This window comes from Nocardioides sp. Z50_6 (assembly GCF_058215755.1).
This window is the reverse complement of sequence record NZ_JBZAJB010000002.1, coordinates 722,822-778,036: the sequence shown is the minus strand read 5'-3', so window position 1 is coordinate 778,036 and position 55,215 is coordinate 722,822. Positions and strand designations below refer to the sequence as shown.

Sequence of the window (55,215 nt, the reverse complement as noted above, 5' to 3'; positions counted from 1 at the left end):
CGCCGCCGCCGTGGTCAACGCCACCGGCGTGTGGGCCGACACCCTGGCCCCCGAGGTCCGGCTCCGCCCCAGCCGCGGCAGCCACCTGGTGCTCCGCGGCGAGACGCTGCCCGGCCTCGGCGCCGCGGTCACCGTGCCGGTGCCCGGCAGCCTCAACCGCTTCGTGCTGGTGCTGCCCCAGCCCGACGGCACCTTCTACGTCGGGCTCACCGACGAGCCGGTCGAGGGCCCGGTGCCCGACGTGCCTGAGCCGACCGAGGCCGAGATCGGCTTCCTGCTCGACGTGGTCTCGGCCGCCTTCGCCCGGCCGCTGCGGCGCGAGGACGTGGTCGGCTCCTTCGCCGGGCTGCGCCCGCTGCTCGAGGTCGACCAGGCGGGGGGCCGGGTCACCGCCGACCTCTCCCGGCGGCACGCGGTGCTGACCGGCGCCGGGCCTCGCGGCCGGGTGGTGACGGTGGTCGGCGGCAAGCTCACCACCTACCGGCGGATGGCCGAGGACGCCGTGGACGCCGCCGTCCGCGCCGCCGGGCTGGAGGCGGCTCCGTGCCGCACCCGGACGCTCCCTCTCACCGGGGCGGCGCCGCGGGCCGCGCTGGCCCGCCTGGAGGCACCGGCCCGGCTGGTACGCCGCTTCGGCACCGACGCCGCGCTGGTGCTGGCCACCGCGCGCGAGGTCACCGGCCTGGACGAGGAGGAGCTGCTCGTCCCGGTCTCCGCCGCGGTGCCGACGACCCTGGCCGAGCTGGTCTTCGGGGTCACCCACGAGGGTGCGCTCGACGTCGACGACCTGCTCGACCGGCGTACCCGGGTGGGGCTGGTGCCCGCCGACCGGGCCGCCGCGGTGCCGCTGGCCGAGCGCGCCCTGGCGCTGGTGGCCGCAGCCGGGGACCGGTAGGTCGGGGAGCGCGGTCAGCGCGGGATGGCCACGTAGGTGGTGTCGAGGTACTCCTCGATCCCCTCGAAGCCGCCCTCGCGGCCGAACCCGCTGGACTTCACGCCCCCGAAGGGGGCCGCGGCGTTGGAGACGATCCCGGTGTTGAGCCCGACCATCCCGAAGGCCAGCGCCTCGCTGACCCGCAGCGAGCGGTCCAGGTCGCGGGTCCAGACGTAGGCGACCAGCCCGTACTCGCTGGAGTTCGCCGCCGTCAGCGCCTCCTCCTCGGTGGTGAACCGGCTGACGGGGGCGACCGGGCCGAAGATCTCCTGCCGGTTGATCTCGGCCTCCGCCGGGACGTCGACCAGCACCGTCGGGGGGTAGAACCAGCCGGGCCCGGCCAGCGGGCTGCCGCCGGTGAGCACCTTGGCGCCGTCGTGGACCGCGTCGGTGACCAGCTGCGCGACCGACTCCACGGCGTCCTGGTCGATCAGCGGCCCGACGTCGACGCCTTCGTCCTGACCCCGGCCCACGGTCAGCGCACCCATCCGGGCCGCCAGCCGCTCGGCGAACTCGTCGGCGACGGAGTCGTGGACCAGGAAGCGGTTCGCGGCGGTGCAGGCCTCCCCCATGTTGCGCATCTTGGCCACCATCGCGCCGTCGACCGCCGCGTCGAGGTCGGCGTCCTCGAAGACGAGGAAGGGGGCGTTGCCGCCCAGCTCCATCGAGACCCGCTGGAGGTGCTCGGCCGACTGCCCGACCAGGCCGCGGCCCACGGGGGTGGAGCCGGTGAAGCTGACCTTGCGGAGGCGCTCGTCGCCCATCAGCGCCGCGCCCACCTCGCGGGAGGAGGTCGTGGTGACGATGTTGACCACGCCCGGCGGGACGCCGACCTCGGTGAGCACCTGGGCCAGCATCAGCATGGTCAGCGGGGTCTGGCTGGCCGGCTTGACCACGCAGGTGCAGCCGGCGGCGAGGGCGGCGCCGATCTTGCGGGTGCCCATCGCCAGCGGGAAGTTCCAGGGGGTGATCATCAGGCAGGGGCCGACCGGCTTCTTCATGGTCAGCATCCGGCTGCCGCCAGCCGGGTTGTCCATCCAGCGGCCGTGGACCCGGACGGCCTCCTCGGAGAACCAGCGCAGGAACTCGTTGCCGTAGGCGACCTCGCCGCGCGCCTCGGTCAGCGGCTTGCCCATCTCCAGGCTCATCACCCGGGCGAAGTCGTCGGCGCGCGCGGCGACCAGCTCGAAGGCCGCGCGCAGCAGCTCGCCGCGCTCGCGCGAGGGGGTGGCCGCCCAGGCGGCCTGCGCGCCGGCGGCCGCGTCGAGGGCCTCGAGGGCCTCACCCGTCCCCGCGTCCGCGACCCGCGCCAGCACCGACCCGTCGGCCGGGTCCAGCACCTCGAAGGTGGCGCCGTCGTCGGCGTCGCGCCACGTCCCGTCGATGAGCAGACGGGTCTCCACGCCCTTCAGGTCGTCGGTGCTGTCGGGCTGCTGGTGCGCCATCTTGATCTCCTGGTCCGGACACGTCGGTAAAACCTTGCGTACCACCACAACGGGCGGGGAGCCCGCGGGTAGGGTCCTCCCAGACCCCGTGCTGACCCCATGCAGCACGGGGTCTTCCCATCCTTGCGCGGCTCTCCGGGCAGCCTAGGCGGCGCCGCGCCCGAGGTCGTCGGGCGCAGCGCACAAGGCTGGTGCCCGGGTCGTCGGCAGGCCTCACTCGACGGTGACCGACTTGGCCAGGTTGCGGGGCTTGTCGATGTCGTGGCCCAGCGTCGTGGCCGCGTGGTAGGCCAGCAGCTGGAGCGGGACGGTGAGCAGCAGCGGGTCGAGCTCGGGCTCGGTACGCGGGACGTCGATGCGGGTGACCTCCAGGTCGCCCAGGTCGACCTCCGCGTGGGTGACGACCACCAGCGGGCCGCCGCGGGCCGCCACCTCGTGGAGGGCGGCCACGTTGCGCTCGGTCAGCTCGTCGTGGGGGACGATCGCCACCGTCGGCAGGGTCGGACTGATCAGCGCCAACGGGCCGTGCTTGAGCTCCGAGGTCTGGTAGGCCTCCGCGTGCCGGTAGCTGATCTCCTTGAACTTCTGCGCCCCCTCCCGCGCCACCGGGAACCCGCGCACCCGCCCGATGAAGAAGAGCGACTCGGCGGTGGCCAGCTCGGCGGCCACCTCGGCGATCCACGGCTCCAGCGCGAGCACCTCCCCGATCTGCTCGGGCAGCCGCTCCAGGGCCTGGACCAACCTGCGGCCGTCGGCGACGGAGAGGTCGCGGACCCGGCCGAGCTGGAGGGCGAGCAGGGCGAAGCCGAGGAACATGTTGGTCAGCGCCTTGGTGCTGGCGACCGCGACCTCGGGGCCGGCGTGCAGGTAGATGCCGCCGTCGCACTCCCGGGCGATCGCGCTGCCGACCACGTTGACCAGGCCGATCACCCGACCGCCCTTGCGCCGGATCTCCTGCACGGCGAGCAGGGTGTCGATCGTCTCCCCCGACTGGCTCACGGCGATGTAGAGGGTGTCGGGCTCGATGATCGGGTTGCGGTAGCGGAACTCGCTGGCCGGCTCGGCGTCGGCGGGGATCCGGGCCAGCTCCTCGATCAGCCCGGCCCCCATCTGGCCCACGTAGTAGGCGGAGCCGCAGCCGAGGATCTTGACCCGGCGCACGGCCCGGGTCTCCCGGGCGTCCATGTTGAGCCCGCCGAGGTGGGCGGTGCCGAAGCGCGTGTCGAGGCGCCCCTGCAGCATCCGGGCGGCGGTCTGCGGCTGCTCCAGCATCTCCTTCTGCATGAACGAGTCGTGCTCACCGGCCTCGTAGGACTCCGGGTCGATGTCGATGTGGGAGGCCACCTTGCCGGTGGTGGTGGTGAAGCCGGTGGCGGTCACCGAGGCCATCTCGCCGTCGTCGAGCATCACCACCGAGGTGGTGTGGCGGATCAGGGCGGCCAGGTCGGAGGCGACGTACATCTCGCCGTCGCCGACGCCGAGGATCAGCGGGCTGCCGTTGCGCGCCACCACGATCTCGCCGGGGTGGTCGACGTGCAGGACGGCCAGGCCCCAGGTGCCGGAGACCTGGGCGAGCGCCTCGCCGACCTTGTCCTCCAGGGTCTTCGCGGTGGAGCGGGCGACGAGGTGGGCGATGACCTCGGTGTCGGTGTCGCTGGCCAGCTCGACCCCCTCGTCGGCCAGCCGAGCGCGCAGGTCGTGGGCGTTGTCGAGGATCCCGTTGTGGACCACCGCGACCAGCCCCTTGCCGTCGGTGTGCGGGTGGGCGTTGACGTCGTTGGGCGGGCCGTGGGTGGCCCAGCGGGTGTGACCGATGCCGGTGTGCCCGGTGAACCGCTTGGGCAGCGTGGCGGCCAGGTCGCGGACCCGCCCCGCCCGCTTCTCGACGCGCAGCGTGCCGCGGTCGCTGATCACGGCCAGTCCGGCCGAGTCGTACCCGCGGTGCTCGAGCCGGGCCAGGCCCTCGACGAGCAGCGGCGTGGCGTCCTGCGGTCCCACGTAGCCGACGATTCCGCACATGGTGGTTCTCCTGGGGTTGGACGGCGTTCAGCCGTAGACGATCCGGCGCAGCTGGCGCTCGGTGAGCCGAGGTGCGGCCACCACGCGGGTGGCCAGCTCGGCGGCGATGAGGGGGAAGATCTCGGCGTTCTTGGCGCCGTACGTCTTGAGCTGGGCATGACGGCGACGCACGAGGTCTTCGACGGGCTCGTCGTAGAAGGCGAGCACGTCGCCGACCACCCGACGTACCTGCGACTCGGGGAGTCCGGTGGTCGCCCGTAGGTGACGGACCAGAGCCTCGTCGTCGTGATTCCCCGGCGCCCGCACCTGACCAGATTCCCTCGCCGACTCGTCCAGGGCAACTTCCTGCCCGAAATCGGGCAGGACTCTCTCGTGATCCAGGTCACATCACGCGACGGAATGTTGCGCGGGCACATTCGCTTCTAATAGTTGAAGACTTAATCAACTCCAGGCTCGCCGCCTGGCCACCGATCCCAGGGAGTCCCGCATGAGCATCTTCAGCCGCAAGGCCGACAAGTCCGAGTCCTTCGACGCCCCCACCACCGTCCTCGACGACGTGACCGGCGACTACACGATCGACGCGAGCCACTCGCGCCTCGGGTTCTCCGCCCGCCACGCCATGGTCACCACGGTCCGCGGCGCCTTCAAGGAGTTCGAGGGCACCGCCCACGTCGACACCGCCGACCCGGCCGCCTCGTCGGTCAAGGTCACCATCAAGACCGCCAGCATCGACACCGGCTCCGAGGACCGCGACGGCCACCTGCGCTCGGCCGACTTCTTCGACGCCGAGGCCAACCCCGAGATCACGTTCGTCTCCACCCGGGTCGCGCGCGACGGCGCCGACTGGTCCGTCACCGGCGACCTCACCATCAAGGGCGTCACCAAGCCGGTCACCATCGAGTTCGAGGAGACCGGCTCCGCGCAGGACCCCTTCGGCAACACCCGGATCGGCTTCGAGGGCGGCACCACCCTCAACCGCAAGGAGTGGGACCTGACCTGGAACGCCGCGCTGGAGACCGGCGGCGTGCTCGTCTCGGAGAAGATCAAGCTCGAGTTCGACATCTCGGCGATCAAGACCGCCTGAGCCCCGCGCCACCAGGCCACCAGGCCACCAGGCGCCACCAAGGCGTCACCAAAGAAGAAACTGGTGGGTCGGTGCGCCGGAGGACCCCTCCGGCGACACCTTCCCACCAGTTTCTTGTGTCAGTCCTTGTGCCGCGGCTTCTTCCGCTTGTCGAACCCGCCGTCGCGCTTCTCGTAGCCGCCCTCGCGGGGGGCCGACGAGCGCCGGGGACCGTTGTCCTTGGCCAGCTCGATCAGCTTGCCGGAGATCCGGGTCTCCTTGAGCGCCTCCCAGGTGCCCGGGGGCAGGGTGGCGGGGAGGTCGACCAGCGAGAAGTCGGGCCGGATGTCGATCTTGCCGAAGTCGTTGCGGCCCAGGCCGCCCTCGTTGGCCAGGGCGCCGACGATCTGCCGCGGCTCGACCTTGTGCCGCTTGCCCACCGAGATCCGGTACGTCGCCAGGTCGGCGTCCGAGCCCGCCCGGCGGGGGCCCTTGCCCTCGCGGCTCGGACGCGCGCCACGGTCGCTGCGACCGCCCCGGTCGTCGTGCTCCTTGGGGGCGTGCAGCACCTCGGCCTTGGGGTCGAGCAGCAGCGGCTGGGCGCCGTACATCACCGCGGCGAGGGCGGCGGCGACGTCGACCTCGGGCACGTCGTACTCGTTGACGTAGTGGTTGACCACGTCGCGGAAGAAGTCGATCCGCTCGGTGTCGGCCAGCGCCTGGGTGATCTGGTCGTCGAACCGGGAGAGCCGGGTGGAGTTGACGTCCTCGACGCTCGGCAGCTGCATCTGGGTCAGCGGCTGGCGGGTGGCCTTCTCGATCGCCCGCAGCAGGTGGCGCTCGCGCGGGGTGACGAAGGCGATCGAGTCGCCCTTGCGGCCGGCGCGGCCGGTGCGGCCGATCCGGTGCACGTAGGACTCGGTGTCGGTGGGGATGTCGAAGTTGACGACGTGGCTGATCCGCTCGACGTCGAGACCGCGGGCCGCCACGTCGGTGGCGACCAGGATGTCGAGCTTGGCGTCGCGCAGCTGGTTGATGGTGCGCTCGCGCACCGGCTGGGAGACGTCGCCGTTGATCGCCTGGGCGGAGAACCCACGGGCGCGCAGCTTCTCGGCGAGCGCCTCGGTGACCTGCTTGGTCCGGACGAAGACGATCATCCCCTCGAAGTTCTCGACCTCGAGGATGCGGGTCAGCGCGTCGACCTTCTGCGGGTAGCTGACCATCAGGTAGCGCTGGGTGATGTTGGCCGAGGTGGTCGTCTTGTTCTTGACCGTGACCTCGACGGGGTCGTTGAGGTGCTTCTTGGAGATGCGGCGGATCTGCGCCGGCATCGTCGCGGAGAAGAGCGCGACCTGCTTGGTCGCCGGGGTGTCGGCGAGGATCGTCTCGACGTCCTCGGCGAAGCCCATCTTGAGCATCTCGTCGGCCTCGTCGAGCACCAGGAAGCGCAGCTCGGAGAGGTCGAGGGTGCCCTTCTCGAGGTGGTCCATGATCCGGCCGGGGGTGCCCACGACCACGTGGACGCCGCGGCGCAGCGCGGAGAGCTGCACGCCGTAGCCCTGGCCGCCGTAGACCGGGAGCACCCGGACGTTCTTCTGGTGGGCGGCGTAGCGCTCGAACGCCTCGGAGACCTGGAGCGCGAGCTCACGGGTCGGCGCGAGCACCAGGGCCTGCGGCGTCTTCTGCGCGGGGTCGAGGTTGGAGAGGATCGGCAGCGCGAAGGCCGCCGTCTTGCCGGTCCCGGTCTGGGCCAGGCCGACGACGTCGCGGCCCGCCAGCAGCGGCGGGATGGTCGCGGCCTGGATCGGCGAGGGGCGCTCGTAGCCGACCTCGCGGAGGGTCTTCAGGACCGACGGGTCGAGCCCCAGCTCCTCGAACGTGGGTACTTCCGGGCTCGCCTGATCTGCCGGCACTTCGTCACTCATGGTTGACACGGTAGTCGCACGCGTGCCTGAGTGAGGATTTCGGGTCCGCGCGACCTCGGTCACCACGCGGCGGAAAGGCCCGCGACAGCACCTCGGGCGCGGTGGCCCGCTACCCGGATGGCGGCCCAGGAGCTGGCTGACCTGGGCCGGGTGGTGCGCCCATGACCCTGCCCATGACCAAGGCCTCTGGTCGGCCCCTGTCTCCCGGCCTACCGTCGGCCTGACCGGACGCCGTCCTGCCTCGGGAGACCTGCCATGGGAAATGGTGATGCCGCGGGGAGCGAGGCCGCCACGAAGCGCCCCGGCGGCAGCCCGGTGCTGATCGTGCTGATGCTCATCGTGGTCGTCCCGGCCGTCCTCCTCTCCGACGCGTGGGGAGCGGGCCCGGCGGCTGTGGTGGGCGGCCTGACCGGCCTCTTCGCGCTGGTGGCCTTCATGGGCGGGCCGCTGCGGGCCGACCTGCGCGTCGCCGCCGTGCTGGGTCCGCTGCTGGTCTTCGGCGCCGTCGTCCCCCGGACGGTGGCCGAGGCCTGGCGCCCCGCGGGGATCGCCCTGGTGGTGCTGCTCGGCTTCGTGGCGGCGCTGCTCCCGCTGCTGGGGCCCCGCTTCGCCAACGCCGGCCTGGGGCTCGGCATGACCACGGTCTACGGCTACGCCTACGCGATCAAGGGGTCCGCGGACCTCCAGCAGCTGGTCGCGGCCACCCTCGCGGGCGTCGCGGTGGCGCTGCTGCTCCGCCTACTGCTGGGCGTCTCGGACCCGTCGAAGCCGACCCGCGAGCAGGTGGCCGAGGTGCTCGTCGCCGACGACCCCGGCGCGGCCACCACCACCGCCTTCGGCACCTGGCTCAGCGACGGCAGGCAGCGCTGGCTGGCCGACGCCCTGGATGCGGCGTCGCGCTACCGCCTCGCCCTGCGCTCCCTGGAGCTCTCCGGCGCGGCCGGCGCCGAGGCGGACGAGGTCGCCTGGCTGCGCCGGCGCGCCGACGAGCTCGCCGACCGGTTGCGGGCCAAGCCCGCCCGCGACGGGTCTGCCGGCACCGCGGGCGCGGCCTCCCCGACCCGCGTCCCCGACGCCGCGACGGCGGTGCAGCAGGCCGCGGCCGCGCTGGAGGTCGTCGAGCACGCGATCACCGAGCACGACACCAGCGCCGTGGAGCTCGACCGGGACGGGCGGCGCCGCTTCAAGGACGCGGTGCTGCACCCGTCGGCCCGGCTGCGGTCGGTCCAGGTCCGCCACGCGCTGCGCACGGCGTTCGGGCTGCTGGTGATGCTGCTGGTCACCGCACCGCTGGGCTCCGGCGACCCGCTGGTGGCCACCGTGCTGCTCACCACCTTCTCGATCCTCCAGGCCAGCTGGCGCGACACCTTCGTGAAGGCCCGCGCCAAGGTCGTCGGCGTCTCGGCCGGCTCGCTCGCGGTCGCGCTGATCCTGCTGCTGGTGCCGTCACGGCACCTGGTCGAGGTCGCGGCCGTGGCCCTGTGCCTCGGGCTCTGGTTCATCGTCACCCGCCCGGCGCTGGGGGCGGCGTTCATGGTGATGGTCAGCGTCGGGCTCAACGCCGTGACCCGCGACCTCGACCCGGCCACCCTGCTGGTGCAGTACGTCGGGCTGACCGCCTGTGCGGTGGCGGTGGGGCTCGTCGGGGGCTTCGTCGTGATCCCGGCGTTCCGCCCGCCGCCCCTGCGCCGGCGCATCGAGGAGGCCACCGAGGCGACGACCGCCGCACTCCGGGCCGCCACCGGAGAGCGGAGGCCGCTCTCGGAGACGGTGGCGCTCCACCTGGACGCCGCGCAGAAGCAGGACGAGCTGGTCCCCGACCACGACGACCTCGACGCCCGCCAGCTCGACGAGCTCGACCGGCTGCGGACCGGGCTGCAGGACCTGACGACGCTGGTCGACGCGCGGCGACCCGACCCGGTGGCGCTGGGCCAGGTCGTCCGGGCGCTGGAGGCCGACGACCCGCCGGCGGCCGACGGGCTGCCCGGCTCGGCCTCCTCCACTCTCTGGGACCTCGCCAGGCAGGCCGGGGACGCGCGGCGCGACCTGCTGCGGACGCTGCCGGCGGCCTGACCGGCATCCCTCAGAGGACCGTGACCGGGTGGGAGGCGACCGCGCCGAAGAGGTAGCCCTGCTCGTTGAACGGCACGCTGTCGGGCTGGACGTTGCCCCGGTCGTCGCGGGCGCGGACCCGGATCCGGTGCTCGCCGGGCCTGGCGTGCCACAGGAGGCTCCACTGCCGCCACGCCTTCTCGTCGTTGCGCCACGACAGCTGCGCCGGGCGCCACGGGCCGTCGTCGACCGAGACGTCGACCCGGACGATCCGGCCCAGGCCGGACCAGGAGCGGCCGCTGAGGAGCCGGAGGCCCCGGCCCACGGTGGCGGGGAACGGCAGCTCCAGGGCGCTCTTGACCACCTGGGTGGTCACCAGCGGGGTGTCGGGGTAGTCGGGGCCGAAGAGGCGGTAGCTGGTGGTGTTCCACTGGGAGAGCAGCGGCATGGTGGAGACCTCGATCTCGCCGACCCACTTCACGTGGGAGATGCCGACCCAGCCCGGTACGAGCAGCCGCACCGGGTAGCCGTGGTCGGGCGGCAGGGTGCGCCCGTTCATCCCGATCACCAGCAGGGTGTCGGAGGCGAGCGCCTTCTCCACCGGGATGGGGCGGCGGACGGCCATCGAGTCGAGCCCGACGGGCATGACGTCGAGGGCGGCGCGGTCGAGGCCGGCCCGGTCGAGGACGTCGGAGAGCCGGACGCCGGTCCAGGTCGCCACGCCGATCGCGCCGAGGCCCCAGGTGGTGCCGGCGGCAGGCGTGCCCTGCTGGCTGCCGAAGAGGTTGCGGGCGTTGCCGGCGCACTCCACCGCCCGGGTGACGGTGACCCGGGGCAGGCGCAGCAGGTCGTCGTAGGAGAGCGAGACCTCGCGGCGTACGCCGCTGCCGTGGATCCGCAGCCGCCAGGTGGCGACGTCGATCCGCGGGGTGGTGGTGTGGTTGCGGACGAAGAACCGGTCTGCCGGCGTCAGGTAGCCCTGGCCGCGCATCGCCTCCCAGCGCATCTCGGCGTTGGTGCCGCGCGGGGTGAAGAGCTCAGCCGGGAGCGGCTTCACGATCCCCGGCACGGGCGAGGGGGTGGGCGTGGGTGTCGGGGTCGGCAGCGCGGGATGCGCCCACGCCGGCGACGGTCCGAACACCCCGCCCACCTGGGCGGCGACCACTCCCCCCGAAGCCGCCGCCGCCCAGCTCAGGAGACGGCGGCGGCTGAGACCTGCCCGCTCCGCGCGCTCGGCGTCGTACTCGCCCTCGCGCATCAGACCACGTTCCATGCCGCCACCCCGTCCCAAAGTCATGTAATAAAGTCAAGAATAGGGAGATTCTCGGTCCTGGCAAGAGTGGACGGCTACCCAACCGTCGCGCGGGCGTAATGCTCGACGCACCGTCCTGAGGGCGTGCGGGACGCGCAGACGGCCTTCCCACCCCGCGTGCGCTGGGTGAGAATCCCGGACATGACCGACTCGACGGACGACCCGACCCCGGAGGCCGACGGCCCCGACGCACCTGACGAGCCCGGGGCACAGGGGCCCGACCGGAACAGGCGGATGGCGCTGGGGGTGGTGCTGGGCCTGTTGCTCGGGGTCGCACTCTCGGTGGTGTTCGAGAGCTGGGCGTACCTCGGCTTCGGCATCGCCCTGGGTGTGGCGTTCGGGGTGACCCCACAGGGGGCGGGGGACGCGAAGGGCGAAACCGAGGAGTAGGGACGGCGGCCGCCCGCTGTGGGTGATCGCTGCGCATCCTGATCAGGATCCTTGCCCGAGGGATCGCCCCGTGGCACCGTCGCGGACATGACTGACGAGCAGAGCCACCCTGCCGACGGCGAGAAGAGCAAGGACGACGAGAAGGCGACGAGGGTCGCGATGGGGGTCTCCCTCGGGCTCGCGTTCGGTGTCGCCCTCTCCCTGATCTTCGACAGCTGGGCGCTGCTCGGCGTCGGCCTCGTGCTGGGGCTCGCCTTCGCCGCGGCCCCCTGGAGCGGTAGCTGGAGCGGAAAGAAGTAGCCCTGCTTCTAGTTGACTGGGCCTCATGACGACCCGGCTCCTCCTCCTGGCCGACACCCACCTGCCCAAGCGCGCCCGCGACCTGCCCGCGCAGGTGTGGGCGGCGGTGGACGAGGCCGACGTGGTGGTGCACGCGGGCGACTGGGTCGACGTATCCCTCCTCGACGAGCTCGAGGCGCGCTCGCGCCGGCTGGTCGGCTGCTACGGCAACAACGACCACGGCGTGCTGCGCGAGCGGCTGCCGGAGGTGGCCCGCGTCGAGCTGGACGGCGTCCGGCTCGGGTTGGTCCACGAGACCGGGCAGGCCAAGGGGCGCGAGGAGCGGTGCGCCGCGGCGTACGACGACCTGGACGCGCTGGTCTTCGGCCACAGCCACATCCCCTGGGACACCACCGCCTCGACCGGGCTGCGGCTGCTCAACCCGGGCTCGCCGACCGACCGCCGACGTCAGCCGTTCTGCACCTACATGACCGCGGTCGCCGAGGCCGGCGAGCTGCGCGACGTGGCGCTGCACAGGCTTCCCCCGCGCCACCACGATCCCTCATAGTCGGGACATGAAGGTCCTGGTGCTGGGAGGGACGAGGTTCGTCGGGTGCGCCCTCGTCGAGGAGGCGGTGCGTCGCGGCGACGAGGTGACCGTGGTCAACCGCGGGAGCGCCGGCCCGCCCGACGGGGTGCGGGCGCTGCGAGCCGACCGGCGGGTCCCCGGCTCGCTCGCCGCCGCCCTCGACGAGGCCGGCGACGGGTGGGACACCGTCCTCGACACCTGGTCGGCGGAGCCCACGGCGGTCCGCGACGCCGTCCGTCTGCTGCGCGACCGGGTCGGCCACTACGGCTACGTCTCCAGCCGCTCGGTCTACCGCTGGCCGCTGCCGGTCGGTCTCGACGAGGCCGCGCCGGTGGTCGACGGCGACCCTGCCGGCACCGACCAGGCCGACTACGCGGCCGCCAAGCGGGGCGGCGAGCTCGCGGTGCTGGAGGGCTTCGACGACCGCTCCCTGCTGGCCCGCGCCGGCCTCATCCTCGGGCCCCACGAGGACGTCGGCCGGCTGCCGTGGTGGCTCGACCGGATCGCCCGCGGCGGCCGGGTGCCCGCGCCCGGTCCGGCGGAGCGCCCCCTGCAGTACGTCGACGCGCGCGACCTCGCCCGGTGGATGCTCGACGCCGCCGAGCGCGGGGTGACGGGCGCGTTCAACACGGTGAGCCGGCCCGGTCACGCCACCATGGGCAGCCTGCTCGAGGCGTGCCGCGCGGCCATCAGCGCCGACCGGCCGGAGCGTGCCGCGGGCGAGCTGGTGTGGCTCTCCCCCGAGGCGGTCGCGGCGGCGGGGGCGACCGGGTGGAACGACCTGCCGATCTGGGTGCCGCCCACCGGGGAGCTGGCGGGGCTGCACGACGGCGACGTCTCCGCGGCGCACGACGCGGGGCTGACCTGTCGCCCGGTCGAGGAGACCGTCGCCGACACCTGGCTCTGGCTGCGCACCCTGGGCGGGCTGCCGACGCGCACCGACCGGTCGCCGCTGGGGCTCAGCCCGGAGGTGGAGGCGGCGCTGGCGGCTGCCGCGGGCTGACCGGTCCGGGACGAGACGGTGGCGCCGGCCTCGCGCGTGTGCTCTGATGACGGGCAGCCGCCCGGCCGGGCGGCTGCGAGCACCACGGGGGTCCTGTGAATCGCGCACGTCTTCTCCTGCTTCCGACGGTCGCGCTGGCGACCGTCGTCCCCGCCCTGGCCCTCGGCGGCACGCTCGCCCCGGCCGGCGCCGCCGCGGCGACCACCTGCCAGGGCAAGCCCGTGACGATCGTGGCCTCCAGGACGGTGACGGTCGGCACGGAGGGCGACGACGTGGTCGCGATGTCGCCCGGCGACTGGCGGACGTTCGACGCGCTCGGCGGCAACGACACCATCTGCCTCGCGCTCGCCGCCAGCGTCCAGGGCCGCGACATCCTGGCGCCCGTCGGCGAGCTGCATGCGGGGCCGGGTGACGACGTGGTCGTCAACGAGACCGCCCCGGCTGCCTCCACCTCCTGGATGACGGTCTACCTCGGCGCCGGCAACGACACCTACACGGGCAGCGACACGACGGCCAGCGAGGCGGTCTTCACCGACGCCGAGTCCGACCAGGCGCTCATCCCGCCGACCGGCCCCCAGCGGGACGTCGTCGACATGCGGGGCGGCCCCGCCGACCCCGGGCTCCAGCGGGCCGACATCGTGATCACGGCGCCTCCCGCGGGTCAGGTCAACGACGACGTCATCGTCTTCGGTGCGGGTGTCGCCGAGGTCGTCTACGGCGGCGTGATGGCCGCCGAGGGCCGGGTCGACCTGTCCGCGGCGAGCAAGGCGACGGTGGCGCTGCGCGAGCTGCCGGGAGCGGCCGTGCCCGCTGGCGGTGAGCTGTTGATCGATGCACCCGCGGGGCGGGCCAGCGTGGGCGGCGTACCGGTGCTGACGTGGCAGGGTTCGGTCCGCCGGTGGGAGCTCGGCGCATGGGACGCGCCGGCGTGGCACAACCCGGTGACCTTCGTGGGCACCGACGCCGACGAGGTGCTCGACGTCGACGCCGGTCACGTCGTCGACCTGCGGATGGGCGGAGGCGACGACCTCGCGAGCCTGGGCTACGTCGGTGAGCCGCTGCGGGTGCTCGACGGTGGAGCCGGCCACGACCAGGTCTCGTTCTCGCAGTCGTGCACCCACCTGGAGGTGCGGGTCGGCGGCAAGGTCACCTGTGACTGGACGGCCTCCCCGCTCCTCGGGTTCGAGGGCGTGACCGCCGACAACCCGGCTCCGGGCGCGCGGCTGACGATGATCGGCACCGACCGGGCGGACCTGGTCGCCGGCACTGCGCACGAGATCACCTTCCGCGGCGGCCGGGGCGCGGACAAGGCCAAGTTGCAGGGCGAGACCCTGCGGGCCTTCGGCGGGCCGGGCGCCGACATGCTGAGAGCCTTCGGCGTCGACGTGGTGCTCCGCGGGCAGGCCGGCGCCGACCGGCTCGTCCTCGACCGCGGGATGGGCGGGCTCAGCCGGCAGCAGCTGGCCCTCGGCGGCGCTGGGCGCGACGTGCTGATCGGGAACTCGAACAAGGGCAAGGCCGTCGACCGGTTGATCGGTGGTCCCGGGCGCGACCGGGCCGACGGCATGAGCGGTGGGCGCGACTACTGTGACGCCGAGGTCACCCGGCGGTGCGAGCGGGGTCCGGGCGTGTGAGGGTCGCCGCGCTCGGGTAGGAAGTCGTCGATGACTTCCCCCGAACCTGACGGCTGCGTCCGCGTCCGCGGCGCCCGTGAGCACAACCTCCGCGACGTCGACGTCGACCTGCCCCGCGACGCGATCGTCGCCTTCACCGGCGTCTCCGGGTCCGGCAAGTCGTCCCTGGCCTTCGGCACCTTGTACGCCGAGGCGCAGCGCCGCTACTTCGAGTCGGTCGCTCCCTACGCCCGGCGCCTGCTCCAGCAGGTCGGCGTCCCGCACGTGGAGGAGATCACCGGCCTGCCGCCGGCGGTGGCGCTCCAGCAGCGCCGCGGCGCGGCCAGCTCGCGCTCCACGGTCGGCACCATCACCACGCTCTCCAACCTGCTGCGCATCCTCTACTCCCGCGCCGGCGACTACCCGGACGGTGCTGAGCACCTGGCCGCCGAGGCGTTCTCGCCGAACACCGCGGCGGGTGCCTGCCCGACCTGCCACGGGCTCGGGGTGGTGCACGACGTCGCCGAGGAGCTGCTCGTCCCCGACCCCTCGCTGAGCATCCGCGAGGGCGCGATCGCCGCCTGGCCCGGCGCCTGGCAGGCGCACAACCTGCGGCGGATCGTGAAGAACCTCGGCATCGACATCGACCGCCCCTGGCGCGATTTGAACCGGCGTGACCAGGAGTGGCTGCTCTTCACCGACGAGCAGCCGCGGGTGCTGATCCGCCCGCAGGACAAGGACGGCGGTGGGGGCCGCGACTACATGGGCACCTTCCGCAGCGCCCGGCGGCACGTGCGCCAGGTGCTGACCGGGTCGGGCAGCGAGAAGATGCGCGCCGACATGCAGCGGTTCGTCCGCAGCACCCCGTGCCACGACTGCTTCGGCAGCGGGATCCGGCCCGACGCCCTGCGGGTGAGGTTTGCCGGCATGTCGATCGCGGAGGCCAACGCGCTGCCGCTGACCGAGCTGGTGGAGCGGCTGCGCCCGGCCGCCGCGGGGCATGAGGACGACGCCGCCACCCGGCTGGGCGGCGACCTGGTCGCCCGGATCGAGGTGCTGCTCGGGCTGGGGCTGGGCTACCTGGCGCTGGGCCGCAGCTCGACCACCCTCTCGCCGGGCGAGGGGCAGCGGCTGCGGATCGCCACCCAGCTGCGCTCGGGGCTCTTCGGGGTCGTCTACGTGCTCGACGAGCCGTCCGCGGGGCTGCACCCGGCCGACGCCGAACCGCTGCTGGCGCTGCTCGACGACCTCAAGGCCGCGGGCAACACGCTCTTCGTGGTGGAGCACGACATGGACGTCGTACGCCGTGCCGACTGGGTCGTCGACATCGGCCCGGGCGCCGGGGAGAAGGGCGGTCAGGTGCTCTACTCCGGGCCGGTCGCCGGGCTGGAGGCGGTGGCCGAGTCGGCCACCTCCGACCACCTCTTCGGCCGTGCGGAGCGGCTGGAGCGGGAGCCGCGGGAGCCCTCGGGCTGGCTGCACCTGGTCGGGGTCTCCCGGCACAACCTGCGCGACGTCTCCCTCGACCTGCCGCTGGGCGCGATGACCGCGGTCACCGGGGTGTCGGGGTCGGGCAAGTCGACACTCGCCGTGCAGGTGCTCGGCGAGGTCGTACGCCGTCACCTGGGGCTGGCGCCACTCTCGGTCTCGTCTGGAGAGGACGACGAGGAGGAGGTCTTCACCGGGGAGGTCGACGTGCGCGAGGCCCGCGGGGTCGACGCCTTCGACCGGCTGGTGGTGGTGGACCAGAAGCCGATCGGCCGGACGCCGCGGTCCAACCTGGCGACGTACACCGGGCTCTTCGATGCGGTGCGCAAGATCTTCGCGGCGACGCCGCTGGCGAAGGAGCGCGGGTACGGCGCCGGCCGGTTCTCCTTCAACGTCGCCGAGGGACGGTGCGAGAAGTGCCAGGGCGAGGGGTTCGTCTCTGTCGAGCTGGTCTTCCTCCCCAGCACCTATGCCCCGTGCCCGGAGTGCGGCGGGGCTCGCTACAACCCCGAGACGCTCGAGGTGACCTACCGCGACCGGACCATCGCCGACGTGCTGGGGATGCCGGTCGACGAGGCCGCTGTGTTCTTGGCCGACGTGCCGGCGGCTGCGCGCGGGCTGGCCGCGCTGCAGTCGGTGGGGCTCGGCTACTTGCGGCTCGGGCAGCCGGCGACCGAGCTCAGCGGCGGCGAGGCGCAGCGGATCAAGCTCGCCACCGAGCTGCAGCGCACCGACCGCGGGCACACCCTCTACCTGCTGGATGAGCCGACGTCAGGCCTGCACCCCTCGGACACCGCGCTGCTGGTGCGGCAGCTGCACCGGCTCGTGGACGCGGGGAACACCGTGGTGCTGGTGGAGCACGACCTGGACACGATCGCGTCCGCGGACTGGGTGGTGGACCTGGGGCCGGGTGGTGGGGACGCCGGTGGGCAGGTGGTGGCGACGGGGACGCCGGCGGAGGTGGCTGCGGCGGGGGCCGGGGTCACGGCGAAGTACCTCGCCTCGCGGTCCGCCGGGTGACGCCGGACGGGTGGCCCCTTCCACCCAGACAGACGCAGATGGGACGCCGACTGGCCATGATCGCGGCCAAGCTCTATCACGTCGTCCTTGCCCGGTCGGCCCTGCCGCTGACTGGGGCAGCGGAGCCTCAGTGCCCGGTCGAACCCCCAAGGCGACTGGGGCTGCAGATGCTGCCAATCATTCGTAACGAACTCGCCTGGCAATCTGAAGAGCGCAGAGGGCTAGTGGGGTTTCCCGACGACGTCGGTGTACTTGGTGCTGCGGCTGGCGAACGCCTCCCGGGTTCCCTCCAGGACGTCAATTGTCGATTGTCCGATCTGCAATTCGGCTAGGGACCCAGAACGATAACTGAACTGCCCATCGAAGCTGGCGACGACAATCTGGTCCGCATCACCGACGACAGCAAAGTTTGGATTGTGGGTGACTGCGATTATCTGTCGGCGTCGAACCGCCTCTTGAAGCGCCGGAACAAGGACGTTGCGGACGGTTTGATTGTCCAAGTTCTCTTCCGGCTGGTCGAGCAGGAGAGGGCGCTCTGACTTGTCCACGAGCAGGTAGAACAGTAGGAGAACCAGCCCGCGTTGCCCAGGTGAGAGTTCGGACAACTCGGCCCCGTCCGCGCGGATAATGTATTGACTCTGGAGCCATTCCAGCCCGTAGATGGCAGTCAACAACTCCGCGGGCGCGTGGCCGCTTCGCATAATGACATCTAGGGAGCGAGAGGCACCGTCGAGCCGCCCCCCGTCTCGACCTAGTCGGTCGACTAGCCCGTCCAACGCCTTCAGGACCTTGTCAGCGTCGTCGAGGTCGACGTCTCCCAGGAGCGTGGCATCGCGGTCGGGCGCTGTCATGTCGGGGAATTGGCCGAGTCTCTGGCGATTGACCATGTCCGCCCAGCGATTCGCGAAGTCGCGTACGCGGAACTCGACGTCGAACGCCAAGCGCGCATCCATCGCTAGTTTGTTGGACTCTACGAACTGCGTAGCGGGTTGGTACGCGGCACGTTGAAGTTCCTTAATCGACGACAGTGCTGCGTGAACCTCGTTGAAGGCCGCTCGCAACGCCGTTGTGGCCGACTCAATCGCGTCAGGGATGCTTGCGAGTTCGGACTCTAGCGCTGCAACGCCACGGACGCTTTCCGGTTCTCCGGGCTCACCTAGCAGGCCTTCCTGCTGTGCACGAAGGTCAGACTGCTGAATCAGTAGCGCTTGCGCCTCGTCGTTCAACGATTGCAGTGCGGCTTGTTTCTCGGACACAACTCTCGTGACGACTGCAAGTTGGTCCTCTAGCCCTCCGGACTGCGCCTGTGCCCCTTGTAGAGCGGTCATCTCTTCCGATCGGGCAGTGATCCAGGACGTGATAGCTGAGTCCTCGAAGCCGATTTCGAGCAGAGTGTCCACCGCGACACCGATCCGCGTCCCAACGTCAACGGCGATGGAACGCGCTGTGTCGATGGCTCCTTGCAGACGCTTGTGGAGATCGCCAACCTCCTCGACACTGGTCGAGATGGCCTCGCGGCGAAGGCGTAAGTCCTCGACAGCATCGAGGAGTTTCTGTTGCTCCTCCCGCACAGAGCGAAGCTCCGCCGCTTGCACTTGCTGCTCGACCGACCCACTAGACTCAATTTCAAGCGACACCGCTTCAAGAGACGCGGACACCTCCGTCAACCGCGCGTCTAGGGCCGCCCTCCGCGTCGATAGGTCCAGCAGTTCGAGTTCCACTCGTCGGTGTTGCAGCGTGGACAAAGCTTCGGCGCTTGTGGCGATCTCGGCGCGCGATTCTTTGAGCGTCGCCTGGTGCGCGACACCCTGCGCATGAAGTAGTTGATTCAGGCTTGTTGCTGACCCGCGGTCCGCGTCATCAATGTGGCGGAAAACGACCCGCTCAATTTCCCTCTCGAAGTCTTGCTTCGTCGCGCTGTTCGGGTCCGCGGAGCACACCTTCTCGATCAAAGACTGCGGCAGATAGTCGACGCGGATGGCTGATGCGGGATCGAAGCCATCGTTAAGGCGGGCAGTCGACGTCGACCCGTCAGCCCACTTCACCTCGGCGCGATAGGCGCTCGCGACCCCGCGTTGAGCTCTGAAGCGCTTAGCGTTTAGGAAGGAGAAATCGTCGTGACGGTCGCTGTTCGCCGCTAATGCAATGCTGTCAAGTAGTGCGGACTTGCCCTGTCCCTTGTTTCCGATGACTACGATGAAGCCCGGGTTCAGCGGGATATGAGAATGAAACAGCGGATCGGCGATCTCACCGTCCACTGGGGCGATACAGACATTGGTAATCGAGGATCGGGGCGCGTGCGCTACTCGGGTCAGCACGTCGGGACGTTCCGCCGTGCTGACGCGATGATCGTATTCCTGAAGGGCTTGGCGAAGTCCCTTGAAGGTTGGGTCTGCGTTGATCCAGGTGAAGCAGTACCCGAGTCGCGTGTGCGAATCCGAGTTGGCCCAGGTGTGGGCATCGCTGCAGTCGAGAAGATGGTGTCGAACCTGGGCGCTCCGTAAGGAGGCAAGCGACTTATCGAACGCCTCTCGCGTCTTCGCGGCGGTGAATACGGCGTGCACGCTGTTCACGAAGGTCTTCTTGTGCGCGATCGATCCAGCGTTCCACTTGATGGTGTCCCACTCGACCTTACCGAGGGCGAGGATGACGTGTTGGCGTAAGTAGGAGTTGTCGGCAATGCCCTTTCGGAGGGCTTCGAAACTTACGTTGAGATTGTTGAAGCCGATTTCCAGTTCGGACTTGTGAGCGAACTCGCCTCGTTTCTCGGGCGGAGTGGACTCGATGATCTTCTTACCGAGACGTGCCATAGATGCGCGCGTGGGCACCTCTGTCCAATCAACGGGCTCTAAGCTCGGGGTCAACTGGTACCGACCGCGCAGAAGTGCAGAAAGTTGCTGCATTAGATCATCCACGGGCTCCGCGGGATCGAGGATCAGGTGGAGATTGAGGCGCTTGAGACTGCTCTCACTCCCACTGAAAGTGTCGCAACGAACTTCGATGACCGGGAACACCTCATCGATATTGGCTAGCCGTCCCGACTCCTTGGCTTGTCGAACCTTCGTGTAGCCGTCTAGAAACCAGTAGTCGTTGATGCCCAAGACCCGTACGTCACTGGGCAGTCCTTCCAGTTCGTCCAGGAATCGGGGCCATCGTTCGGCCTCCGCGCCCTTGTAATCCTGGATGATGGAGTCGGGCGTGTGCACATGCAGGTCCCACATCCGCCATTCGGAGCCTCGTTCATACGCGGTCATTCTTGGCATCCCTTCCCCGATGTGACGGCCGCTCCGAAGACTAGAGGTAGACGCCCTCCTTCGCAGAGTGAATCGAACACGGGAGGCGCGGTGGCAAGCCACGAGCGGTGGGGCTAAACACTTCACACTCGGTTCAGGCCAACATCCCTCCAATCATTCGCGCCCACCTCCCTAGCGAGAACGCTCGTTGGGGAGGGCCGATGCCCACGTTTGAGCAACCGCCGTCCGACACCGAGGAAGCACGGCGCGCTCTGCGCGGCCCAGCGCACGCGTCGCTAACGAATCTGGACCCGGCCCAGATCTATCCGATACTCGGTGCGCTTTCGGCAGCCGCGGACTCAAGGAGCCAGTCGCTGCGTCAGCTCGCGGCCTTGGGTCTGCTGCACGGACAGTTGACATTGCGGTGCGTCCCTTCGCCGCCTGCCGGCCTCGCGACCTGCGGGACGCGTTGCTCGACGCGAACGGAGCAAAACGGGGATCAGGTTATGCAGGCTGCCAGCGGTCGAAACAGCGGCGGGTCTCTGTGTGCCAAGGGGTCTTGCCGGCGCGAAACCCGGGTCCGGGCTCACCGGACTTCTCGTTGACGACCAAGACTGCAAGAGAAGGTTCCTTGCGATCCATGCAGTCCTGGCTGAGCCGATCCAGCACTCGACGAATGTGGTGGGAGAGCGGGACGTTGGGGTCGAGGTCGATGGCGCGGGCGAGCTCGCCGTACGTCATCGTGGAGCGGCGCATCGAAGCGGTGATGAGCGCGGGCCTGGCCTTAGCCGCCAAGTGGTCGTAATCCATGCCGGGCAGCCTGCCAGACGCAGCGTCAGCCCGGATCCGCTACGGCGGGCGCCAGAGTGGCCCATACCGCCGCGAATGTGACACAGAGTTTCCATCGCTCGCTGGAGTTCATCCGTGCCTCTGACAAGCGAGTCAATGCATCAACGACAGGACGACGATCTCTGGCCGTCCCGCACGGCGCGGTCGCACGCATCCACCGCTTCGCTTCTCCACTGCGCACGTATGTCTAGTTGTCGCACCTTCCTCCGTTCTCGGATCGCTGACAGTGACAAGACTCCGCGGGAGCGTGAAGCGACCGACAAGCAATGCACAGCGCTCGGTTTGGTTCACGCGCCGGCGTCGGCACGGACATGGGCTCGGGAGCTCGGATACTCGTCCGATCTCGCTCTTCGAGCTTGGCCTCCCGTAAGAGGCGGATAGCATCCTTCTGGATTCTCTTTAGTTGTTGAGGACCGGCGTATGTAGCGGATGCGGGCGCACTCTCCCCCTCCTGCCTCGCCACTCGAAGCCACAACTGGGGATCCAGGAATCCTCGAGCGCTGATCACTCGCCTAGCCGTCGTGCGCCAACACCCTTCAGGAAGCTGGGACAGGCGCCGCAGAGCCTGCAGGTCTGCTGGTCGGTCAGATTCAGGCATCGGATGACCAAGGGCCTGCTCCGCCACCCGTAGGAGTCTGGCGAGTAACTCGTAATTCCCCGCGGGGTCCCACATTGCCATCCAACGATGATCGTCGGAAGCGGGGTCACCCGCGCAGCATATTCAGAAGGCGCGGCCTCTTAGTGTGGCTCCGCGGAACTCATCGGACGTCGATGTGTGACCGGACCGAGCTGTCTCCGCTGACACTTGCGGCGGGTTCAGGGACGTATCCTTCCCTAGGTTCTCTGGCCCGGGGATGGGTGTAGATATCCCGCAACTAGGGGGCAGTCGGAGCCCAGATACTGCAGTACCTCAGCCAAGCCCTCGGCTGCTTGCGTGGCTGGAGCGTGGACCTTGAGCATCTTCTCCAGAGCCAGCAATGTGGGAAAGAGGCTGTTGGCCGACCACCTCGGTAGGCGCTTGCGATCCGTGTTCTTGCCGGTGAACGGGCAAGGGAGCTTGTTGTAGCGATGCCAGAGCTGAGCGTGGTGAGCGCAACTGTTGCGAAGGTAGCGCAAGGAGTTGATGACGCTCGGGAATTCCTTGCGCTTGAATCCGAGGGTCTCCGCGACTGAGTGGGCCGCGGTTTCATCGACGAGACACTCAATCAGCTGGGCTACGGTTCCGAACGAGGCATCTTCGATCGCGACCCAGATCGGGACAGCAGAGCAGTCCCCGTCCTGGATGTAGTGCCGCACCGCCGGATGCTTCGATGCCAACAGAGACTGTGTCCAGTCATCCGGAATACGTTGTGCACGTGCAAGATTGGCTTTGTAGGCCTGCTTCTGGAGGTAGAAGGCTCCGCTGCCGTGCGTCTGGGAGAGGTTATGAGCCAGTGGGCCGCGGATCAACCGCTCGGCCGCGAGTAGGGCCGGAAGCGTCTTGGCGCGAACCCAGTCGTCGCGCTCCATCGCGCCAGTGACATCCTCGAAAGTCACGCCATTTTGGAAGTCGTTCATGCCCGAGGTGGGGCGGATCTGAAACTCTCGCGCGTATCCGGACAGGCGGTAGTAGTTGTCGCGCCGGAGGTACGCCTCGGCTGCGGCCTTGTCAGAAACCTTCAGCTTGCGCTGCACCAGCAGCTGCACCTGTTGGGCGACGCTCAGGTGCGGCTTCGACGTGGAGAAAGCTGCGGGGGGTTTAAAAGACATTGGCCCTGCCGATTTGAGGGTTTCCGCTAACGCTGTGCGCCATCTAAGCGCGGAGGTGCGAACGGAACTTTAACCTTGGCAGGGCACTGATGGACGTAAGTTAGCACGAAGGGCCCGTCGTAGGGAAAGCCTTGACAGGATCCCGCGGCCACCCGCGTGGACACCTGGCTGTGTCCAGCTGGATCGGGACTGCCGTGACGGCTTCGGTCACGGCGAGGTTGAGGTAGGTGGCCCTTCCAGGGCACGCAGGATCGAACAGTGAGGCCACGACAGCCCGCAACTGGGCTGGCGGCGCCCATCATCAACGCCTTGTTGTCCGCTGACGCCGATGCGGTGGTCGGCGCCGAGTACGGCCGCCCGGATCCTGCGCGGACCGCGCAACGCAACGGCTATCGTCACCGTCCGCTGGACACCCGCGTGGGCACGATCGACGTGGCGATCCCAAAGCTGCGCAAGGGCACCTACTTCCCCGAGTGGCTCCTCGAGCGCCAAGCGCTCGAAGGCCGCGCTGATCACGGTGGTGGCTGATTGCAGATCGGACGAGTAGGGCTGCATCCGTGGCCGGAGTGGGACGAGCTCGAGCTCGGCTGGGTCCTGGCCCGGCGGAGCCAAGGTCGTGGACTGGCCCAGGAGGCTGCCCAGGCCTGGCTCACGTGGGCATCGGTCGCGCGCCCGGCGCCGTACCTCACGGCCGTCATCCACCCGGACAACCACGCGAGCATCCGGCTGGCCGAGCGGCTCTCCTTCACCTTCTTGCGGCCCGACGTGACGCCGTGGAGCGACGCCGTGATCTATCGCCATGACTTCTCCGCGAGGCCGGGCGCCACCTGATCAGCGGCGGCTACGCCGTCGGATCGATGCAGGCCTCCTCAGCGTCCCGGCCGCGTCAAGCCTTCCTCCTCGTCAGGCTCCGCCGAGCCGAACGCGTCCGCCGTGATGACGGCGATCATCACGATCCCGGCGACCACAGCCGCGGCCGACGCCGCGGCATCGGCGTACACCCAGCCGGCACCCAGGCCGATCGCACCGATCCCCGCCATGACCGCCCCCAGCCTGGTGAACATGGGCGTGGCGAAGGCCGCGGCGAAGGGCAGGAAATGCAGGCCCACGGCCACGACGATGAGGGCGGGGCGCAGCTCGTCGCGACCCGCCTCGTCCAGGAGCGCACTGCCGAGGCCGATCAGGAGCAGCATCCCGACGACGCTGCCCACGTAGACCAGGCCGGCGTACCTGCCGATTGGAGCAGGCGCCTCGAACCACCGGGGGGCGACGAGCACGAACCACAGGTAGGCGGCGAAGGCCACCAGCCAGACCAGGGCCGCGACGGTCGTCCACGGGTCGCCGAGCTCGCCGCGGTTGACCATCACGAAGACGGTGCCGCCGGCAGCTCCGATGGTCGTGCCCCACACCCGCGGGTCCCACAGCCGCTGCGCTCCGCGTTGCCGCGTGGGACGAGAGGTCTCCTGCGGGGTGGCTCTGCGCATCCGCAGACACTGGCACGTCGACTCCGAAGCCGCCAGCCTGAACGATGTCAGAGCGAGGTTGCCAGCCACGTCGCGGCTGCGGCGAGGACGATCAGTGCCACGTTCATCCCCGACTCCCGCTGCTCCCCGCGGCGCAGGTGCACGCCCATCGCCATCACCTGGAGGACGGTCAACCCGAGAGCGGCCGCCATGGCAAGCTCCACCGCCACGCCAGTCAGTGGAGGCAACACGAGACCGAGGGCGCCGAGCACCTCGACGGTGCCGATGAACCTCACCACCGGCATCGGCACGTCGGTCCCGGCCCAGGCCATCATGGGCTGCAGCTGCTCCTGACTACGAAGGATCTTCAGTGCCCCGGCGTAGGCATAGAACGCAGCGAGCAAGGCGGCGATGATCCAGTAGGCGATCTGCATGATGGGCTCCTTGGTTATCGTTAGTAACGGACCCCATCATGGGTAACCTGATCGAGGCCTACAAAAGGCACATCGGTGTCAGTGACGAACAGGGAAGTCCGTGTCGAAGTACGAGAAGTCATGCCTGATCCGCGGCGACGGTGGTCGCGCGATCCGCGGGATCCTCGACCGGATCGGCGACAAGTGGACCCTGCTGGTCGTAGCGACCTTGGACGGACCGCCGCTGCGGTTCTCCGAGCTGCAGACTCGGATCCCCGGCATCTCGCAACGGATGCTGACCCGGACGGTGCGCAACCTGGAGCGCGACGGCCTGGTGTCCCGGACGGTCTACGCCGAGGTCCCGCCGCGCGTCGAGTACGAGCTGACCGCGACCGGGCGGACCCTGATCGAGCCCGCAGTGGCGCTCGCCGAATGGGCCGTCGACCACAACCCGGAGATCGAGCAGAACCAATCTGCCTACGATGCGCGCAGCGAATAGGTCGCCGGCCCACGCAACCTGCGGTCAGGCCAGAAGGACGGCGTCAGTTCTCGGCGAAGTACCGCCGCAACCGGCGCTGGCGGTGCCGGAAGAACGCGTCGACCACCCACGCGAGCAGAGCGGCGAGACCCGGGACCGGCAGTCGCGGCTGCAGGGTCACCCGGTCGTGCACCCGCGTCCCGCCTGCGACGGGGGTCAAGGTGCGCTCGTGCTCCCAGCGCCGCATGCTCACCATGGTGGAGCTCTCCCGGAACCGCACGCCGGGCTCGACCTCGACCAGGGTGAGGTGGTCGAAGTCGAACGGGACGAGGCCGAAGAGCCGCAGCCAGGCCCGGCCGACCGGTCGTCCCAGCGGGATCGTCTCGATGGTCAGCCCCGACGCCTGGCGCGGCATGGTCATCGTCATCCAGGGGCGCATCTCGTGGTTGATGCCGTCGGGGTGGACGACTCGTTCCCACACCCGTGCGGGCTCAGCCGGCACGTCGACCTGCTGCTCGATGACTCTGTGCTGCACGCCGCCCCCTTGGCTCATGAAGTGATCGCGCAGTTTCGTCCAGACCTGTGCAGCCCGACCGGAGCTCGGGCCAAGACGGTGCGTCCGCTCACGTAGCCCGAGGACGAGCCCCCAGCACGTGAAGCACGGACCGAAGTGTGCCCTAGCTGTCGGTCCAGACCCGCGGCTCTCCCGGTGTGACGCTCATGTCCCTGAAGGTCGGGACCCTCTTCCGCGTTGCGGGCTTGTAGGGCACCCACACGACGATTGCGATGCCGTCACGATGCTCGAGCTCGACCTGGACTGCGTCGGACCCGTCGATGAGGACGTCGGAGACGAAGGCAGCTGCGCGGTTCTCACGCGCGGTCGCACGTGCTCCGTCGTACACGCTGGCCAGGACCTGGTCCGGCTGCGGGTGTTCTCCCAACCTCTCGGCGGACGCGGTGAGCGACGCCTCCCCGTCAGTCGACACCGTGGCGCCGAAGGGGTAGAACTGCCCGTTCTTGCCGAGGAGCTCCTGGGCCAGCGGCAGCACGAGGTTGAGGAGACCGTCGAGGTCTTCCTGAGCCGCAGCGGATGCTGTGTCGCGCCAAGAGGTCATGATGAAACTCTGGCACACCGCCCGCTGCACCGACCCCGCCGGCATGGGCCTCGGTGGTGACGCCGGCCAAGTTCTGCGCCAGGACCAGGTCCAGCATGTGCGGCACGATGCCGTAGTTGGGCGTCCGAGGCGGACGCGTGGAGCCTGCACCCACGAGTCCGGGCGACGCGCTCCACGCGCGCGGGATCGGCGACGAGCAGTCCTGATCAGGACCGCTGGTTGAGGAACCAGCGGTGGCCGAAGGGATCGCGGAAGACGGCCACGCGGCCGGCCGGCGGACTGTCCTCGGGTCCGCGGTCGAGGGTCACGCCCGAGCCCGTCACCCGCTGGCACAGCGCGTCGACGTCGTTCACCTCGAGGTGCAGCGAGACGGCAGCGCCGCGGGACGTGTCGGGCGCCGCGACGCCGGCCGAGTCGAACTCGTCCGACATCATCCAGCGACCGTCATCGACGGCGACCTCGACGTGGCCTACCCGCCCGTCCTCCATGAGGATCGGATCGTCGACGACCTGAGCGCCCAGCACGTCGACGTACCACTGGATCGCGCGGCGTGCGTCGGCGACGCAGATGTACGGCGTCAACTCACCCATACGCATCACTGCACCATGCGGGCGGACGCCTGTCCACCCATGGCGCGCCCGCTGACGAGGCTCGACCTGATCCAGGGCTGCCGCCCCCGGCGTCACGCCTCGGCCGTCGGCTGCCCCTGCTCGATCTCCTCGTACCGCTGGTGCAGCCGGTCGCGGACCTGCTCGGGCGTGTACGACTGCCGCTTCCGCTCTCCGCGGGTGACCACGACACCGGTCGCCACCACACCGGCCATGCCGGCCAGCCCGAGAACCTTCCACCACGTCGCCGCGCGCATACGGGCGACCCTAGCCGCCATGCGGCACGATGCCTCGCGTGAGTGACACACGCGCCGAGGGCATCTCCGTCGAGGAGGCCGCCGGCCTGACCCGCACCGGCGACCTCTGGCTGTTCCGCGGCCGCACCACCGCCGACCGCGCCATCCGCACCCTCACCAACGCCCCCGTCAACCACGTCGGCATGGCCGTGGTCATCGACGACCTGCCGCCGCTGCTGTGGCACGCCGAGATGGGCAAGGGGCTCGTCGACCACTGGTCCGGCGACTTCCACCGGGGCGTGCAGCTGCACGACCTCGGCGACGCGGTCACCCGGTGGCGCGAGACCTACGGCCAGGCGGCGTGGATGCGACAGCTCACCCCGGAGGCGGGTCGGGAGCAGGAGGACGGCGCACTGCGCGCGGTCGCCCGCCTCGACGGGGTCTCGTTCCCCAGCACCGCCCGCCTCGCCGCCCGGTGGCTGCGCGGGCGCGACGCCCACCAGCCGCGCCGCAAGCGCGGACAGCGGGCTCGTCCCGAGGCGGCGTTCTGCGCGGAGGCCGTGGCGCTGACCCTCCAGGAGATGGGGATCGTGGAGGACGGCTGGAAGCCGACCTGGTTCGACCCCGGCACCTTCTGGAGCGGCGAGTTCCTGCCGCTGCTCCCCGGGTGGTCCTACGGCGCGGAGATCCAGGTCGGCCCGCTCCCACCCAGGACCGCGAAGGTCCCGAGCGCCCGGCGGCGCTGGCGCTCGTGACATGGCCCGAGGGAACGTGGTGCAATCGGCCATGTCCGACTTGATGGCACTTCCCCCCGGGCTCTACCGCGGAACGGTGAGCGGGCAGGAGAGCGGTGACTGCCAGTGCCGGATCGAAGTCCGCCGCTTGACCGAGCACGCACTGAGCCTCGACTACGAGGCCGTCGGCCTGGACGGTCTCCAGCACGTCGAGCACACCATCGTGACCCCCACGGCTCTGCACGTGGCCGCAAGCGAGTTCCCTGACGTCGCCATCCTGCGGGCGACAGCAACCGGACACTACGTCGCTGAGGACGCCTTGTTCCCCATGGAGATCCGTGCGGGGTGGGACGGCAGCACCCTGACCTGGGCGTGGCACTGGGCGCTTCCCGGTGAGACCTTGCGGGAACAGTCCCGCGCGACCGCGCAGCCGGTGCGCTGATCGCCGAACGCCGTGAACTGCCTGCGGATCGGGGGTCGGCGCCGTCGGCGACGAGCTGACGGCAGAGCTCCTCGTCGTCCCGAACGGCGGGGTCGACAGCCATCCGCAGCAGTCCGTCGGGTCCATCCAGCAGTCCGAGCGCGAGGATCCTCACGCGAACTCTGGCCAAGGTCATGGCGACTCCGCCATCTTGACACCATGCCGCATCAGCGCAGACGAGACCATCGCCACGTCGTCCCATCCGAGAGCTCGGGCTCGCACACGCGCTGGCGACCTCACGAGGAGCTGCGCTCCATCGCTGGTCCGTGTCTCGTGCTCGGTCTCACGGCCACTGCGATCTTCGGGGGCCTGTGTCTCTACTACCTGCCACGCGCGTACGAGTGGAATCGGGTCGGTCTATGGATCGCCCAGGTGGGACTGCTGGCATCGGTCTTATGGGCGCTGCCGCACGCATCAGCACTCTGGTGGCTGCGCGGCGGTGGAGGCGGGCGCTACTTGACCTTCATCGGGTCCGGGCTCGCAAGCGCGATCGGCATCGGAGCGATCGTGTGGGGCGTGACCTCACACGTCGTGGGAGCGATCGCCGGTCTCGTCGTCGGGGGCTGGGTGTTCGTCGTTGAGCTTCGAGTGGGGGCTACACCTTCAAGCGGTCGACGGTCCGGGTGATGCTCTCGCCGTCCTTCTCCAGGAACACGATCTCCCCGAACTCCAGCGTCGACCAGTCGTCGGTGTCCTCACTGAGCGGCTCGGAGGCGAAGATGGCGGACGTCGCGTCCTCGACGTGGCAGTCCTCGAAGCCGTACGTCGAGTCGTTGTGGAAGTTCTTCCCCATCAGCAGATACATCGGCTCCAGGAGCATGCCGAGGGCGAAGTCGTCGGTGCCCGGCTCGGCCTTGAGCAGCTCCCGCCAGTCGCCCTCCGGTTCGGTCTCGCCCTGGTGGCCGGTGCCGACGTTGACCCCGATGATCCGGTCCGGGGAGACCAGGGCCATCTTCAGCTTGGTCAGGGCCGGCAGGTCGAGGTCCTTCATCGCCTGCACGAGCAGCCTCATCAGCTCCTCGAACGCCCGCTTCACGTCCTCGTCGCTGTCGCTCTCCAGCAGGGACAGCAGGAGCACGTAGAGGAACTCGGTGTCGGTGTTGCCGCGCATCTGCTTCAGGTACTCGTCCTTGCAGTGCTTCAGCAGCTCGCGCTGCAGGAGCTGCCAGTTCGGCACGTCACCGTTCTGCGCGACGATCCACGGGGTGCCGGTGTAGGAGAAGGGGTGGCAGTTCTCGTCGGCCAGCACGGTCTTCGCGTTGTAGTCCGCCGCCCGCACGTGAGCAAGCATCGTGCTGACCTGGAGGCTCGGCACGATGCCGGCGACGTTGTCGTCGTAGAAGGCAGCCATCGGGCGGTGGTAGAGGAACGGCTCCTCCTGCTTGAGCAGGTGCTCGCCCCACGCTCCGAATCCCCACCCGGCCAGCTGGAGCTGCGGGTGACGCTCCGGGTCGAGGGTCTGGTTGACCAGGCTGTTCTCCGGCTTGAGCAGCAGGTTCTCCAGGGGGATCTCCGACCCGATGTAGGCGAGGACTCGGCACATAGGTTTCCTTCACTGAGCTCGGTGCAGCCCGCGGCAGGCGGGCGAGGTCGGCGTAGCAGTACCCGTCGGCGGCTGGAGTAGCCCTGTGAGTCCGGCGACCCGAGTGGCGGTCTGCGCGTCTGCGCTGTGACTCAGGGCTTCCAGGTGAAGAAGGAGTTGTCGCTCGCCCCGAGCGGATCGTACGAACCGTCCCCGGTCCCTTGCGGGGTGGGGACGTAGGTGCCGGCCCGCCACTTCACCACCTTGGTGCCCTTCATGACCTGCTTGCGCTTCAGCACCACGCGCAAGGTCTTCTCGTCGACGTGCGAGAGCTTCACCGGCTTGCAGCCCGTGCGGTCCGTCACCACGCCGTTCTTGTCCAGGCGGTAGGTGCAGAAGACGGACTCGAACGCCCCGTCACGCGCGCCGAGCTGCACGGCGCGACCCGTTCGCGTGCCCACGCTGAAGTCCACCGTCAGGAGGCTCCCCGGCACGGCGAAGTCGTCGACCGTCAGCGGGTTGTGCAGGCGCACGGTGATCTCGATCTTCTGCTTCCCCTTCGTCCGCAGGGTGCCTCCTGCCAGGTCGAGCGTCGACGGATCGCCGATGTGGTCCCCGGCCGGGTCCTTCTTGCTCGTCGACGACGCCTGGGCCGGGGCGGCGACGAGCGCCACCGCCATCCCCAGGGCCAACGGCGCGGTCGTCAGCGCCAGCGCGCGACTCCTGATGCGGTTCATGAGATCTCCCCCTCGCGTGTGGTGTCCGGGCGCCTCCTACCCGTCCCGGGCTCTACCCAACCACCCGAGCGGGGCACTCCTCGCCGGTGCTCACGGCTGCCCACGGAGCGTCCTCTGTGCCACGATCCCTCCGTGGCCACTCGGATCATCGTCGGCGCCGCCGACGCCTCGCTCGACGAACGCCTCTCCGGTGAGCTCGACCTCGTCAACGCCGCCGCCGTGCCCGGCGCGGGGGCCGTCGAGCTCACCGTCCAGTCCCTCGACGAGGGCGGCGAGCTGCTCGGCGGCATCAGCGGCTGGACCTGGCAGGAGGCAGCCGGCATCGGTCTGACCTGGGTCCGCGCCGACCAACGAGGCACCGGCGTCGGGTCTCAGCTCATCAGCCGGTTCGAGGAGGCGGCCGGCGAACGAGGCGCACGACGGGTCTTCGTCACGTCCTTCACGTTCCAGGCACCCGGCTTCTACGAGAAGCACGGCTACCGCGAGATCTTCCGCTGGGACGGCGTACCCGTCGAGGGACAGGCGGACGTGCACTTCCGCAAGGACCTGCTCGAGCAGAGACGAGACTGAGCCCATGTGGGTCCAGGACTTCGCAGGGCCGGCAGGCACGCCGCCCGATCCGCGGGTCTGGACGCACGACCTCGGTGGCGGAGGCTGGGGTGATCGGCAGCGGCAGGTCTACACCGACGATCCGGCGAACGCCGCCCTCGACGGCGCCGGACACCTCCAGATCACGGCCCGGCGTGAGGTCGACGGCACCATCACCTCGGCGCGGCTGACGACGCGGGCCGGCTTCGCCGCCAGGTACGGCCGGGTGGAGGCACGCCTCAAGGTTCCCGGTGGCCGCGGCACCTGGCCCGCCTTCTGGATGCTCGGCGCCGACCTCGACGAGGTCGGCTGGCCGGCCTGCGGCGAGATCGACGTGATGGAGCACGTCGGGACGGATCCCCGACGCTGCCACGGGACGATCCACGGTCCCGGGTACGCCGGCCTCGGTGGCGGCGTCGGCAGGGCCATCGACGCGGGCGCGGACCTGTCCGCCGACTTCCACGAGTACGCCGTCGCCTGGGACGACTCCGGGATCACCTGGCTCCTCGACGGCCACGAGCACCACCGCCTCACGCCGTCCGACGTGCCGGGGCCGTGGCCCTTCGACCATCCGTTCTTCCTGGTCGTCAACCTGGCGATCGGGGGTGACTGGCCGGGCCAGGCCACTGACGACCCCGACCTCCCGGCCGTGCTGCTGGTGGATCGGATCCGCGTGGACCCACCCGGGGTGGCCACGCCGTAGCCAGGACCCGGGTGGGTCTCGATGCGACCGCGCTGCGAATCAGAGCTTCCAGCGGAAGGGCTTCTTGACCGACCCCAACGGGTCCAGGGACGTCCCAGCTGCCTGGAAGGCGGACGCCGTCCACTTCAGCACCTTCGCGCCCTTCTTTACCTGGTTCCGCTTCAGCTCGACCCGGAAGGTCTTCGCGTCGACCTGGGTGAGCGCGAGTGGGCTGCACTTCGTCGCCGGCGGGAGCTCCTCCTTGCGGGTGTCGTAGGTGCAGACGTTGCTCTCGATCACTCCGTCACGGGCAAAGACCTGCACGGCCCGCACGATCTTCTTCTCGACGGTGAAATTGACACCCATCGCGCCAGGAAGGGCGAGGTGCTCAGCGGTGGTGTCGTTGTGCAGCGCGAAGGTGATCTGGATCTTCTGCTTGCCCTTGGTCCGCATCGAGACCTTCGCCAGGTCGAGGGTGCCCCCCGAACCCATGACGTGGTCCCCGGCCGGGTCGCTCTTGCTCGTCGACGACGCCTGGGCCGGGGCGGCGACGAGCGCCACCGCCATCCCCAGCGCCACCGGTGCGGTCGTCAGCGCCAGCGCGCGACTCTTGATCCGGTTCATGAGATCTCCCCTCGTGTGTGGTGTCCGGGCGCCTCCTACCCGTCCCGGGCGCTACCCAACCACGCGGCTTCCGCCGATGACCCGGGCGCTCAGATTCACGTCGACTACCCGAAATCAGCGACTCGCTCCTGTCCCGCGCGGCCCTACCCTCGATCGAGACGTCCGACGCAGCCGAGAAGACGCAGTCGAGGAGGAGCAACGATGGGGCGCACGATCACAGTGACCCGACCGTCTCTGGTGAGCTCCTCGCTCCGGCTCGTCGACGACAGCGGCCACCAGGGGACCATCACGTTCCACGGCGTCCTCACGCGGTCGGCCCACCTGAGCCTGGGGCCCGATCGGCTGACCTTCTCCACGTCGGGCCTGCTCGGCCGCACCGTGCTCGCCGAGACCGCGGAGGGAAAGGCGGTCGGTGAGTTCCGTGAGACCGGCCTGCTGGGCCGAGGTGATGCCGAGGTGGGCGGCCGTCGTTACCGACTCAGGATCAGTGGGGTGTTCGCACGGCAGCTCTCCTGGGAGGACGTCGACGGCGCCCAGGCGATGTCGCTGAAGCTCGGCGGCCTGCTGCGGACCAGTGGCACCATCGAGGTCTCCGCCACGGCCGTCCCCGAGGATGTCGCCATCCTGATCGGTCTGGGAGTGATGGCGCACCGCGCCGCGGAGCGGGACTCCTCTGCCGGGGCGGCCGCGGTCTGAGGCGGCACGCCCGCGACGTATCCCGCGCACGATGCCCTGCCTCCCCCTAGGCTGGAGCGCACCGACCGGGAGGAGCGGCCATGACGCAGCAGGCACTGTCGCAGCGAGTCCTGCGGCAGCGGGAGCTGCTCCCCGCCCTGTACGCCGCGTTCGACCCCGAGCACCTGCCCGAGCGCCTCGCGCTGGGGCTCGACGATCCCAACGACCTGGACGACGTCGAGGGCGCGGACCGCGCCGAGCTGCTCGCCGACACCGAGCTGATGGACCTGATGGTGACCGCCACCCGGTTGGGGGACGCCGTCGCCGACGCCTACGCCATGCTCCTGCCGGAGCACGGGATGCGGGGCCTGATCACCATGCTCCAGACGGCGTGCCGCGAGGGCGTCGACGCGGTGCCCGACGCCCCGCCGCAGCTGCGCGCGCTGATGGCCGCGATGGAGGAGCGACCCGACTGGATCGACCCCGACCTGCTCGAGGAGGGCGCCCGCTGGGAGCGGATCGACGCCGCCCTGGTGACGCCGTTCGTGATCCGCGGGGCGTTCCTGGCCACCTTCCTCAACGCCTACGCCGCGCTGCCGATGGCGCTCACCGGCGCGCTGACCGGCGAGACCTCGGCACGCCGGGTGAAGGAGACCGCGTCGTTCTTCGCCGCGACCGTGCTGCCCGGCGGGACCGACCGCCGCGGCCCCGGCTTCGAGGCGGCCGCCATGGTGCGGCTCATGCACTCCACCGTCCGCGTGCACGCGCTGCGGTCGGGCAAGTGGAACCACGCCACGCACGGCACCCCCATCCCCCAGGTCGACCAGATGCCGGCGGGGCTGATCAGCAGCTTCCTCATCTCCGTCAAGGCGGTGAAGGCCGGCCGGGATGAGTTCGACACGCGCGAGCGGGCGATGATCGAGCTCGCGCGCTACCGCTGCTTCCTGCTCGGCCTGCCCGCCGAGCTGCTGCCCGAGGACCCGAAGGGGGTCATCCGGGTCTTCAAGGCGCGCGCCGCGACCCTGCGCAGCTCCTTCGACGACGAGACCTGCGGGGCGCTGGTCCGCTCCACCCTGGCCGCCCGGCTCCACCCCGACGCGGGCCGCTGGGGCCGGATCGTCGAGCAGTTCGAGCGCAGCTTCGCGACCATCACCTTCGTGAAGGCCTTCCTCCAGGGCGACTTCGACCGGGCCGCCCGGATGGGCGTCCACGTGACCCGGGCCGACCAGCTCCGGGCCTCGGTGATGCTGCCGTTCCTGATCGGCAGGGTGCTGCTGGTCCGCCGGATCTCCGGCGTCCGGGTCCTCTCCAAGGTCACCGACCGCTACGTGGTGGCGACGTTGCGTCGCCGGCTCCGCGGCTACGGGCACCCGGAGTACACCGCACAGGTCCCCGCCTGACACCGCCCGCTCAGAGCCCTGCCAACGGCACCGGCGACTAGCGGCTCAGCGGCGGGGCGTCCACCGCGTCGGGGCCGTGGCCACGGCGGGCCACCTCGGCCTGCGCCCGGTCGATGCCGCCGTGCTCGAGCGCGGCGAGCTGGGACTCGCCCTGCCAGACCAGGCGCCCCCGACGTCGTACCGAGACCCGCATGCTCGCCCCGAGGTGCTCGATGGCGCCGGCGATGTTGCGTCGCTCGGCCGGCAGCGGGACCGGGAGCACGTGTGCCTGGGCCAGGCTGCCGATCCCCTCGATCTCGACCGCCCACTGGGCGCTGCGCCCGCGCAGCAGCCAGCGCTCGTCGGTGACCTCCGCGCGGACCGGGGAGACCACCGGGTCGCCCAGCCGGAGGAGCCGCCCGTCGGGGAGGAGGACCACGACCGCCGTCACCGTGGTGCGCAGCGGTCCGGCGCTCACCTCTCCGCCCGCGAAGGCCACGCAGACCGACGGCTCGGCGAAGCCCTGCGCCTGCCCCCACCACCACGAGTCGGGGAAGCCGCCCTTCCCCCAGTTCTTCTCCGCGTAGACCGACCAGCCGTCGAGCTCCCAGGTCTCGTCCCCGACGACCGCCTTGCCGTGCGCGGTGCCGCCGAGGAGCCACGGGTGCCAGTACTGGTTGAGCCCCGGCACGGCCTGGAAGACGCTCGACCCGCCGAAGCTGCGCCGGGGCCACGGGGTGGCGTCACTGACGGTCACCTCGAGCTGAGCCTGCGGTCCGAGGTCGACGCGGACGCCGTCGGGGGTCCCGTGGAACGCCTCCCCGGAGAAGACGCCCAGCGCGTCGACACCGGCGGCGCCGGTCGGGTGAGCCACCGTCCGCAGGAAGCCGTGGGGGTGCGCCGCGAGACCGATCGTCGACCAGACCCCGTCGGCGGCCCGGTTCACCCCGTTGAGGGTTATCAGGACCCGCCCCGAGTCCGGGTCGGTGAACCGCCAGAAGTAGCCCTCCATCGCCACGCCGTGCGCGGGCAGCGGGTCGCCGAAGGGCCGGTCAGCCCCGCTCGCCCGATAGGCCCGCCATACCGCCGCCACTGGTCCTGAGATCCGCATCCCCGCACTATGGCAGCCCCGGCGGACAGCAGCCCGGGATCCTTGCCGGGCCCGCGCGGGTGTGGTCGGATGTGGAGCCGCCGGACGACGGGGACGACGGCTCGACACGAAGCACCGCGGGGGTCCTGAGTGATGCGTGCACGTCTTGTCTGGTCCGCGACGGTCGCACTGGCGACCGTCGTCCCCGGTCTCGCTCTCGCGGGGGCGCACGCGCCGGCCGCCGCGAGCGCCGCGACGACCTGCCAGGGCAAGGCGGTGACGATCGTCGCCACGACGGAGGTCACCACCGGCACCGAGGGCGACGACGTGGTGGCGATGACGCCCGGGGCGTGGGAGACGTTCGACGCCCTGGGCGGCGACGACACCATCTGCCTGGCCGTCGGCCGCTCCCGGGAGGGGTCGGGCTCGTTCGGCCTGGTGAACGCCGGGCCCGGCGACGACGTGGTGGTCAACGAGTCGGGCGCCGACCCGTCCGACTCCATGATGACGGTCTACCTCGGCGAGGGCGACGACACGTTCACCGGCGCCCCGATGGTCGAGGAGGTCTTCGCAGACTCCGACGAGTCGGGGGACGCCGTCACGGCACCGGCGGGCAGCCAGCGCGACGTGATCGACATGGGGGGCGCCCCCCGGCGGGCGGCGGCGGGCGAGGACACGGTCTGGTCCGTCCCACCCGTCGACGGGCTGAACGCCGACGACCTCACCTTCGGGCCCGGCGGCGCGAGGGTCGAATACCGCGGCGCGATGGCCCCGTCGGGGCACCTGGACGTCTCCGCGGCCACCTCGACCCGGCTGGTCCTCCCGGCCGTCCCGGCCGCGTCGACCCCGGGCAGCGACAGCGAGCTCGTGATCGACGCCGTCGCCGGGCGCGCCACCCTGGACGGCGTCCAGGTGCTGGCGTGGACGGGTCCGGTCCGCTCGTGGGATCTCGGCGAGCAGCGAGCCGCGTCGTGGCAGAGCGCCGTCTCCTTCGTGGGCTCCGACGCCGACGAGCACCTCTGGCTGACCTCCGGCGGCTACCGCGACGTGCGGCTGGGAGGCGGCGACGACAGCGTGGCGGGCGGGTCCCGCGCCTGGTACCGGGTGCGCTCCCTCGACGGCGGTCCCGGCCGGGACCGCCTCTACTTCCGGCGGGGGTGCGGGCACCTCACGGTCCGCGTCGCGACCCGGATGACGTGCGACGAGGGCACCATCGCGTTCACCGGTTTCGACGACGTCTACGTCAGCAACATGGCGAAGAACGGCGTCCTGGTCGTTGTCGGGACCGACGCCGACGACCACGTCGTCGCCAGCGCGGAGCGGGTGACGTTCCGCGGACGGGACGGGGCCGACCGGGCGTTCGCCGGGGGCCGGACCGTCCGGGTCGACGGAGGTGCGGGAGCCGACATCCTCGGCGCCCGCGGCGTGAACGTCGTGCTGCGGGGGCAGGGTGGGGCGGACCGCCTCAGGCTCGAGTCCGACGCGAGCATGAAGCGCCTTCCCGCCTCGTCGTTCCGTCGGGTCGCTCGGGGAGGTCCGGGCGCGGACGAGCTGCGCGGGGCGACCGACGAGCACGGCGACCGACTGGTCGGCGGCGCCGGGCGTGACAGTGCCGACGGACGCGAAGGCGCCCGCGACCACTGCGACGCCGAGGTCACCCGACGCTGCGAGCGGGGCTGACCAGCGGCCGCGCGTCCCTAGTCGTGGGGCAGCGCCCGCGTCTCCAGGATCTGCTCGGCCACCTTGCGCAGCTTCACGTTCCGCTGCTGCGACATCCGGGTGAGGGCGCCGAAGGCTCGGTCCGCGGTCAGGTCGAAGCGCTCCATCAGGATGCCGGTGGCCTGGCCGATGATCGTCCGGCTCACGAGCGCCTTCTCCAGGTTCTCGACCTCCTGCGCGCCGGCCAGGGCGACCCCGACGTGCGCGGCCAGCGCGATGCCGTCGTTGATGTCGTCGCTGCTGAAGGCTGACTTCTCCGTGCCGTAGAGGTTCAGCGCGCCGAGGCTGTTGCCCGTGGAGAACAGGCGGTAGCTGACGATGCTGAGGTATCCGGACTCCTCGGCGACGCGAGTCCCCCATCGGGGCCACCGCGCGTCGGTGGCGAGGTTGTCGCTGACCACCGTGTCGTGCTCCTGCAACGCGTCGATGCACGGGCCCTCCGCCAGCTCGTGCTGCAGCGCGTCGACCCGGCGAAGCGCGTCGGTGCTCGTGGCATGGGTGTCGACCCGCTCGCCGCGGTGGACGACGCAGACGCCTGCGGCCTCGCAACCGGGCAGGATCTCGGTGGCGATCGTCACCGCCCGCTCCATCGCCTGCTGGCTGCTGTCCTCGCCCTGCATGCCGCGCGCAGCGGCAGCCAGCTCCCGGTTGAAGTCGTCGTCGTCGGCCATGGTCGCATCATGACTGCCGCCGGAGCGCGGGCGCAAAATTGCCTCCGCTCCAGGTGTGACGCCCCGCGGCCTGCCTGCGCTCACACTACGACGGGCACCTCGGACACATCCTCCGCGTGAGCGGGGCGAGACGCCGAGTGCGACCTGCCGCGAGGGCCGGTCAGCGTCGCGACGAGGAGGACCAGGAAGTCGGCTACCGACCGGGGGTAGAGGCTCATCGACGCCCCTTGACGGGGTGGTGGCTGGTGCAGGCGGGCATGTGCTGACTCCTCGAGGTGGGATCCACGATGTGCCCGCTGGCTCGAGGCGCGCGGCTGCGTACCCCCGCGGCCGGGGGCGCATGCCGAACATGCGCAGAACGCGCGTCACCGGCCTCCTGACCCGGAGCCCGACCGCTAGCCTCTCGCCATGACGGGGACCCTGAACGACCTGGCCGAGCGTGTCCTCCTCCCGGCGGTCGCGCTCGCGGCCGCCGTCCCCGTGCTCGCGCTCGGCGCGGCGCTCGCCCCGGCCGGTGCGACGGTGGCCTCGACCTGCCTGGGCAAGCCGGTGACGATCGTCGCCACGACCGAGGTCACCAAGGGAACCGAGGGCGATGACGTGGTCGCCATGACGCCCGAGAGCTGGAACGGCTTCGACGCGCTGGGCGGGAACGACACCCTCTGCCTGGCCCTCCCCCGCGCCGTGAACGGCCGGGACCCGATCGGCCGGGTCGGGTACGTCCACGGCGGCGCCGGCGACGACGTCGTCGTCAACGAGGCCGTGACAGGCGAGGGCCGGGTGACGGTCTTCCTGGGCACCGGGAACGACACGTTCACCGGCAGCGCCGCGATGGTCGAGGTCGTGTACGCCGACGGCGACGAGGAGGACGACCTCGGGCGGCCGCCGGCGGGCGGGCAGCGGGACGTGATCTCCATGGGCGGGGGGCGCACGACACCCCCCGAGGAACTCGAGCTCTCCTCCGGCCAGCTCCCCCTCGACACCGTCCACTCCGCAGCACCCCTCGGCGAGCTCAACGACGACGAGATCACCTTCGGTCCCGGGTCGGCGGTCGTGCACTACCGGGGAGCGATGGCCCCCGAGGGTCGCCTCGACTTCTCCGCCGCCTCCACGGCCGCGCTCTACCTGCCCTACCCGGGCGAGGGCGACCCGTTGCCGGGCGGGGAGCTGCGGATCGACAACGCCGCCCGCCGCGCCACCGTCGGCGACGCGCAGGTGCTGACCTGGACGGGGCACGTCCGCACGTTCGAGCTGGGACTGGCCGAGGACGTGCCGGGAGGGGACAGCGTGCCGCAGTGGCCCTACCCGGTGTCGTTCGTCGGCTCGGACGCCGACGAGGTGGTGGCGTTCCCCAACGGCCGCTTCGGCGACGTCCGGCTGGGCGGCGGCGAGGACCGTCTGGGACGGCGGAGCCCCTACCGCGACGAGGAGCTGGTGCAGGTCCGCTCGGCGGACGGAGGGCCGGGCACCGACACCTTCGCCGCCCGGGTCTCGTGCCGGACCCTGACCATCCGGATGGCGAGTCGGTCGACCTGCGACGGCACGACCACGCCGTTCGAGGGGTTCGAGGATCTGCTGGTGGACAACCAGGCGCGGAGCGACCGCGTGCTGGTGCTCGGCACGCCCGGAGCCGACACCGTGGGAGTGGCGGGCGACCGGGTGACCTTCCGCGGGCGGGGCGGCGCCGACGATGCCTGGGGCAGGGGGCGGGTCGTGCGGCTCGACGGCGGCCCCGGACCCGACCGGCTGACCGGCGTGGGCCACGACGTGGTGGTGCGCGGGGGCAGCGGCGCTGACCGGATCCGGCTCGACGGACCCCGCCGCTCACCGCGCCGGCTCGTGGGCTTGGGTGGTCCCGGGCGGGACGTGCTGCGTGGCTCCGACCACGATCGTGGCGACCGGCTCGTCGGCGGCCCCGGCCGCGACCGCGCCGACGGGGGTGGCGGCGGGCGGGACCACTGCGACGCCGAGGTCACCCGGCGCTGCAAGCGGGGCTGAGCCACCCTCCAAGCCGACGGGGACGGCCCGTCAGGCGCTGGCCGGCCCAGCCCGACGTGCCCCCGGACTCGCACCAGCTGACGGAGACCTGGACCCGGCCGACGACCGGCCGCCCCGGCCGGAACCTCATCACGAGCCGGGTGAGGACCGTCGTGTCCGACCCCATGTAGTCCGTCCACGTCCCCTCGACCCTGCCCTTCTTGATCTTGAGGCTCGCGAGTCCTGGGTTTGCGCGGCCTCAGGGTCACGAGGTGACCTCCAGCCCGCACAAACCCTTGACAAGAAAACTTGTCAGGGCCACGCTGGAGACATGCAGGACATCGAGGTCATCGAGGCACCCGAGGCGGCGTCCGCCGCGCTCGACCCGGTGCGAGCCCGGTTGCTCGCCGAGCTGGCCGAGCCCGCCTCGGCGGCCGGGCTGGCCGCCCGGGTGGGCATCGCACGCCAGAAGGTCAACTACCACCTCAAGACGCTGGAGGCCCACGGGCTGGTCGAGCTGGCCGAGGAGCGGCGCCACGGCGGCATCACCGAGCGGGTGCTGCGCGCCTCCGCCGCGTCGTACGTCGTCTCGCCGGCGGCGGTCAGCGCCTCGGCCGCCGACCCGGACGCCAACGGCGACCACCTCTCCGCCGGCTACCTCGTCGCGCTGGCGGGCCGACTGGTCCGCGAGGTCGGCGCACTGGCCCGCCGGGCCGGCGCCTCCGGCAAGCGGCTGCCGACGCTGACCATCGACACCCGGATCGGCTTCCGCTCCGCCGAGGACCGGGCCGCCTTCGCCGACGAGCTCACCGCCGCGGTGCTCGACCTGGCCGCGCGCTACCACCACGACGACGGGCGCCCCCACCGGCTCGTCGTCGCCGCCCACCCCCTGCCCGAGAGCACCGAGAGCACCGAGAGCACCGAGAACACCACAGAGACCAGCACCCAGGAGAAGCCATGACCGCCACCCCCGACGTCCCCTACCGCCTCGAGTTCAGCATCGAGGTGCCCGGCACTCCCGAGCAGGTCTGGGAGGCCGTCGCCACCGCCAAGGGCATCAGCGCCTGGTTCCTGCCCACCGAGCTGGAGGAGCGCGAGGGCGGCGCGGTGCACTTCACCATGGGCCCCGAGATGGGCTCCGACGGCCACGTCACCGCCTGGGAGCCGCCCCACCGCCTCGTCTACGACGAGGACTGGGCGGCGCTGATGGGCAAGGAGCCCGACGAGCTCAGCCCGATGACCTCGGAGTTCCTGGTCGAGGCCCGCTCCGGCGGCACCTGCGTGGTCCGGGTGACCACCAGCGGGTTCGGCACCGGAGCCGACTGGGAGTCGGAGTTCTGGGACGACATGGGGCTCAACTGGAAGCCCTTCTTCGACAACCTGCGGCTCTACCTGACCCACTTCCCCGGCCAGGAGGCGACCCAGCTGGAGGTCGGCGTCGAGCTGCCCGGCGACGCCGACGCCCTCTGGGCCCGGCTGCACGACGAGCTGGGGCTGGGCCCCGTGGGTGCGGCCGTCGACGTGCGCGGCGTGCCCGGCGTCGTCGAGCGGCTCGGGGTGCGGATGGCGCTGCTCCGGCTCACCGGCTCGGTTCCGGGGCTGCTCAGCGTCTACGTCTTCGACTACGCCGAGGCCGCCGGCTCGGCGACCGCCGGCGTGCGCGCCTACCTGTTCTCCGACGAGGCGGCCGACTACACCAAGCGCGAGGAGCCGGCCTGGCGGGAGTGGCTGGAGGGGCTGGCGGTCAGCTCGTCCTGACCCCAGCGGCCCCGGCCGACTGCTCGGCGAGCTTCGCCAGGTCGCGGCGGACGTAGCGCAGGTGCGCCCACTCCTCCTCCAGGATCACCCGGACGCAGTCGCCGACGGTGGGGTGCCAGTCGTCGCTACCCCACGGGTCGTCGCGCTCCTCGGCGAGCTGCTCGGGGGTGACCGTCGCCAGGAAGTCGGTGACGCGCTGCTGCCGCTCGCCGCGCACGGCCAGGACCTCGTCGTAGGAGGGCGGGTCGGCGCGGAAGACGGAGGTGTCGAAGCCCATCCGCTCGGCTCCGGTGAAGACCAGGCCGATCTCGTGGAAGGGCTGGTCGACCCGTTGGATCCCGCCGCCCAGCCAGGCGTCGGTCGCCAGGACCAGGTGGCGCAGCGTCTGCACGAGGGACCACTCGTCCTCCACGTGGGCGTCGACCAGCTCCGGCGGCGTACCGGCCACCGTCGCCGCCCAGGCGGCCTGTACGGCGACCCAGCCCTCACGCAGTCCCTCGGGGGTCTGGGCCTTCTGCAGCTCGCGGCCGGGGAACCGCCGGTTCAGCTCGGCCTCGACGAACGGCACCACGTCGACGCCGTTGACCAACAGGCTGCCGAAGAAGAGGTCGTGGCTGTCGATGTCGAGGCCGTCCACGTCGACACCGCGCATGGTCACGCCGCTGACGTCGGAGAAGCGCAGGGTGGCTCCCTTGAGGCTGGCGCGCAGGAAGGTCGCGCCGGCGAACTCGTCCGTGCCTGAGTACGTCGTCATCGCCCCATCATGGCGCCGACGCCCGTCGCCGCGTCCGGGAAAGCCCTGGCCCACCTGTTGATCTTTGGTCAAGATCATCAATTTGAGGCACACCCTGGGCGGCCCCCCCGCTCGTAGAGTCGGAAGGCGGCCGACCGCTCGGCACGGCGCCGAACCCGTTCGTCGGCTGCTCCCAGGAGAAGCCCATGAACACAGCGTCCAAGCTGGTGGCGGCAGGCGCGACCGGCGTCCTGCTCGCCGGGGTGACCGTGTCGTCCGGAACTGCCACCGCAGGTCCCGACCGGCCCCAGGTCAGTGCCTCCAAGGCGTCGAAGCACGGCGTCACTCCCCGCGACCCGTCGGCGAGAAGGTTCGTGCGCGGGGTCTCCTTGTCGGAGATCACCGAGCACCAGGTCGCGCTCCAGCGGATCGCGTCGCTCAACGACGACACCCGCGAGGTGTTCTCCCCCGGCTACCAGGAGTCGATCGACTACGTGGTCGACACGCTCCGCGACGCGGGTCTGCGGGTGCGCATCGACCAGTTCAACTACCCGATCTGGGAGGAGACGCAGCCGCCGGTGCTCAACCAGGTCTCCCCGACCCCGACGACGTACACCCCGGGTGACGCCGAGGACGACAACTCGCCGTCGGTCGACTTCATCACGATGGCGAACTCCCCCACGGTCGAGCTCACGGGCGCGCCGGTCTTCCCGGTCGGCGGCATCCTCGACCCGCCCACCGGCGGCTCGACCAGCGGCTGCGCGGCCGTGGACTACGCCGGGGTGGAGGGCAAGGTCGCGCTCGTCCAGCGCGGCACCTGCGCATTCGTCGACAAGTGGGCGCTGGCCCAGGCGGCCGGCGCCACCGGGGTGATCATCTACAACGAGGGCAACACCCCGGAGCGGCAGAACCCGGTCTTCGTCGACAACCTGCCCGACGTCCCCGCGACGATCGCGGCGGTGGTCTCGAGCTACAGGGTGGGCAACGAGCTGCTCCAGGCCTACAAGGCGGGCGAGAACCCGACGGTCGACCTGAAGGTCTACGGCACCTTCACCGACCGCTTCCTGCCCCAGGTGATCGCCGAGACCCGCGGCGGCGACCCGAACCACGTGGTCGTGGTCGGTGCGCACCTCGACTCCGTGCCCGCGGGGCCGGGCATCAACGACGACGGCTCGGGGGTGGCGACGCTGCTCGCCCAGGCCGAGGAGCTCAGTGAGGGCCGGCACAGGCTGCGCAACAAGATCCGCTTCGGCTTCTGGGGGGCCGAGGAGAACGGCCTGGTCGGGTCGATCGAGTACGCATTCGGCCTCAGCGACGCCGAGGTGGACAAGATCGACGTGATGCTCGACTACGACATGCTCGCCTCGTCGAACTACGTCCGGTTCGTCTACGACGGTGACGGCAACGCCGCCCCCGGCAACCCGGCCGGGCCCGAGGGCTCGGGCAAGGTCGAGCAGGTGCACGACGACTGGTTCCGCTCCCAGGGGCTGACCAGCGACCGGGTGCCGTTCGACGGCCGTTCGGACTACGTGGGCTTCACCCTCCGCGGGATCCCCGCGGGCGGTGTCTTCGCCGGCGCCGAGGGCATCAAGACGCCCGAGCAGGCCCAGGAGTACGGCGGCGCGGCCGGCTCCTGGTACGACCCCTGCTACCACCAGCTCTGCGACAACCTGAACACGTTGTTCACCGGGGTGCCGCCGCTGGACGCCGAGGGTCTGGCGCCCGAGGGTGACGACGCCGCCAAGCGCGCCGCCCAGCGGCAGCTGGCCGGCGGGGCGCTGCAGGGCCTGGACGAGATGTCGGACGCGGCCAGCTATGCCGTGTACTACTTCGGCGCCTCGAAGGACCCGTTCGGCACCCGCGGTGGTCACCACAGCGGCAAGTCGAAGAGCAAGGCGAGGGCCGGGGCCAGCTACCCGTGGCGAGGACACCAGCGCATACGCCGCTGAGCGAGACCGGACGCCCCTGCACCCGACGCGCATCGGGTGCAGGGGCGTCCTTCGTCAGGGGGTCTCCGCCGACCACGTGCCGGGCGCGGTCACGTCGAGCACCCAGCTCGGCGGAGGCGGAGGCCACCTGCCCCCACATCACCTGGTCGGCCTCGGCCGGGTCGGTGACGGCCCCCGCGTCGCGGTGGGTGACGGCCGTGAGGGCGCCGCCGACTGACGCGGGTCGGCCTGCTTGTTCGGTCTCGCGCGAGCCCTCCGGCTAACCTCTCGGGCAGGCGACACTGGGGGGATCAGGATGAGCACGCACGCTGCCGGGTGGTACCCGGATCCGGTCGACAGATCCAAGCAGCGCTACTGGGACGGGACGGCCTGGACGGCGCAGCGCGCCGCCCCTGCGCTCCTTCCTCCGCCGCCTCCGGCGCCGGCTGCCCCGGCCAAGGGAGGGCGCGGGTGGTGGTACTTCGTCATCACGATCGCCTCCGCCGGCCTGTTCTCGGCGGTGCCGTTCTTCCACGCGGCCTCCCGGTTGGACCGGCCCCACCTGCGCAAGGTCGGCGCGGCCTTCGCCGCGGCAGGTCTCGTGTCCTTCATCCTGCTGGGCACCTCGCCCGAGGACGCCGAGGGCACACCGACGGGCTGGGCCGCCGACGCGGGCGGAATGATGGCGCTCGCGGTGATGCTCGTCGCGACGATCCTGCTCATCGGCCTCCGCCGCGAGGTCTACCTCCCGCGGGTCGTCTCGGCCCCGCCGGTCGGCAACGCCGGCGCGATGGCAGCCGTCGAGGAGGCCCGTCGCCGGAGGGCCGAGGCGCGCCAGCTCGCCGCGCGGGACCCGCTGATGGCACGCGAGCTCGGGATCGGCCGCCCGGAGTCACGGCACGGCTACGACGACGGCGGCCTGATCGACCTCAACGAGGTCAGCGCCCAGCAGCTGAGTGCCGTCTGCGGACTGCCCCCGGACGTCGCCGCCCAGGTCATCGAGTCGCGCGAGGCGCTGGGCCGTTTCACGCAGGTGGAGGACGCGATCGTCTTCGGGCAGGTCAGCGAGGTGCACGCCCCGGTGCTTCGGGAGCGGGCCATCGTGATCACCGACCCGGTCGGCTGACGAGGCCCCTCAGCCGGAAGTCACCGGCGCCTCGAGCGCCCCGGCCGCACAGGTCACCACCTCGAGCACCCAGCGCCAGGTCTCCGGGTCCGTCCCCACGGTCTCGGCAGCGGGGAAGCGACCGCGCCCGGTCGGTGTGCGGGGGTGCGCACCGCAGCCCAGGCGGCGGGACCCGGCGCCCGTGGCGTGTCGGTGGGCACTGCGATGCTGACGCCGTGAGCACCCAGATCCGTCCCAGCTATCCGGTGGTCCTGCTCGTCGGGCGGGAGGACTTCACCCCGCCGACCACGTTCGGCGACGCCAACGTCGTGGCCACCCGCGACTGCCTCGCGGTCGGCCTGCGCGACACCCAGCTCGGGGCGGTCCAGGTGCAGGTCGTGCCCTCGACCGAGTCCGCGATCGTCGACCGGCACGACCTCGACCACCTGGGCGACTTCGAGCTGGAGTCCGAGGGCCAGCTGGCCATCCGCGACGTCCACGGGCGTGAGTACGACGCCATCGGCGTCGAGCCCGGCACCCACCGGGTGACCGTGCTCGGCACCGACCCGGCCGAGCCGGACGACGTGGTCTTCGTGGTCGCCGTCGGCTAGGAGCGGCGCCGTCGTCGTCGGAAGTGCTACGCACCCGGGCCGTCGGGATGGGTGAGGTCGTAGGCGCGAGACAGCTTCTGTGGCACTACCATCCGCCACGCGTCGACCACGAGCTCGCGGGCCTCGCCCGGGTCCAGTGCCGCCAGGTCGGCCTCGACCCAGTTGAACCGCAGGTCGCCCTGCGAGGGCATCCGGAACTTCGTCGGGTCGCTCGCGACCAGCGCCGGCCGTTCCTCCCGCGGGAACGCGAACCCGATCACCCTCTCGTCCAGGGAGAAGGCGACGTAGACGAGCTGGCCGACCCGGAACTTCAGCCGCCGGTGCACGTAGACCTCGTACGAGCGCTCGAGCTCGGAGCCGAGGTGCCGTACGTCGTCGACCACCGCCATGTCGTCTCAGGCTCTGAAGTAGTCCGAGAGCACGGCCGTGACCCAGTCCGGCTGCTGGGCGTTGTCTGGCAAGAACTGGGCGATCACCGGCTTGAGGTCGATCACCGGTGTGCCGTCGACCGCGTCCAGCCCCACGACGGTGAGCTCGCGGCCGCGGGCCGACTCGATCCGGCAGACGCTCACGCCGATCCGGTTGGGCCGTCGAGGCCCGCGCCCGGCGAAGACGCCCATCGGCGGGAGGTGGACGATTCCCCGGTAGGGACGCGGCTCCTGGTGGCCGACGACCTCGGGGATCCGGTCGAAGACGAAGAGCACCTCGGCGTGGGAGAAGCCGTCCAGGCCCTGGAGGCACGCGTCACCGAACCGCTCGTCGACGACGATCGTGCTGCGGACATTGCCCCAGTGGTCGGAGTCCTGGATGTCGGTGCGGGAGTTCTGGACCGTGCCGATCGCGGTGATCTCGAAGGTGGGCATGGTCGGGCCCTCTCGTCCGGTGGCACGGTCTGCGTGCGCTCTAGACCCACGTTGTCCTCGCACGAACGCCTCGTCAAGCCGCTATCTCCCGCCGGTCTCGCGCCCGCACTCGCCCAAGCCCTTGCGTCGGCTGACAGACCACGACGCACGGCGGCACATCACCACGATTCGGGAGGGCGCTCGGCCCTTCCCTCGTGCCACGATGAGCAGCCCGGTCCGGTCGAGGAGCTCGAGGTCCCCATGGCGCGCTACGCGGTCAACGAAGCAGCGGTCGCGAAGGCGCGCGACCTGATCGCCGCCCGGCAGTACGTCCTCGACAGCGAGTGGGGCGACGTGCAACCCGACGCGGACGCCGGCAACGCCTTCCTCGAGCGGCACGGCTGGGGCGACTACGCCGCCTGGCACCTCGGGCTCAGGGTGGGCGTGAAGGACGGGACGAAGGGGCGCTGCGCGTTCGTCTACGGCGACTTCCGTCGCGTCCACCGCAGCGGCCTGATCGCCTGCATCTACCGGGCCGCGGAGTGGCGGCACAAGCAGGCCGAGACCGCCGCCCACGACCTGCTCCAGGAGCTGGACAGGGCCGCGGGCATCGAGTAGCGCGACCCGGACGGAAGCGCCGGCCCCGCTCAGCGCGTGCCGCCCGGCACCACCTCGTCGCCGACGCTGATCGACCCCGGCGCCGCGACGTCGGCGTACATCGCCAGCGACATGTCCCGCTCCTGAGCCAGCGGCTTGAGCCACCGGCCGTCGGCGGCCGCGCCGTCCTGGGCGACGTCGATCATCCGGCAGCGCGGGATGCGCTCGACGACGCGGAGCGCCGCGTCGCCGACGGTGATCGTGGTGCCCGCCCACTGCTCCTCGATGAACGGCTCGGTCGAGGAGAACACGATGTTCACCCGAAGCCGGCGGGGGTCGGGGTCGATGCCCCAGCGGGCGGCGCACCAGTCGAGGGTGGCCGTGCCGACCAGCGACACCGCACCGTCGTCCTGGTGCGGGACGCCTCCCTCGGGCAGGACCCGGACATCGGCCCCCATGGCCCGGCTCAGCTCGCCGTCGAGCGCCCGGTCGCCGACCATCCACCTGCCCGACCCGCCGGTCACCAGCACCTCGCCGGAGTCAGCCGTGCTGCTCGCGTAGTCGAAGACCTCGTCGTGCCGGCGGAAGCGTCGGCTGTCCTTGCCCGACGCGAGGTGGCCGTCCGCGTCCACGACGGCGTACCAGCGGTCACCCGCCAGCCCCCGGGGGTCGAGCGTCACGGCAGGGAGCGACTCGCCACCCATCGACTTGACCGGGTAGCGGCGAAGGGAGACCACCCTCATCTGCACCCCTCGACCCTAGCCGGACCCGGAGGGCGCCGCCCGCGCCCGCGTGAGCGACTCCTCGGCGAGGTGGGCGTGGCACCCCGCCAGTGACGCCGCTCACCCCGGCGTTGCAAGATGACGCCCTGCGTCCGCTCGGGCGCTCGCTCACCTCTCGGAAGGATCCCCCATGGCCCCTCGGCCCATGCGGCGCATGCCTGCGCTCGCCCTCGCCACCTCCGGAGTTCTCGCCGCGGCGCTCGTCGCGGTCTCCGGTGCCAACCTCGGCGCCAGCGCCGCCCCCACCGCCGCCGACCAGCCCGTCTCGACGCCGGTGCCGATCGCCACCCCCGACGGGGTGCTGTCCAGCTACGTGCTCAACGCCCGCAACGCCAACCCGGGCCACACCAAGCAGCTCGAGCGCGCGGTCGAGAAGGCCGGCGGGGTCGTCGTCCAGAGCTGGCCGCAGATCGGCGTCGTCGTCGCGCACGCCGACGTCGCCTCCTTCCGCGACGACGTCCGCAAGGCCGCGGGCAACAAGCTGGAGTCGGTGGGCGCCACCCGCACCGTCCCGGTCTCCGAGGGCACCCCGTCCGAGCTGGGCGTGAGCTGGGGCCCGGGCGCGTCCGGCTACAAGAAGGGCGCGAAGAAGCCCGCCAACGGCGACATCGGCGCCGAGGCGACCGTGGCCACGGTCGCCGACCCGCGTGAGAACGAGCAGTGGGACCTGCAGATGATCAAGGCCGACCAGGCCCACCGGATCACCGAGGGCAACCGCAACGTGCTCGTCGGCGTCCTCGACTCCGGCATCGACGCCGACCACCCCGACCTCGTCGCCAACCTCGACGTCTCCGAGTCGGTCAACTGCGCCGACGCCGGCCGGCCCGACCAGTCGCCCGAGGCGTGGGCGCCCACCACCAGCGACCACGGCACCCACGTGGCCGGCACCATCGCCGCCGCCCGCAACGGCGTCGGCATCGTCGGCGTCGCCCCCAACGTGCGGATGGCCTCGGTCAAGGTCGTCAACGACGACGGCTACATCTACCCGGAGTACGCCGTCTGCGGCTTCGTGTGGGCCGGTCAGCGCAACATGGACGTCACGAACAACAGCTACTACGTCGACCCGTTCCAGTTCTGGTGCGGCGACCAGCCCGACCAGTACGCCGCGATGGAGGCGGTCCGCCGCGCCGTCGCCTGGTCGACCGACCGGGGCGTCGTGCACGCCGCCGCCGCCGGCAACTCCTCCTACGACCTGGCCAACAAGACCGTCGACACCAGCGCGCCCAACGACAGCACGCCGATCACCCGGACCCTCAACGACACCTGCAAGAAGGTGCCGGGCGAGTTCGACGGCGTCGTCACCGTCTCCTCGGTGCAGCGGTTCCCGGCCGGCACCATGGACAGCCGGCTGTCCAGCTTCTCCAACCGCGGCCTCGGCTCCATCGACGTGGCCGCCCCGGGCTCGACCATCCTCTCCACGATCGTGCGCGACAACGGCTACGGCACCAAGAGCGGCACCTCGATGGCCTCCCCGCACGTCGCCGGGGTGCTGGCCCTGATGAAGTCCGCCCACCCCGGGCTCACGCCGGCTCAGATGATCGAGCGGCTGCGCGCGCAGGCCGACGACAAGCCGTGCGGCACCACCACCGCGGGCGCGCCGTGCGTCGGCACGGACGCGGACAACAGCTACTTCGGTGAGGGCATGGTCGACGCCCTCGACGCGGTGAGCTGACGCGGCATCCCCTGCACGCCGACCGGCGTCGATCCCTTCGGGGGTCGGCGCCGGTCGTGCGTTCCGGGCTCCGGCTACTTCTTCTTCTCGACGACCAGGTAGCGCAGGTCCAGGGTGAAGGTGGCGACGTCGAAGGCGTCGTCCCCCTCGGTCCAGAACTCCCACCAGGCGCCGGGAGGCAGACGCTTCGTGCGGCTGCTCCACCCCTGGCCGTCGCCGAAGACCGGGTCCTCGTCCCACTGGGTCTGCGCCGCGCTGCTGGAGGACACCACGGTGGCGTCCGTCCGGGAGGAGTGGACGGTCAGATGTGCGCGGTCGGTCTCGCCGGGATTGGTCGGCTCCCCAGCGAAGGCGACCCGGACGGCATCCACCCCGCGCACCGCCTTCGGCACCGGGACGAAGTAGCTGGACTCCGCCGCCCCGAAGACGTCGTCGTCGGGGTCGGCCCGGTGGGTCAGCCCGCCGGGGAACCGGACGCTGGGCGTCACCTCGCCCTGCGGGAGGTATGCCCAGCACTCCGGCCACGTGCTGCCGAAGCAACCCGGAGCCCAGGCCTCCTGCGCGGCCATGGTCCGCGTCTCCTCCCGCCACACCAGCGCGTCTTGGGAGACCCACAGCTTCAGTGGCTTGGTGGCACCCCGGTTGCCGACCCTGTCCGTGCCCGACAGGGTGGCGACGTAGCGCCCCGGCGGCAGCGGGACCCCGCGGGCGTCACGCCCCTCCCACGCCACGTCGGTGTGCCACTTCGGTCGGAAACGGACCTCGCGTCGCAGCACGACCCTGCCGTCGTCGTCGTGGAAGGTCACGACCCCGCGCTTCATGCCGTCGGTCCACCCGCCGGCGCCCAGCAGCACCCGGTCGCGGACGTCGACCGAGCGCGGGTAGACCTTGGGCACCACGTCCTTCTTCGCGCCGTACCGCTCCTGGACGCCGAGGTAGCCCTCGAACTTCAGATCGGCTGAGGCGGAAGCGTCGTCGCGACCCTGCGGCGTGATGACCTCGACGCGGTAGTACCCGTGAGGCACCAGCCTGCCCTGCGGGGTGCGACCGTTCCAGGTCCAGGTGTGGCGGCCTGCCGGCTTCCGCCCGAGCACGCGGGTGAACGGCGCGATCTTCTCGTCGAAAGGGGCCACCCGGATCCGCACCGTCGTGGCGACGGGCAGCTCGAACCGGACGGCGAGCCGGTCGCGGACCCCGTCGCCGTTCGGCGAGAACGTCATGCCGCGCTCGGCGAGCACCTGTGGCTCCTGACCCGGCGGAGCCGCGGCCTCGGAGGAGGTCGCCGCGGCGACCGGTCCCCCCAGCGCAGTCGTCACCAGCACCGTCGTCACCAGCGCCGCGGACAGCGCCGCCGCCTGCAGTCCCATCCCCCGTGCGTACATGCACGAAGCGTAGGGGTAGATCGCCCGGACGTGCGTCGACCGGCGGGACGTCTCAGTGACGAGCACGGCACACCGCACCCCTTGCCCGCGCCACCCGGGCGTGGTCGGATGTGACGCCGTCGCACGAGCAGCCGACGGCAAGACACGTACGACGGGGGTCCTTGTGAAGCGTCCGCACCTTGCCCTGCTCCCAGCCGTCGCTCTGGCGAGCGTCGCGTCCGCGCTGCCCCTGGCGCCACCGCCGGCCGGCGCCCAGGCCGCCGCGACCTGCCTGGGCAAGCCGGTCACCATCGTCGCTTCGTTAGACGTCCTGACCGGGACGGAGGGGGACGACGTGGTCGCCATGGAGCCGGAAAACTGGGCCAGGTTCGACGCCCTGGGCGGGGACGACACGATCTGCCTGACCCTGCCCTACTGGACCGTCAACTCCCGCGACTCCCAGCTGCCCTTCGGCTGGGTCGACGCCGGGCCGGGCGACGACGTCGTGGTCAACGAGGCGACCACCTACAGGCACCAGTCCATGTGGGTGGAGCTCGGCACCGGCAACGACACCTTCCAGGGCAACTCGACTCCCGAGACGGTCCACGCGGAGGAGGAGGGGAAGCGGCAGCCCGCCGGTGTCCCCCACCGCGACGTCATCGACACCGGCGACGGGAGGGACACCGTGTCCTCGTTCGCACCCGGCGGGGAGCTCAACGCCGACCGGATCACGCTCGGACGTGGCGGTCTGGCGGTCTCCTACGGCGGCCCGATGGCACCCGACGGGCTGATCGACGTCTCGGCGGCCGCCGATGCCACGCTGTGGCTGGACGCACCGCAGCCGCCGATGACCGGCGAGTTCGTGCTCGACAACACCGCTCGCCGCGGCACCGTGGACGGCGAGCAGGTGCTCACCTGGACCGGCACGGTGCGCCGGTTCCGTTTCTGGTACGCCGCCGCCCCCTCGCCGACGATCTCGTTCATCGGCTCAGCGGACCGCGAGGTCGTCGAGATCGACCGGCCCACGATCGGAGACGTGCGACTCGGCGGCGGCAACGACCGGCTCGTGCTGAACGTGAACACCGGCACGAGCCGCGCCGGCCTCCGGCTCCGCTCCCTGGACGGCGGCCCGGGCACCGACGGGATCACCCTGACCACCGAGTGCCGCGACGCGGTCGTCCGGATGGGTCGCGACCTGCGCTGCGCCACCAGCACGGCGCCCCTGCTCGACTTCGAGCGGCTCCGGGTCAAGAGCCTCCGGCCGGGCGGCACCCTCAGGCTGGTCGGCACCCGGGGCCCCGACCGCTTGAGCGCCACCGGCGACTCGGTGACCGTCCACGCCCGCGGCGGGGCGGACGACGTCCAGGTCGTGGCCAGCAGGCGGGTCCTGGTGACCGGCGGCGCCGGCACCGACCGGATCTTCACCCGGGCCCACGCCGCCGCCGTCCGCGGTCAGGCGGGCGCCGACAGCATCACCATGGCCACCCTGAGCGAGAAGGTCTTCGACCACCCGCCGCCCACCCGCACGCGACAGGTCGCCGACGGCGGCCAGGGCCGGGACACCTGCCGTGCCTCGGTGCGTCGCAGCTGCGAGCGAGGGTCAGCGCCGGCGCGCGATCAAGGCCGCGACGCCCAGTAGCCCGGTCAGCGCCGCCCCGCCGCCGACGACCAGCAGCACCAGCCCGACGGCCCACAGGCCGGAGTCGTCGGAGGAGGCGGCCTCGGCCGCCCAGGGCACCGCGAAGCCGAAGACGGCAGCAGGCGAGAGCGCCACGGCCGCCGCGGCTCCTCCGCCCCGCCTGTCCGGTCCGGCCGCTCGCACCCACAGCAGGGCCAGCACCGAGGCGACCGCGATCGAGGCACCGCACCCGATCACCTGCCACGGACGGTAGGGGCCCTGCCGCTCGCCGTCGACCAGGTAGTACTCCTGGTCCCAGCCGAGCCAGGCGAACCACATCCCCGCCGCGACCAGGGCGAGCACCAGCGCCGCCACGCCCAGGCGGGCGGCGTACGAGGAGGTCCTGGTGGGGGTGCTCGTCTGCGGGGAGGTCATGGCACGCAGTCTCCCCGACCGGGCGAAATCCGGGCGAAACACGGGTCGGGCACGATCGCGCCGTGCAGATCCGGCCAGCAGACTTCGACGACCCCGCGCTCGGGACTTTCCTCCAGCAACACCTGGACGACATGGCGCCCACCGCTCCGGCCGAGAGCCGGCACGCGCTCGCCCTCGACAGCCTCCGGGCGCCTGGGGTCCGGCTCCGGGTGGCGTACGACGACTCCGGCTCGATCGTGGCGACCGGCGCCCTTGCGGCACTGGCACCGGACCACGAGGAGCTCAAGAGCATGCGCACCGATCCTCGGCGCCGGGGTCAGGGGATCGCCGGCCAGGTGCTTGCGCACCTGCTTGCCGATGCTCGAGCACGCGGGGTCGCGCAGGTGTCCCTGGAGACGGGCAGCATGGACTTCTTCGCCCCCGCGCGGGCGCTGTACCGCAAGGCCGGGTTCGTGCCGTGCGGTCCCTTCGGAAGCTACCGGGAGGACCCGCACAGCGTCTTTCTGACGCTGCTCCTGTAGCCGGCGAGGAAGGTCCGGAGCCGATGTCGGATCCCTCCGTGCCCGTTCGACGTCCTGCTGAGAGGTGCGCAAGCACCACCAGCCGAGAGACGAGAGAAGGACACGACGATGCGCTACATGGGATTCGTACAGATGGACCCGTCCAAGGACGTCGACCCGCCCGAGGCCCTGATGAAGGCCATGGAGGAGCACATCTCCCAGGCGGTCGCCGCCGGGGTCTTCCTCGACGGCGGCCAGCAGTGCACGGAGGTGCGCCTGGCCGACGGCAAGGTCACCACCACCGACGGGCCGTACGCCGAGGCGAAGGAGATCGTCGGCGGCTACTCCGTCCTGGAGTTCCGGGACCACGCGGAGGCGGTCGAGGAGGCGCGCCGCCTGGTCGAGCTGCACCAGCAGCACTGGCCCGGGTGGCAGGCTCGGTCGTCGTGCGCCGGATCTGGGACGCCCCGCCCCCGCAGGCCTGATCCTGAGTGGGCTCCGCGTCGCTCCCCTACGCTGCCTGGATGGGGAGCGACGCGGACCCGGTCGTCCACGCGCGCGTCACCGCTGTCTGGCGGCGGGAGTCGACGCAGCTGGTCGCCGCGCTCGTGCGGGTCACCCGCGACCTCGACCTGGCCGAGGACCTCGCCCAGGACGCCCTGGTCGCTGCCCTCGAGCAGTGGCCGGACGCCGGGATCCCGGCGAACCCAGGGGCCTGGCTGATGACGGTGGCCAAGCGCCGCGCGGTCGACACCTTCCGCCGCAACGCCGCGCTGCGCACGAAGACCGCCGAGCTGGGCCACGCGATGCCCGAGGGTCAGGAGGCCGAGATGCCCGACCTGGACGCCGCGGTCGACCACGTCGAGGACGACGTGCTCCGGCTCATCCTGCTCACCTGCCATCCGGCACTGACCCCGGAGAGCCGGACCGCGCTGACCCTGCGGCTGGTCGCCGGCCTGACCACCGCCGAGATCGCCCGCGCCCTCATGGTCAAGGAGTCGGCCGTCGGGCAGCGGATCACCCGCGCCAAGCGGACGCTCGCCGAGGCCGGCTTCGCCCTCGACCTGCCGGTCGGCCGCGAGCGGACCGAGCGGCTCGACGACGTGATGTCGGTGGTC

Annotated in this window: 54 protein-coding genes and 2 pseudogenes (2 of these 56 only partly in view); 31 read left to right on the top strand and 25 right to left on the bottom strand. The window is 71.2% G+C overall.

All coding sequences use genetic code 11. The annotated features are described in order from the left end of the window. Positions 1-895 carry the 3' portion of a glycerol-3-phosphate dehydrogenase/oxidase gene (locus AC4BGE_RS08490; RefSeq protein ID WP_490574986.1) on the top strand. 677 nt of this gene lie to the left of the window's left edge, so the window shows 895 of its 1,572 coding nt (coding positions 678-1,572); its start codon lies off the left edge, out of view; the stop codon is at positions 893-895. A 14-nt stretch (positions 896-909) separates the two neighbouring features. Here AC4BGE_RS08490 and AC4BGE_RS08485 read toward each other — a convergent pair whose 3' ends face one another. The 3 genes from AC4BGE_RS08485 to AC4BGE_RS08475 form a co-directional block, all read right to left on the bottom strand. Continuing rightward, a complete protein-coding gene (locus AC4BGE_RS08485) occupies positions 910-2,379 on the bottom strand; it encodes an NAD-dependent succinate-semialdehyde dehydrogenase (protein WP_490574985.1) in 1,470 nt (489 codons plus the stop codon). A gap of 213 nt (positions 2,380-2,592) precedes the next feature. Continuing rightward, positions 2,593-4,398, bottom strand: coding sequence for a glutamine--fructose-6-phosphate transaminase (isomerizing) (gene glmS, locus AC4BGE_RS08480; protein WP_490574984.1), 1,806 nt, complete (start codon positions 4,396-4,398; stop codon positions 2,593-2,595). 27 nt (positions 4,399-4,425) lie between these two features. Then, positions 4,426-4,617 carry a hypothetical protein gene (locus AC4BGE_RS08475; protein WP_490574983.1) on the bottom strand — a complete coding sequence of 64 codons (192 nt, stop codon included), beginning with the start codon at positions 4,615-4,617 and terminating at the stop codon, positions 4,426-4,428. Positions 4,618-4,885: 268 nt separating this feature from the next. Between AC4BGE_RS08475 and AC4BGE_RS08470 the strand changes: the two genes are divergently transcribed. Beyond that, positions 4,886-5,482 (top strand): YceI family protein, encoded by a 597-nt coding sequence (locus tag AC4BGE_RS08470; protein ID WP_490570997.1) that lies wholly within the window; start codon positions 4,886-4,888, stop codon positions 5,480-5,482. 119 nt (positions 5,483-5,601) lie between these two features. Here AC4BGE_RS08470 and AC4BGE_RS08465 read toward each other — a convergent pair whose 3' ends face one another. Beyond that, positions 5,602-7,386: a DEAD/DEAH box helicase gene (locus AC4BGE_RS08465; protein WP_490570998.1), complete on the bottom strand. Its 1,785-nt coding sequence runs from the start codon at positions 7,384-7,386 to the stop codon at positions 5,602-5,604. A gap of 255 nt (positions 7,387-7,641) precedes the next feature. On the opposite strand from AC4BGE_RS08465, the gene AC4BGE_RS08460 reads away from it, so the two are divergent. After that, on the top strand, positions 7,642-9,459 hold the full coding sequence (locus tag AC4BGE_RS08460) for an FUSC family protein (protein WP_490574982.1): 1,818 nt from the start codon (positions 7,642-7,644) through the stop codon (positions 9,457-9,459). Positions 9,460-9,469: 10 nt separating this feature from the next. Here AC4BGE_RS08460 and AC4BGE_RS08455 read toward each other — a convergent pair whose 3' ends face one another. Further along, a complete protein-coding gene (locus AC4BGE_RS08455; RefSeq protein ID WP_490574981.1) occupies positions 9,470-10,711 on the bottom strand; it encodes a sulfite oxidase in 1,242 nt (413 codons plus the stop codon). A gap of 180 nt (positions 10,712-10,891) precedes the next feature. Between AC4BGE_RS08455 and AC4BGE_RS08450 the strand changes: the two genes are divergently transcribed. The 6 genes from AC4BGE_RS08450 to AC4BGE_RS08425 all read left to right on the top strand — a co-directional run bounded on the left by AC4BGE_RS08450 (position 10,892) and on the right by AC4BGE_RS08425 (position 17,132). Then, entirely contained in the window at positions 10,892-11,140 is a 249-nt protein-coding gene (locus tag AC4BGE_RS08450; RefSeq protein WP_490571001.1) for a glycine zipper domain-containing protein, read from the top strand. 87 nt (positions 11,141-11,227) lie between these two features. Next, a complete protein-coding gene (locus tag AC4BGE_RS08445; protein WP_490571002.1) occupies positions 11,228-11,440 on the top strand; it encodes a glycine zipper domain-containing protein in 213 nt (70 codons plus the stop codon). 25 nt (positions 11,441-11,465) lie between these two features. Next, positions 11,466-11,987 (top strand): metallophosphoesterase family protein, encoded by a 522-nt coding sequence (locus AC4BGE_RS08440; RefSeq protein WP_490574980.1) that lies wholly within the window; start codon positions 11,466-11,468, stop codon positions 11,985-11,987. Between the two features lie 7 nt (positions 11,988-11,994). After that, positions 11,995-13,011 (top strand): NAD-dependent epimerase/dehydratase family protein, encoded by a 1,017-nt coding sequence (locus AC4BGE_RS08435; RefSeq protein ID WP_490574979.1) that lies wholly within the window; start codon positions 11,995-11,997, stop codon positions 13,009-13,011. A gap of 95 nt (positions 13,012-13,106) precedes the next feature. Further along, entirely contained in the window at positions 13,107-14,645 is a 1,539-nt protein-coding gene (locus AC4BGE_RS08430; protein WP_490574978.1) for a hypothetical protein, read from the top strand. A gap of 30 nt (positions 14,646-14,675) precedes the next feature. Beyond that, positions 14,676-17,132: an excinuclease ABC subunit UvrA gene (locus AC4BGE_RS08425; RefSeq protein WP_490574977.1), complete on the top strand. Its 2,457-nt coding sequence runs from the start codon at positions 14,676-14,678 to the stop codon at positions 17,130-17,132. 221 nt (positions 17,133-17,353) lie between these two features. Here AC4BGE_RS08425 and AC4BGE_RS08420 read toward each other — a convergent pair whose 3' ends face one another. The 3 genes from AC4BGE_RS08420 to AC4BGE_RS08410 all read right to left on the bottom strand — a co-directional run bounded on the left by AC4BGE_RS08420 (position 17,354) and on the right by AC4BGE_RS08410 (position 22,900). Next, positions 17,354-20,386 carry a TrlF family AAA-like ATPase gene (locus tag AC4BGE_RS08420; RefSeq protein ID WP_490571007.1) on the bottom strand — a complete coding sequence of 1,011 codons (3,033 nt, stop codon included), beginning with the start codon at positions 20,384-20,386 and terminating at the stop codon, positions 17,354-17,356. 483 nt (positions 20,387-20,869) lie between these two features. Beyond that, the gene (locus AC4BGE_RS08415) at positions 20,870-21,175 is read right to left on the bottom strand and encodes a hypothetical protein (protein WP_490571008.1); all 306 of its coding nucleotides are present in this window, start codon (positions 21,173-21,175) and stop codon (positions 20,870-20,872) included. 873 nt (positions 21,176-22,048) lie between these two features. Next, positions 22,049-22,900, bottom strand: coding sequence for an Abi family protein (locus AC4BGE_RS08410; RefSeq protein ID WP_490571009.1), 852 nt, complete (start codon positions 22,898-22,900; stop codon positions 22,049-22,051). 363 nt (positions 22,901-23,263) lie between these two features. Here AC4BGE_RS08410 and AC4BGE_RS08405 point away from each other — a divergent pair. Both AC4BGE_RS08405 and AC4BGE_RS08400 read left to right on the top strand, forming a co-directional pair. Next, positions 23,264-23,495 (top strand): annotated as a pseudogene (locus tag AC4BGE_RS08405) (transposase); the annotation flags it as partial. Between the two features lie 2 nt (positions 23,496-23,497). Continuing rightward, positions 23,498-23,794 (top strand): GNAT family N-acetyltransferase, encoded by a 297-nt coding sequence (locus AC4BGE_RS08400; protein ID WP_490571075.1) that lies wholly within the window; start codon positions 23,498-23,500, stop codon positions 23,792-23,794. Positions 23,795-23,832: 38 nt separating this feature from the next. Here the strand turns inward: AC4BGE_RS08400 and AC4BGE_RS08395 are convergent, their stop codons facing one another. Together AC4BGE_RS08395 and AC4BGE_RS08390 are read right to left on the bottom strand one after the other, a co-directional pair. After that, positions 23,833-24,372, bottom strand: a complete 540-nt coding sequence (locus tag AC4BGE_RS08395) for a hypothetical protein (protein WP_490571010.1) — start codon at positions 24,370-24,372, stop codon at positions 23,833-23,835. A gap of 122 nt (positions 24,373-24,494) precedes the next feature. After that, complete coding sequence (locus AC4BGE_RS08390) at positions 24,495-24,860, bottom strand: DoxX family protein (protein WP_490571011.1); 366 nt, start codon at positions 24,858-24,860, stop codon at positions 24,495-24,497. A 100-nt stretch (positions 24,861-24,960) separates the two neighbouring features. Between AC4BGE_RS08390 and AC4BGE_RS08385 the strand changes: the two genes are divergently transcribed. After that, positions 24,961-25,338, top strand: a complete 378-nt coding sequence (locus AC4BGE_RS08385) for a winged helix-turn-helix transcriptional regulator (protein ID WP_181309956.1) — start codon at positions 24,961-24,963, stop codon at positions 25,336-25,338. Positions 25,339-25,381: 43 nt separating this feature from the next. Here the strand turns inward: AC4BGE_RS08385 and AC4BGE_RS08380 are convergent, their stop codons facing one another. The 4 genes from AC4BGE_RS08380 to AC4BGE_RS08365 all read right to left on the bottom strand — a co-directional run bounded on the left by AC4BGE_RS08380 (position 25,382) and on the right by AC4BGE_RS08365 (position 27,297). After that, entirely contained in the window at positions 25,382-25,852 is a 471-nt protein-coding gene (locus AC4BGE_RS08380) for a hypothetical protein (RefSeq protein ID WP_490571012.1), read from the bottom strand. A gap of 142 nt (positions 25,853-25,994) precedes the next feature. Next, the gene (locus AC4BGE_RS08375) at positions 25,995-26,432 is read right to left on the bottom strand and encodes a hypothetical protein (protein WP_490574976.1); all 438 of its coding nucleotides are present in this window, start codon (positions 26,430-26,432) and stop codon (positions 25,995-25,997) included. A 206-nt stretch (positions 26,433-26,638) separates the two neighbouring features. Then, positions 26,639-27,022, bottom strand: coding sequence for a VOC family protein (locus tag AC4BGE_RS08370; protein ID WP_490574975.1), 384 nt, complete (start codon positions 27,020-27,022; stop codon positions 26,639-26,641). Between the two features lie 92 nt (positions 27,023-27,114). Then, positions 27,115-27,297 (bottom strand): hypothetical protein, encoded by a 183-nt coding sequence (locus AC4BGE_RS08365; RefSeq protein WP_490574974.1) that lies wholly within the window; start codon positions 27,295-27,297, stop codon positions 27,115-27,117. A gap of 29 nt (positions 27,298-27,326) precedes the next feature. Between AC4BGE_RS08365 and AC4BGE_RS08360 the strand changes: the two genes are divergently transcribed. Both AC4BGE_RS08360 and AC4BGE_RS08355 read left to right on the top strand, forming a co-directional pair. Next, entirely contained in the window at positions 27,327-28,031 is a 705-nt protein-coding gene (locus tag AC4BGE_RS08360; protein ID WP_490574973.1) for a hypothetical protein, read from the top strand. 76 nt (positions 28,032-28,107) lie between these two features. After that, a complete protein-coding gene (locus AC4BGE_RS08355) occupies positions 28,108-28,452 on the top strand; it encodes a hypothetical protein (RefSeq protein WP_490574972.1) in 345 nt (114 codons plus the stop codon). 634 nt (positions 28,453-29,086) lie between these two features. On the opposite strand, the gene AC4BGE_RS08350 is transcribed toward AC4BGE_RS08355, so the two are convergent. Together AC4BGE_RS08350 and AC4BGE_RS08345 are read right to left on the bottom strand one after the other, a co-directional pair. Then, positions 29,087-30,034, bottom strand: a complete 948-nt coding sequence (locus tag AC4BGE_RS08350) for a class II glutamine amidotransferase (protein ID WP_490571018.1) — start codon at positions 30,032-30,034, stop codon at positions 29,087-29,089. A 131-nt stretch (positions 30,035-30,165) separates the two neighbouring features. Continuing rightward, positions 30,166-30,750 carry a hypothetical protein gene (locus AC4BGE_RS08345; protein WP_490571020.1) on the bottom strand — a complete coding sequence of 195 codons (585 nt, stop codon included), beginning with the start codon at positions 30,748-30,750 and terminating at the stop codon, positions 30,166-30,168. 132 nt (positions 30,751-30,882) lie between these two features. On the opposite strand from AC4BGE_RS08345, the gene AC4BGE_RS08340 reads away from it, so the two are divergent. Both AC4BGE_RS08340 and AC4BGE_RS08335 read left to right on the top strand, forming a co-directional pair. Continuing rightward, positions 30,883-31,320, top strand: coding sequence for a GNAT family N-acetyltransferase (locus AC4BGE_RS08340; protein WP_490574971.1), 438 nt, complete (start codon positions 30,883-30,885; stop codon positions 31,318-31,320). A gap of 4 nt (positions 31,321-31,324) precedes the next feature. Then, entirely contained in the window at positions 31,325-32,041 is a 717-nt protein-coding gene (locus AC4BGE_RS08335) for a glycoside hydrolase family 16 protein (protein WP_490574970.1), read from the top strand. Positions 32,042-32,080: 39 nt separating this feature from the next. Here AC4BGE_RS08335 and AC4BGE_RS08330 read toward each other — a convergent pair whose 3' ends face one another. Further along, on the bottom strand, positions 32,081-32,644 hold the full coding sequence (locus AC4BGE_RS08330) for a hypothetical protein (RefSeq protein WP_490574969.1): 564 nt from the start codon (positions 32,642-32,644) through the stop codon (positions 32,081-32,083). A 219-nt stretch (positions 32,645-32,863) separates the two neighbouring features. Between AC4BGE_RS08330 and AC4BGE_RS08325 the strand changes: the two genes are divergently transcribed. Continuing rightward, entirely contained in the window at positions 32,864-33,340 is a 477-nt protein-coding gene (locus AC4BGE_RS08325; RefSeq protein ID WP_490574968.1) for a hypothetical protein, read from the top strand. 80 nt (positions 33,341-33,420) lie between these two features. Further along, on the top strand, positions 33,421-34,719 hold the full coding sequence (locus AC4BGE_RS08320) for an oxygenase MpaB family protein (protein ID WP_490574967.1): 1,299 nt from the start codon (positions 33,421-33,423) through the stop codon (positions 34,717-34,719). Between the two features lie 37 nt (positions 34,720-34,756). Here AC4BGE_RS08320 and AC4BGE_RS08315 read toward each other — a convergent pair whose 3' ends face one another. Beyond that, positions 34,757-35,809: a tocopherol cyclase family protein gene (locus AC4BGE_RS08315; RefSeq protein WP_490574966.1), complete on the bottom strand. Its 1,053-nt coding sequence runs from the start codon at positions 35,807-35,809 to the stop codon at positions 34,757-34,759. Between the two features lie 132 nt (positions 35,810-35,941). Between AC4BGE_RS08315 and AC4BGE_RS08310 the strand changes: the two genes are divergently transcribed. After that, complete coding sequence (locus tag AC4BGE_RS08310) at positions 35,942-37,468, top strand: hypothetical protein (RefSeq protein WP_490574965.1); 1,527 nt, start codon at positions 35,942-35,944, stop codon at positions 37,466-37,468. A gap of 17 nt (positions 37,469-37,485) precedes the next feature. On the opposite strand, the gene AC4BGE_RS08305 is transcribed toward AC4BGE_RS08310, so the two are convergent. Beyond that, on the bottom strand, positions 37,486-38,178 hold the full coding sequence (locus tag AC4BGE_RS08305) for a GAF and ANTAR domain-containing protein (protein ID WP_490571028.1): 693 nt from the start codon (positions 38,176-38,178) through the stop codon (positions 37,486-37,488). Positions 38,179-38,586: 408 nt separating this feature from the next. Between AC4BGE_RS08305 and AC4BGE_RS08300 the strand changes: the two genes are divergently transcribed. From AC4BGE_RS08300 to AC4BGE_RS08290, 3 genes are all read left to right on the top strand, one after another. Continuing rightward, the gene (locus AC4BGE_RS08300; RefSeq protein ID WP_490574964.1) at positions 38,587-40,176 is read left to right on the top strand and encodes a hypothetical protein; all 1,590 of its coding nucleotides are present in this window, start codon (positions 38,587-38,589) and stop codon (positions 40,174-40,176) included. A gap of 310 nt (positions 40,177-40,486) precedes the next feature. Beyond that, positions 40,487-41,116 (top strand): ArsR/SmtB family transcription factor, encoded by a 630-nt coding sequence (locus AC4BGE_RS08295; RefSeq protein WP_490574963.1) that lies wholly within the window; start codon positions 40,487-40,489, stop codon positions 41,114-41,116. Next, a complete protein-coding gene (locus AC4BGE_RS08290) occupies positions 41,113-41,913 on the top strand; it encodes an SRPBCC family protein (protein ID WP_490574962.1) in 801 nt (266 codons plus the stop codon). Before AC4BGE_RS08295 ends, AC4BGE_RS08290 begins: the two co-directional genes overlap by 4 nt. Here the strand turns inward: AC4BGE_RS08290 and AC4BGE_RS08285 are convergent. Then, complete coding sequence (locus AC4BGE_RS08285; RefSeq protein WP_490574961.1) at positions 41,900-42,667, bottom strand: DinB family protein; 768 nt, start codon at positions 42,665-42,667, stop codon at positions 41,900-41,902. The genes AC4BGE_RS08290 and AC4BGE_RS08285 overlap by 14 nt on opposite strands. Before the next feature lie 185 nt (positions 42,668-42,852). Between AC4BGE_RS08285 and AC4BGE_RS08280 the strand changes: the two genes are divergently transcribed. From AC4BGE_RS08280 to AC4BGE_RS08270, 3 genes are all read left to right on the top strand, one after another. Then, on the top strand, positions 42,853-44,595 hold the full coding sequence (locus AC4BGE_RS08280) for a M28 family metallopeptidase (RefSeq protein WP_490574960.1): 1,743 nt from the start codon (positions 42,853-42,855) through the stop codon (positions 44,593-44,595). A gap of 295 nt (positions 44,596-44,890) precedes the next feature. Then, complete coding sequence (locus AC4BGE_RS08275; RefSeq protein ID WP_490574959.1) at positions 44,891-45,700, top strand: DUF2510 domain-containing protein; 810 nt, start codon at positions 44,891-44,893, stop codon at positions 45,698-45,700. A 215-nt stretch (positions 45,701-45,915) separates the two neighbouring features. After that, entirely contained in the window at positions 45,916-46,290 is a 375-nt protein-coding gene (locus AC4BGE_RS08270) for a hypothetical protein (RefSeq protein WP_490574958.1), read from the top strand. A 26-nt stretch (positions 46,291-46,316) separates the two neighbouring features. On the opposite strand, the gene AC4BGE_RS08265 is transcribed toward AC4BGE_RS08270, so the two are convergent. Both AC4BGE_RS08265 and AC4BGE_RS08260 read right to left on the bottom strand, forming a co-directional pair. Then, positions 46,317-46,679, bottom strand: a complete 363-nt coding sequence (locus tag AC4BGE_RS08265) for an MmcQ/YjbR family DNA-binding protein (protein WP_490574957.1) — start codon at positions 46,677-46,679, stop codon at positions 46,317-46,319. Between the two features lie 6 nt (positions 46,680-46,685). Continuing rightward, positions 46,686-47,153 (bottom strand): SAM-dependent methyltransferase, encoded by a 468-nt coding sequence (locus tag AC4BGE_RS08260; RefSeq protein ID WP_490574956.1) that lies wholly within the window; start codon positions 47,151-47,153, stop codon positions 46,686-46,688. Positions 47,154-47,393: 240 nt separating this feature from the next. Between AC4BGE_RS08260 and AC4BGE_RS08255 the strand changes: the two genes are divergently transcribed. Then, a complete protein-coding gene (locus AC4BGE_RS08255; protein WP_490574955.1) occupies positions 47,394-47,750 on the top strand; it encodes a hypothetical protein in 357 nt (118 codons plus the stop codon). A gap of 29 nt (positions 47,751-47,779) precedes the next feature. Here the strand turns inward: AC4BGE_RS08255 and AC4BGE_RS08250 are convergent, their stop codons facing one another. Further along, positions 47,780-48,472, bottom strand: coding sequence for an MOSC domain-containing protein (locus AC4BGE_RS08250; protein WP_490571040.1), 693 nt, complete (start codon positions 48,470-48,472; stop codon positions 47,780-47,782). Between the two features lie 169 nt (positions 48,473-48,641). Between AC4BGE_RS08250 and AC4BGE_RS08245 the strand changes: the two genes are divergently transcribed. Next, positions 48,642-50,183, top strand: a complete 1,542-nt coding sequence (locus AC4BGE_RS08245) for a S8 family peptidase (protein ID WP_490574954.1) — start codon at positions 48,642-48,644, stop codon at positions 50,181-50,183. Between the two features lie 74 nt (positions 50,184-50,257). On the opposite strand, the gene AC4BGE_RS08240 is transcribed toward AC4BGE_RS08245, so the two are convergent. After that, entirely contained in the window at positions 50,258-51,565 is a 1,308-nt protein-coding gene (locus AC4BGE_RS08240) for a flagellar hook assembly protein FlgD (protein ID WP_490574953.1), read from the bottom strand. Positions 51,566-51,728: 163 nt separating this feature from the next. Here AC4BGE_RS08240 and AC4BGE_RS08235 point away from each other — a divergent pair, with 163 nt between their 5' ends. Further along, the gene (locus AC4BGE_RS08235) at positions 51,729-53,183 is read left to right on the top strand and encodes a hypothetical protein (RefSeq protein ID WP_490574952.1); all 1,455 of its coding nucleotides are present in this window, start codon (positions 51,729-51,731) and stop codon (positions 53,181-53,183) included. Here the strand turns inward: AC4BGE_RS08235 and AC4BGE_RS08230 are convergent. Next, a complete protein-coding gene (locus tag AC4BGE_RS08230; protein ID WP_489965316.1) occupies positions 53,145-53,597 on the bottom strand; it encodes a hypothetical protein in 453 nt (150 codons plus the stop codon). The two genes, AC4BGE_RS08235 and AC4BGE_RS08230, sit on opposite strands and share 39 nt — an antisense overlap. A gap of 62 nt (positions 53,598-53,659) precedes the next feature. On the opposite strand from AC4BGE_RS08230, the gene AC4BGE_RS08225 reads away from it, so the two are divergent. The 3 genes and pseudogenes from AC4BGE_RS08225 to AC4BGE_RS08215 form a co-directional block, all read left to right on the top strand. Further along, entirely contained in the window at positions 53,660-54,118 is a 459-nt protein-coding gene (locus AC4BGE_RS08225; RefSeq protein WP_490574951.1) for a GNAT family N-acetyltransferase, read from the top strand. A 108-nt stretch (positions 54,119-54,226) separates the two neighbouring features. After that, positions 54,227-54,481, top strand: a pseudogene (locus tag AC4BGE_RS08220) (YciI family protein); the annotation flags it as partial. Between the two features lie 140 nt (positions 54,482-54,621). Next, a protein-coding gene (locus AC4BGE_RS08215) for an RNA polymerase sigma factor (protein WP_490574950.1) crosses the window boundary here: on the top strand, positions 54,622-55,215 show its 5' portion. The gene runs 582 nt beyond the window's last position; only the first 594 of its 1,176 coding nucleotides appear in the window; it begins with the start codon at positions 54,622-54,624; its stop codon lies off the right edge, out of view.

Bases quoted from the DNA above. Each gene is read 5' to 3' on its own strand.
- AC4BGE_RS08485 (WP_490574985.1), bottom strand. From the start codon at position 2,379: ATGGCGCACCAGCAGCCCGACAGCACCGACGACCTGAAGGGCGTGGAG.
- glmS (WP_490574984.1), bottom strand. From the start codon at position 4,398: ATGTGCGGAATCGTCGGCTACGTGGGACCGCAGGACGCCACGCCGCTG.
- AC4BGE_RS08470 (WP_490570997.1), top strand. From the start codon at position 4,886: ATGAGCATCTTCAGCCGCAAGGCCGACAAGTCCGAGTCCTTCGACGCC.
- AC4BGE_RS08465 (WP_490570998.1), bottom strand. From the start codon at position 7,386: ATGAGTGACGAAGTGCCGGCAGATCAGGCGAGCCCGGAAGTACCCACG.
- AC4BGE_RS08460 (WP_490574982.1), top strand. From the start codon at position 7,642: ATGGGAAATGGTGATGCCGCGGGGAGCGAGGCCGCCACGAAGCGCCCC.
- AC4BGE_RS08455 (WP_490574981.1), bottom strand. From the start codon at position 10,711: ATGGAACGTGGTCTGATGCGCGAGGGCGAGTACGACGCCGAGCGCGCG.
- AC4BGE_RS08450 (WP_490571001.1), top strand. From the start codon at position 10,892: ATGACCGACTCGACGGACGACCCGACCCCGGAGGCCGACGGCCCCGAC.
- AC4BGE_RS08445 (WP_490571002.1), top strand. From the start codon at position 11,228: ATGACTGACGAGCAGAGCCACCCTGCCGACGGCGAGAAGAGCAAGGAC.
- AC4BGE_RS08440 (WP_490574980.1), top strand. From the start codon at position 11,466: ATGACGACCCGGCTCCTCCTCCTGGCCGACACCCACCTGCCCAAGCGC.
- AC4BGE_RS08435 (WP_490574979.1), top strand. From the start codon at position 11,995: ATGAAGGTCCTGGTGCTGGGAGGGACGAGGTTCGTCGGGTGCGCCCTC.
- AC4BGE_RS08425 (WP_490574977.1), top strand. From the start codon at position 14,676: ATGACTTCCCCCGAACCTGACGGCTGCGTCCGCGTCCGCGGCGCCCGT.
- AC4BGE_RS08420 (WP_490571007.1), bottom strand. From the start codon at position 20,386: ATGACCGCGTATGAACGAGGCTCCGAATGGCGGATGTGGGACCTGCAT.
- AC4BGE_RS08415 (WP_490571008.1), bottom strand. From the start codon at position 21,175: ATGGATTACGACCACTTGGCGGCTAAGGCCAGGCCCGCGCTCATCACC.
- AC4BGE_RS08390 (WP_490571011.1), bottom strand. From the start codon at position 24,860: ATGCAGATCGCCTACTGGATCATCGCCGCCTTGCTCGCTGCGTTCTAT.
- AC4BGE_RS08375 (WP_490574976.1), bottom strand. From the start codon at position 26,432: ATGACCTCTTGGCGCGACACAGCATCCGCTGCGGCTCAGGAAGACCTC.
- AC4BGE_RS08370 (WP_490574975.1), bottom strand. From the start codon at position 27,022: ATGGGTGAGTTGACGCCGTACATCTGCGTCGCCGACGCACGCCGCGCG.
- AC4BGE_RS08365 (WP_490574974.1), bottom strand. From the start codon at position 27,297: ATGCGCGCGGCGACGTGGTGGAAGGTTCTCGGGCTGGCCGGCATGGCC.
- AC4BGE_RS08360 (WP_490574973.1), top strand. From the start codon at position 27,327: ATGCCTCGCGTGAGTGACACACGCGCCGAGGGCATCTCCGTCGAGGAG.
- AC4BGE_RS08350 (WP_490571018.1), bottom strand. From the start codon at position 30,034: ATGTGCCGAGTCCTCGCCTACATCGGGTCGGAGATCCCCCTGGAGAAC.
- AC4BGE_RS08345 (WP_490571020.1), bottom strand. From the start codon at position 30,750: ATGAACCGCATCAGGAGTCGCGCGCTGGCGCTGACGACCGCGCCGTTG.
- AC4BGE_RS08335 (WP_490574970.1), top strand. From the start codon at position 31,325: ATGTGGGTCCAGGACTTCGCAGGGCCGGCAGGCACGCCGCCCGATCCG.
- AC4BGE_RS08330 (WP_490574969.1), bottom strand. From the start codon at position 32,644: ATGAACCGGATCAAGAGTCGCGCGCTGGCGCTGACGACCGCACCGGTG.
- AC4BGE_RS08320 (WP_490574967.1), top strand. From the start codon at position 33,421: ATGACGCAGCAGGCACTGTCGCAGCGAGTCCTGCGGCAGCGGGAGCTG.
- AC4BGE_RS08315 (WP_490574966.1), bottom strand. From the start codon at position 35,809: ATGCGGATCTCAGGACCAGTGGCGGCGGTATGGCGGGCCTATCGGGCG.
- AC4BGE_RS08310 (WP_490574965.1), top strand. From the start codon at position 35,942: ATGCGTGCACGTCTTGTCTGGTCCGCGACGGTCGCACTGGCGACCGTC.
- AC4BGE_RS08305 (WP_490571028.1), bottom strand. From the start codon at position 38,178: ATGGCCGACGACGACGACTTCAACCGGGAGCTGGCTGCCGCTGCGCGC.
- AC4BGE_RS08300 (WP_490574964.1), top strand. From the start codon at position 38,587: ATGACGGGGACCCTGAACGACCTGGCCGAGCGTGTCCTCCTCCCGGCG.
- AC4BGE_RS08295 (WP_490574963.1), top strand. From the start codon at position 40,487: ATGCAGGACATCGAGGTCATCGAGGCACCCGAGGCGGCGTCCGCCGCG.
- AC4BGE_RS08290 (WP_490574962.1), top strand. From the start codon at position 41,113: ATGACCGCCACCCCCGACGTCCCCTACCGCCTCGAGTTCAGCATCGAG.
- AC4BGE_RS08285 (WP_490574961.1), bottom strand. From the start codon at position 42,667: ATGACGACGTACTCAGGCACGGACGAGTTCGCCGGCGCGACCTTCCTG.
- AC4BGE_RS08280 (WP_490574960.1), top strand. From the start codon at position 42,853: ATGAACACAGCGTCCAAGCTGGTGGCGGCAGGCGCGACCGGCGTCCTG.
- AC4BGE_RS08275 (WP_490574959.1), top strand. From the start codon at position 44,891: ATGAGCACGCACGCTGCCGGGTGGTACCCGGATCCGGTCGACAGATCC.
- AC4BGE_RS08265 (WP_490574957.1), bottom strand. From the start codon at position 46,679: ATGGCGGTGGTCGACGACGTACGGCACCTCGGCTCCGAGCTCGAGCGC.
- AC4BGE_RS08260 (WP_490574956.1), bottom strand. From the start codon at position 47,153: ATGCCCACCTTCGAGATCACCGCGATCGGCACGGTCCAGAACTCCCGC.
- AC4BGE_RS08255 (WP_490574955.1), top strand. From the start codon at position 47,394: ATGGCGCGCTACGCGGTCAACGAAGCAGCGGTCGCGAAGGCGCGCGAC.
- AC4BGE_RS08250 (WP_490571040.1), bottom strand. From the start codon at position 48,472: ATGAGGGTGGTCTCCCTTCGCCGCTACCCGGTCAAGTCGATGGGTGGC.
- AC4BGE_RS08245 (WP_490574954.1), top strand. From the start codon at position 48,642: ATGGCCCCTCGGCCCATGCGGCGCATGCCTGCGCTCGCCCTCGCCACC.
- AC4BGE_RS08240 (WP_490574953.1), bottom strand. From the start codon at position 51,565: ATGTACGCACGGGGGATGGGACTGCAGGCGGCGGCGCTGTCCGCGGCG.
- AC4BGE_RS08230 (WP_489965316.1), bottom strand. From the start codon at position 53,597: ATGACCTCCCCGCAGACGAGCACCCCCACCAGGACCTCCTCGTACGCC.